At 64.1% G+C, this 56,962-nt stretch carries 48 protein-coding genes and 1 tRNA gene (1 of these 49 running past the window's edge); 24 read left to right on the top strand and 25 right to left on the bottom strand.

The annotated features are described in order from the left end of the window. Positions 1-158, bottom strand: partial view of a glycosyltransferase family 2 protein gene (locus tag AC0L2L_RS23140; protein WP_473581445.1) — the start only. Its footprint begins 841 nt before the window's first position; 158 of the gene's 999 nt are visible here — the first part of the coding sequence; it begins with the start codon at positions 156-158; its stop codon lies beyond the left edge, outside the window. Positions 159-326: 168 nt separating this feature from the next. Here AC0L2L_RS23140 and AC0L2L_RS23135 point away from each other — a divergent pair, with 168 nt between their 5' ends. Genes AC0L2L_RS23135 through AC0L2L_RS23125 form a run of 3 tightly spaced genes read left to right on the top strand, consistent with a single transcriptional unit; the run spans position 327 to position 3,213 of the window. After that, entirely contained in the window at positions 327-1,499 is a 1,173-nt protein-coding gene (locus tag AC0L2L_RS23135) for a glycosyltransferase (protein ID WP_473581444.1), read from the top strand. Continuing rightward, on the top strand, positions 1,496-2,290 hold the full coding sequence (locus AC0L2L_RS23130; RefSeq protein ID WP_473581442.1) for a WecB/TagA/CpsF family glycosyltransferase: 795 nt from the start codon (positions 1,496-1,498) through the stop codon (positions 2,288-2,290). Before AC0L2L_RS23135 ends, AC0L2L_RS23130 begins: the two co-directional genes overlap by 4 nt. Next, positions 2,287-3,213, top strand: a complete 927-nt coding sequence (locus AC0L2L_RS23125) for a DUF6492 family protein (RefSeq protein ID WP_473581441.1) — start codon at positions 2,287-2,289, stop codon at positions 3,211-3,213. Before AC0L2L_RS23130 ends, AC0L2L_RS23125 begins: the two co-directional genes overlap by 4 nt. 1 nt (position 3,214) lies before the next feature. On the opposite strand, the gene AC0L2L_RS23120 is transcribed toward AC0L2L_RS23125, so the two are convergent. Further along, on the bottom strand, positions 3,215-4,510 hold the full coding sequence (locus AC0L2L_RS23120) for a lipopolysaccharide biosynthesis protein (protein ID WP_473581440.1): 1,296 nt from the start codon (positions 4,508-4,510) through the stop codon (positions 3,215-3,217). Between the two features lie 200 nt (positions 4,511-4,710). Between AC0L2L_RS23120 and AC0L2L_RS23115 the strand changes: the two genes are divergently transcribed. The 4 genes from AC0L2L_RS23115 (at position 4,711) to AC0L2L_RS23100 (ending at position 11,018) form a co-directional block, all read left to right on the top strand. Beyond that, positions 4,711-7,155 (top strand): GumC family protein, encoded by a 2,445-nt coding sequence (locus tag AC0L2L_RS23115; protein WP_473581438.1) that lies wholly within the window; start codon positions 4,711-4,713, stop codon positions 7,153-7,155. A gap of 196 nt (positions 7,156-7,351) precedes the next feature. Further along, entirely contained in the window at positions 7,352-8,251 is a 900-nt protein-coding gene (gene folD, locus AC0L2L_RS23110) for a bifunctional methylenetetrahydrofolate dehydrogenase/methenyltetrahydrofolate cyclohydrolase FolD (RefSeq protein ID WP_473581436.1), read from the top strand. 18 nt (positions 8,252-8,269) lie between these two features. Next, entirely contained in the window at positions 8,270-9,268 is a 999-nt protein-coding gene (locus tag AC0L2L_RS23105; RefSeq protein WP_036259221.1) for a GlxA family transcriptional regulator, read from the top strand. A gap of 88 nt (positions 9,269-9,356) precedes the next feature. After that, the gene (locus AC0L2L_RS23100) at positions 9,357-11,018 is read left to right on the top strand and encodes a vWA domain-containing protein (protein ID WP_473581434.1); all 1,662 of its coding nucleotides are present in this window, start codon (positions 9,357-9,359) and stop codon (positions 11,016-11,018) included. Between the two features lie 71 nt (positions 11,019-11,089). Here the strand turns inward: AC0L2L_RS23100 and edd are convergent, their stop codons facing one another. From edd to zwf, 3 genes are read right to left on the bottom strand one after another with little or no spacing between them, the layout of a single operon-like run. After that, on the bottom strand, positions 11,090-12,913 hold the full coding sequence (edd, locus tag AC0L2L_RS23095; protein WP_473581432.1) for a phosphogluconate dehydratase: 1,824 nt from the start codon (positions 12,911-12,913) through the stop codon (positions 11,090-11,092). Between the two features lie 60 nt (positions 12,914-12,973). Next, a complete protein-coding gene (gene pgl, locus AC0L2L_RS23090; RefSeq protein ID WP_473581430.1) occupies positions 12,974-13,690 on the bottom strand; it encodes a 6-phosphogluconolactonase in 717 nt (238 codons plus the stop codon). Continuing rightward, positions 13,672-15,141 carry a glucose-6-phosphate dehydrogenase gene (gene zwf, locus AC0L2L_RS23085; RefSeq protein WP_473581428.1) on the bottom strand — a complete coding sequence of 490 codons (1,470 nt, stop codon included), beginning with the start codon at positions 15,139-15,141 and terminating at the stop codon, positions 13,672-13,674. Before zwf ends, pgl begins: the two co-directional genes overlap by 19 nt. Positions 15,142-15,400: 259 nt before the next feature. Here zwf and AC0L2L_RS23080 point away from each other — a divergent pair, with 259 nt between their 5' ends. Continuing rightward, complete coding sequence (locus AC0L2L_RS23080; RefSeq protein ID WP_473581533.1) at positions 15,401-16,147, top strand: SDR family oxidoreductase; 747 nt, start codon at positions 15,401-15,403, stop codon at positions 16,145-16,147. Between the two features lie 196 nt (positions 16,148-16,343). Further along, positions 16,344-17,591, top strand: a complete 1,248-nt coding sequence (locus tag AC0L2L_RS23075; protein WP_473581426.1) for a Mur ligase family protein — start codon at positions 16,344-16,346, stop codon at positions 17,589-17,591. On the opposite strand, the gene AC0L2L_RS23070 is transcribed toward AC0L2L_RS23075, so the two are convergent. The 6 genes from AC0L2L_RS23070 to AC0L2L_RS23045 form a co-directional block, all read right to left on the bottom strand. After that, complete coding sequence (locus tag AC0L2L_RS23070) at positions 17,575-18,468, bottom strand: SH3 domain-containing protein (protein WP_473581424.1); 894 nt, start codon at positions 18,466-18,468, stop codon at positions 17,575-17,577. The genes AC0L2L_RS23075 and AC0L2L_RS23070 overlap by 17 nt on opposite strands. A 256-nt stretch (positions 18,469-18,724) precedes the next feature. Continuing rightward, complete coding sequence (locus AC0L2L_RS23065; RefSeq protein WP_473581422.1) at positions 18,725-20,011, bottom strand: NAD(P)/FAD-dependent oxidoreductase; 1,287 nt, start codon at positions 20,009-20,011, stop codon at positions 18,725-18,727. Positions 20,012-20,101: 90 nt separating this feature from the next. Then, on the bottom strand, positions 20,102-20,467 hold the full coding sequence (locus AC0L2L_RS23060) for a four helix bundle protein (RefSeq protein WP_473581420.1): 366 nt from the start codon (positions 20,465-20,467) through the stop codon (positions 20,102-20,104). Positions 20,468-20,508: 41 nt separating this feature from the next. Next, complete coding sequence (locus tag AC0L2L_RS23055) at positions 20,509-21,945, bottom strand: glutamine synthetase family protein (protein WP_473581418.1); 1,437 nt, start codon at positions 21,943-21,945, stop codon at positions 20,509-20,511. Between the two features lie 103 nt (positions 21,946-22,048). Next, positions 22,049-22,996 carry an ATP-grasp fold amidoligase family protein gene (locus tag AC0L2L_RS23050; RefSeq protein ID WP_473581417.1) on the bottom strand — a complete coding sequence of 316 codons (948 nt, stop codon included), beginning with the start codon at positions 22,994-22,996 and terminating at the stop codon, positions 22,049-22,051. An 11-nt stretch (positions 22,997-23,007) separates the two neighbouring features. Next, on the bottom strand, positions 23,008-23,817 hold the full coding sequence (locus tag AC0L2L_RS23045) for a hypothetical protein (protein WP_473581415.1): 810 nt from the start codon (positions 23,815-23,817) through the stop codon (positions 23,008-23,010). Between the two features lie 88 nt (positions 23,818-23,905). Here AC0L2L_RS23045 and AC0L2L_RS23040 point away from each other — a divergent pair, with 88 nt between their 5' ends. After that, positions 23,906-24,613 carry an HAD family hydrolase gene (locus AC0L2L_RS23040; protein WP_473581413.1) on the top strand — a complete coding sequence of 236 codons (708 nt, stop codon included), beginning with the start codon at positions 23,906-23,908 and terminating at the stop codon, positions 24,611-24,613. A gap of 128 nt (positions 24,614-24,741) precedes the next feature. Here AC0L2L_RS23040 and AC0L2L_RS23035 read toward each other — a convergent pair whose 3' ends face one another. The 3 genes from AC0L2L_RS23035 to aceA all read right to left on the bottom strand — a co-directional run bounded on the left by AC0L2L_RS23035 (position 24,742) and on the right by aceA (position 27,002). Further along, positions 24,742-25,125 (bottom strand): DNA-binding transcriptional response regulator, encoded by a 384-nt coding sequence (locus tag AC0L2L_RS23035; RefSeq protein ID WP_084508228.1) that lies wholly within the window; start codon positions 25,123-25,125, stop codon positions 24,742-24,744. A gap of 290 nt (positions 25,126-25,415) precedes the next feature. Beyond that, positions 25,416-25,658, bottom strand: a complete 243-nt coding sequence (locus tag AC0L2L_RS23030; RefSeq protein WP_473581411.1) for an SMc00767 family acetate metabolism repressor — start codon at positions 25,656-25,658, stop codon at positions 25,416-25,418. A gap of 54 nt (positions 25,659-25,712) precedes the next feature. Then, a complete protein-coding gene (gene aceA / locus AC0L2L_RS23025) occupies positions 25,713-27,002 on the bottom strand; it encodes an isocitrate lyase (RefSeq protein ID WP_473581409.1) in 1,290 nt (429 codons plus the stop codon). 252 nt (positions 27,003-27,254) lie between these two features. Between aceA and AC0L2L_RS23020 the strand changes: the two genes are divergently transcribed. From AC0L2L_RS23020 to AC0L2L_RS22995, 6 genes are all read left to right on the top strand, one after another. Continuing rightward, entirely contained in the window at positions 27,255-28,697 is a 1,443-nt protein-coding gene (locus tag AC0L2L_RS23020; protein WP_473581407.1) for a helix-turn-helix domain-containing protein, read from the top strand. Positions 28,698-28,887: 190 nt separating this feature from the next. Next, a complete protein-coding gene (locus tag AC0L2L_RS23015) occupies positions 28,888-29,838 on the top strand; it encodes a DMT family transporter (protein ID WP_473581531.1) in 951 nt (316 codons plus the stop codon). Between the two features lie 337 nt (positions 29,839-30,175). Continuing rightward, entirely contained in the window at positions 30,176-31,273 is a 1,098-nt protein-coding gene (locus AC0L2L_RS23010) for a polyamine ABC transporter substrate-binding protein (protein ID WP_027168356.1), read from the top strand. A gap of 78 nt (positions 31,274-31,351) precedes the next feature. Beyond that, positions 31,352-32,491: an ABC transporter ATP-binding protein gene (locus AC0L2L_RS23005; protein ID WP_473581405.1), complete on the top strand. Its 1,140-nt coding sequence runs from the start codon at positions 31,352-31,354 to the stop codon at positions 32,489-32,491. Positions 32,492-32,500: 9 nt separating this feature from the next. Beyond that, on the top strand, positions 32,501-33,466 hold the full coding sequence (locus tag AC0L2L_RS23000) for an ABC transporter permease subunit (protein WP_473581404.1): 966 nt from the start codon (positions 32,501-32,503) through the stop codon (positions 33,464-33,466). Further along, entirely contained in the window at positions 33,463-34,281 is an 819-nt protein-coding gene (locus AC0L2L_RS22995; RefSeq protein ID WP_027168353.1) for an ABC transporter permease, read from the top strand. The genes AC0L2L_RS23000 and AC0L2L_RS22995 overlap by 4 nt, the downstream gene beginning before the upstream one ends. 39 nt (positions 34,282-34,320) lie before the next feature. On the opposite strand, the gene AC0L2L_RS22990 is transcribed toward AC0L2L_RS22995, so the two are convergent. Continuing rightward, positions 34,321-36,198: an AsmA family protein gene (locus tag AC0L2L_RS22990; RefSeq protein WP_473581402.1), complete on the bottom strand. Its 1,878-nt coding sequence runs from the start codon at positions 36,196-36,198 to the stop codon at positions 34,321-34,323. 265 nt (positions 36,199-36,463) lie between these two features. Between AC0L2L_RS22990 and AC0L2L_RS22985 the strand changes: the two genes are divergently transcribed. After that, positions 36,464-38,422, top strand: coding sequence for an acetoacetate--CoA ligase (locus tag AC0L2L_RS22985; RefSeq protein ID WP_473581401.1), 1,959 nt, complete (start codon positions 36,464-36,466; stop codon positions 38,420-38,422). A 253-nt stretch (positions 38,423-38,675) separates the two neighbouring features. Here AC0L2L_RS22985 and AC0L2L_RS22980 read toward each other — a convergent pair whose 3' ends face one another. Further along, positions 38,676-42,665, bottom strand: a complete 3,990-nt coding sequence (locus AC0L2L_RS22980; protein WP_473581399.1) for a PAS domain S-box protein — start codon at positions 42,663-42,665, stop codon at positions 38,676-38,678. 258 nt (positions 42,666-42,923) lie between these two features. Between AC0L2L_RS22980 and AC0L2L_RS22975 the strand changes: the two genes are divergently transcribed. The 3 genes from AC0L2L_RS22975 to AC0L2L_RS22965 all read left to right on the top strand — a co-directional run bounded on the left by AC0L2L_RS22975 (position 42,924) and on the right by AC0L2L_RS22965 (position 44,256). Beyond that, positions 42,924-43,388, top strand: a complete 465-nt coding sequence (locus AC0L2L_RS22975) for a phasin (protein WP_473581397.1) — start codon at positions 42,924-42,926, stop codon at positions 43,386-43,388. 342 nt (positions 43,389-43,730) lie between these two features. Next, positions 43,731-43,807 (top strand) — tRNA-His (locus tag AC0L2L_RS22970). A gap of 197 nt (positions 43,808-44,004) precedes the next feature. Continuing rightward, the gene (locus AC0L2L_RS22965; protein ID WP_473581396.1) at positions 44,005-44,256 is read left to right on the top strand and encodes a hypothetical protein; all 252 of its coding nucleotides are present in this window, start codon (positions 44,005-44,007) and stop codon (positions 44,254-44,256) included. Positions 44,257-44,295: 39 nt separating this feature from the next. On the opposite strand, the gene AC0L2L_RS22960 is transcribed toward AC0L2L_RS22965, so the two are convergent. Together AC0L2L_RS22960 and xseA are read right to left on the bottom strand one after the other, a co-directional pair. Next, complete coding sequence (locus AC0L2L_RS22960; protein WP_473581394.1) at positions 44,296-45,414, bottom strand: DmpA family aminopeptidase; 1,119 nt, start codon at positions 45,412-45,414, stop codon at positions 44,296-44,298. 7 nt (positions 45,415-45,421) lie between these two features. Further along, positions 45,422-46,987 carry an exodeoxyribonuclease VII large subunit gene (gene xseA / locus AC0L2L_RS22955; protein WP_473581392.1) on the bottom strand — a complete coding sequence of 522 codons (1,566 nt, stop codon included), beginning with the start codon at positions 46,985-46,987 and terminating at the stop codon, positions 45,422-45,424. A 120-nt stretch (positions 46,988-47,107) separates the two neighbouring features. Between xseA and AC0L2L_RS22950 the strand changes: the two genes are divergently transcribed. Beyond that, on the top strand, positions 47,108-49,315 hold the full coding sequence (locus AC0L2L_RS22950) for a bifunctional diguanylate cyclase/phosphodiesterase (RefSeq protein WP_473581390.1): 2,208 nt from the start codon (positions 47,108-47,110) through the stop codon (positions 49,313-49,315). Positions 49,316-49,418: 103 nt separating this feature from the next. Here the strand turns inward: AC0L2L_RS22950 and AC0L2L_RS22945 are convergent, their stop codons facing one another. Continuing rightward, on the bottom strand, positions 49,419-50,375 hold the full coding sequence (locus AC0L2L_RS22945) for a LysR substrate-binding domain-containing protein (protein WP_473581388.1): 957 nt from the start codon (positions 50,373-50,375) through the stop codon (positions 49,419-49,421). Positions 50,376-50,609: 234 nt separating this feature from the next. On the opposite strand from AC0L2L_RS22945, the gene AC0L2L_RS22940 reads away from it, so the two are divergent. After that, positions 50,610-50,897, top strand: a complete 288-nt coding sequence (locus tag AC0L2L_RS22940) for a DUF1127 domain-containing protein (RefSeq protein ID WP_473581387.1) — start codon at positions 50,610-50,612, stop codon at positions 50,895-50,897. 144 nt (positions 50,898-51,041) lie between these two features. On the opposite strand, the gene AC0L2L_RS22935 is transcribed toward AC0L2L_RS22940, so the two are convergent. From AC0L2L_RS22935 to AC0L2L_RS22915, 5 genes are all read right to left on the bottom strand, one after another. Next, positions 51,042-51,266 carry a type II toxin-antitoxin system HicB family antitoxin gene (locus tag AC0L2L_RS22935; protein ID WP_473581385.1) on the bottom strand — a complete coding sequence of 75 codons (225 nt, stop codon included), beginning with the start codon at positions 51,264-51,266 and terminating at the stop codon, positions 51,042-51,044. Further along, positions 51,250-51,480, bottom strand: a complete 231-nt coding sequence (locus tag AC0L2L_RS22930) for a type II toxin-antitoxin system HicA family toxin (RefSeq protein WP_473581383.1) — start codon at positions 51,478-51,480, stop codon at positions 51,250-51,252. The genes AC0L2L_RS22935 and AC0L2L_RS22930 overlap by 17 nt, the downstream gene beginning before the upstream one ends. A gap of 29 nt (positions 51,481-51,509) precedes the next feature. Further along, complete coding sequence (locus AC0L2L_RS22925; protein ID WP_473581381.1) at positions 51,510-52,541, bottom strand: DUF937 domain-containing protein; 1,032 nt, start codon at positions 52,539-52,541, stop codon at positions 51,510-51,512. Positions 52,542-52,643: 102 nt separating this feature from the next. Further along, positions 52,644-54,017 carry a glutamate--cysteine ligase gene (locus AC0L2L_RS22920; protein WP_473581379.1) on the bottom strand — a complete coding sequence of 458 codons (1,374 nt, stop codon included), beginning with the start codon at positions 54,015-54,017 and terminating at the stop codon, positions 52,644-52,646. Between the two features lie 148 nt (positions 54,018-54,165). Beyond that, positions 54,166-54,900, bottom strand: a complete 735-nt coding sequence (locus AC0L2L_RS22915; protein ID WP_473581530.1) for a 16S rRNA (uracil(1498)-N(3))-methyltransferase — start codon at positions 54,898-54,900, stop codon at positions 54,166-54,168. Positions 54,901-55,042: 142 nt separating this feature from the next. Here AC0L2L_RS22915 and AC0L2L_RS22910 point away from each other — a divergent pair, with 142 nt between their 5' ends. Then, the gene (locus AC0L2L_RS22910) at positions 55,043-55,438 is read left to right on the top strand and encodes a GFA family protein (protein WP_473581378.1); all 396 of its coding nucleotides are present in this window, start codon (positions 55,043-55,045) and stop codon (positions 55,436-55,438) included. Positions 55,439-55,448: 10 nt separating this feature from the next. Here AC0L2L_RS22910 and AC0L2L_RS22905 read toward each other — a convergent pair whose 3' ends face one another. Further along, complete coding sequence (locus tag AC0L2L_RS22905; protein ID WP_473581376.1) at positions 55,449-56,078, bottom strand: hypothetical protein; 630 nt, start codon at positions 56,076-56,078, stop codon at positions 55,449-55,451. An 86-nt stretch (positions 56,079-56,164) separates the two neighbouring features. Here AC0L2L_RS22905 and AC0L2L_RS22900 point away from each other — a divergent pair, with 86 nt between their 5' ends. Next, positions 56,165-56,863, top strand: a complete 699-nt coding sequence (locus tag AC0L2L_RS22900) for a type 1 glutamine amidotransferase (protein ID WP_473581375.1) — start codon at positions 56,165-56,167, stop codon at positions 56,861-56,863. Positions 56,864-56,962: the final 99 nt, after the last annotated feature.

Below are 56,962 nucleotides of genomic sequence, written 5' to 3'. Positions count from 1 at the left end.
CTGTCGGTCCGCTGCGCCTTGAGCGAAGCCAGGGTTTCCAACACCTGCTTCGGCCGCTTGAAGGTCGGCAGCGTCACCACCGCTTCGACGGTCTCGGCGGCAAGCCCCGGCGACCGTCCCGCGATCGATACAGAAGCGTCGGACGGCAAAGGGATCATCCGTTTCCAGCAGCGTGGGTTTGAGCCTCGATAGCACCGCGGTGATAACGTTTCGTTAATCACCTTCTCGCCCGTCTGTCGGAAAAGCCGGGTCTTCGGCCTTTGACAGTGCCATTTAATCAAGGCTTCACCGCGTTTTGCTACCGGCTGCACCTATGGATAGGTGAGATGCATCTGCTGTTCGCCACATCGATCGTGCCCGATGGCGCTCTCGCCTCGGGCTACGAGATTGCCAACGCCGCGATCATCGATGCGCTGCGGCGCGCCGGCGCGCGCGTGACGGTGATCGGCTTCATCTGGCCGGGAAAGGTCCCGTCCGATCCGCAAGCCACTATCGTGCTCGACGCCGTCGAGGTCCGCACCGAAAGCGCTTCGGCCTTGCGGAAGCTTGCCTGGCTCGGCAAGGCGGTTTTCTCCGGCCTTACCTTCTCCTCGGTCAAGCTGCGCGTCGTTTCCGAGACCCAAGTCCGCGCCGCCATCGAGCGCGCCGGTCCCTTCGACGGCTATATCCTGAATTCGGTGCAATTCGCCGGTGCTTTCGAAAAAGTGCTCGCCGACCGTCCATTCGTCTTCGTCGCGCATAATGTCGAGCACCGTTCGGCCGAGGAAAATGCCGCCGCGGCCGGCGGTGCGGTTCAGCGCTGGATGTTCCGCCGCGAGGCGAGGCTCCTCAAAATCATGGAAGAGCGCCTCTGCGGCGCCGCACGCTTTGTCTTCACGCTGGCCGAGGAAGATCGCGCCGCGCTTGGCGTCGCCTCCGACAGACGCTCGGCCGTGCTGCCGCTGGTGACCCGCGCGCAGGCGCCCATAGGCAAGGCGCGGCGCCACATCGATTGCGACGCCGCGCTGATCGGCACCTGGACCTGGCAGCCGAACCGCATCGGGCTCGACTGGTTCCTGACCAAGGTGGTGCCGCATCTGAAACCGGATTTCCGCGTCAGGATCGCGGGCAACATGCCTTCCGGTATCACCTCGGCGCATCCCGGCGTCTCCTTCGTCGGCAGGGTTCGGGACGCCCAGGCCTTCGTGCGCGGCGCCGCCGTCATCCCCTTGATCAGCACCGCCGGCAGCGGTGTCCAGCTGAAGACCATCGAGACTTTCGAGCTCGGCTTGCCGTCCGTCGCCACCAACCGCTCGCTGCGCGGCATCGGCTATCGTCCCGACAATTGCGTGGTGACCGACGATCCGGTTGCTTTCGCAGCCGCTCTCCAGGCGGCCGCTGCCAATGTCCGCGACGTAGATGGCAGCGCCTTCCATCGCCGCCAGCTCAACGCGCTCGACACCGCTATCGGGCTTGGTCTTGAGAAGCTGGGCGCCGTCAGACAGGAGGCCGCCGCATGAATATGCACACCGCACGCGCCGCCTTCGGTTTCGATACGCTCAAGACCATTCTGGGCATTCCGGTGCTCGCCTTACGTTGGGATGAGGCCATTTCCTTGCTGACAAGGCTGATCGACGAGCGTCGCTTCACCAAGGTGAGTTTCCTCAACGCCCACAATGCCAACCTGGCCTGCACCGATCAGGTTTTTGCCGAAGCGCTGGACGATTTCCTGATCCTGCCGGACGGCGTTGGCGTCGACATGGCGGCAAAGTTGCTTTACGGCGAGCCTTTCCCCAGCAATCTCAATGGCACCGATTTCATTCCGGCCTTCCTGCAGGCGTCGTCGCACCCGCTGACCGTAGCGCTGCTCGGCACGACCCGCGCCAATGCCGAAGCCGCATGCGCGAAGCTTTCGACGCTCGCCGTGCAGCACAAATTCGTCGTCGTCCATGACGGTTTCTTCTCGGCCGCCGAGGAGCCGGCGATCCTTGAGCGCATCGCCAGGCTGCGGCCGGACATATTGCTCGTCGCCATGGGCGTGCCGCGCCAGGAATTGTGGATCGAGCGCCACATCGACAGCCGCCATTGCACACTGCCGGTCGCCGTCGGCGCGCTGCTCGATTTCATGAGTGGCTCGGTGCCGCGCGCGCCGCTATGGCTGCGCCGGCTGCGGCTGGAATGGCTGTTCCGCCTATGGATCGAACCCGGCCGCTTGTGGCGCCGCTATATCGTCGGTAATCCGCTGTTCCTGTGGCGCGTCGTCAAGCAGAAGCTGTCGCTCGGGCCGCCGCCAGCGGAGGCGCGCCGGTGAACAGCCGCTTCGTGCCAGGCCCCTCCACTGCAATCGAACCGCTGCCGTGCGCGCCTTCAGCCGCAATCGTCACCGCGAGCTACGCGCCCGATTTCGAACGCTGCCGGCTTTTATGCGAAACCATCGACCGCCACGTCACCGGCATGGCGCATCACTACATCCTGACCGAGCATCGCGACGTCGCGCTGTTTCGCCAGCTGGAAGGCAACCGCCGCAGTGTCGTCGACGAGCGGGACCTGTTGCCGCGCTGGCTGCGCGTGTTCGACGATCCGCTGAGCGGTTTTCGCCGTCGCATCTGGCTGAGCCTGAAAACACAGCCGCTGCGCGGATGGCATGTGCAGCAGCTGCGCCGCATCGCCATTGCCGGCCAAGCCGAGGAAGACGTGCTGGTCTTCTGCGATTCCGATGTCGCCTTCCTGAAACCGTTCGACACCGGCGCCTTCTGGCGCGACGGCAAGGTGCGGCTGTTTAGGCGCGACGGCGTGCTGTCTCGCGATGGTCATGACGAGCATCGCATCTGGTCGCGCAATGCCGGCGCCGCGCTCGGCATCGATCCTGCCAATGCGTCGAGCCACGACTACATCTCGACGCTGATCGCCTGGCGCCGCGAGACGGTCAACGCGATGTGCGAGCGCATCGAGACGGTGCATGGCCGCGACTGGGTCAGCGTCGTCGGCTCGGCGCGCCAGTTCTCCGAATGCATGATCTATGGCCGCTATGTCGACGACGCGCTTGCAGGCGCCGGCCATTTCCACGCCTCGGAGGAATTCTGCCGCGTCCACTGGAACGGTGAAGCGCTGTCGGATGAAGAATTCCGCCGCTTCGTCGACGCCATGGCGCCGCAACAGGTGGCGATCGGCATGCAGTCCTTCATCGGCACCGATATCGGCCGCATCCGCCGCCTCATTGGGCTCGACCGCTAGATCAAATCGCTTTGGCCGACCGGCGCATCGCTGAGTAGGTCAGCAGCATCGAGGCGAGATAAAGCAGCAGGAATACGATGTTAAGCGACAGCACCAGATTGGCCGTATCGGGGATCGACGTCAGCACATAGGTCAAAAGCACGGCCTTCAAGCCGGCAAGCAGGCCGAGATTGATCGCCCGCACCGCCGTCTGGCCGCGCGCGAACAGAAGCTCGGCCTGGTATTCGACGAGGTTGCGCAGGCCCGGCACGCAGACCGCGAGTGCGACCAGCGGCGCTGCCTCGGCGACATTCTTGCCGAGAGCATTCGGGAAGAAGTGCAGCACGATGCCGAGCGACACGAGCGCCAGCGTCGAGACCAGGAACACGCCGCCTTCGATGCCGCTCTTGACCGCCAGCCGCGACAGAAGCTCGGGCGCCCGCATCATGCGCTGCACCAGCATCATCGAGAAGGTGCGGATCGGGATGGCGGTGAGATCGACCAGCCGCATGATGATGGCGTAGATGCCGGCGAGATGCGGTCCGCCGATCGCCAGCACCAGGAGCTTGTCGAACTCCATCTGCAGATAGAACAGCACTTCGGATCCCGCGACATAGATGGAATCGGCGAGCCGCCGGAAATAAAGCGCGCTGCGCAGCCTCAGCCGCTGGCGCGGATAGAAGAAGGCGAAGGCGACGACGAGCGAGGCGGCATTAGCGCCGATGTAGAATAGCGACCAGACATCGATGGTGTGCTGCGCAGCGAACATGAACAGCACCGCGCCGGCCGCGCGCAACGCCGTCGCCAGGATTGCCAGCACCGCGGCGCGGCCGAATTTGCCAAGCCCGTTATTGACGATCAGCACCACTTCGACCGGCCGCCACAAAAGCGCCTCGGCGAAGACGACCGCGGCGTAGGCCGACAGCGGCACGGTGCCGGAAAAGAAGATCAGGTAGACGACGTAGGATGCGGCGGCCAGCAACGGCAGCGACAAGACGCCGAGAAGCAGGAAGCCGGCGGTGAAGGTGCCGATCAGGTTGGGGCGGATCGTGGCGGTGCGGTAGAGCGCCGAGATGAAGCCGAAGGCGAGGATGCGCGACAGCATGATGCCGGCGGCCGAGGCGGTCGCGAACATGCCGAACTCGGCGATCGAAAGCGTGTTGGCCAAAGCGATGAAATAGGCCAGCGAGAACACCAGCCGGCCGCCGGCGCCACTGATCGCGGAGAAATAGTCGAGCACCAGTTTCCGGCGGGTGGCCACGAAGTGGCCGATCCGCGCGAACGTCCGCCTTTGCGGTATGTCGCTGGCCTGGGTCATATCCGGGGCGATACATAGGCTGGAAAGTTTAACGCGGCGTTCTGGCGCCCTCCTCGGCGACGCTGAAATGCCGCGTGCAAGGCGAGAAACTGTGCCCGCCGAGGCGCAAGATTAACCTTTTGTTTCCTATGCCTGTTTAGCGTGGCTTAACGATTGGCCGATCCGCCGCGCCGAAGCCACCAAAGGTAAGTTCCAGGACAATGGTCGACAGGGATAACCGTGATGACTGGAGGCGCGAGCGTTCACTGCTCGCGCTCGGCCAGGCCATGCGCGGCGAGGACAACACGGTTTCGATCGGCGACCGGGCCGACTCTTCATGGCGCCAGGACGCCGCCGCGCGCCACCGCGCCGCGCGTTCCGAGCGCGAAGGGAAGTTGAATCCGCAGCCCGCCGAGGCTGGCGAATTCGGCCGCAATCGGGCCCGACTGAATTCGGATCCCGTCGAAACCGAAGATGACTTGGCTGGAAGGGATCGGCCATCTTCGTCAGGGCAGGGCTATGAGGCCGCGGCGGCGAGCCATCGGCCGCAAGCCACCCCCGAACCTCACTATACAAGCCGGCCATCCGCCGGCGACGGCTCCCAGGAGTGGAAACCGCTGATCGATCCGATGCAGGTCATTCACGGCGTCACCCGTTCCAAGGCGCTGATCCTGTCGACGACGATCCTTGGCGCGGCCCTTGGCGTCGCTATCGCGCTGTCGACGCCGAAGAAATATGAGGCCACCACCGAGGTCATCGTTGACCCGCGCGACCTCAAGCTTAGCGATCGCGACCTGACGCAGAACGTGATCGCCTCGGATGCGACGCTCGCCATCGTCGAGAACCAGGCCCGCATCCTGACCTCGGGCAGGGTCCTCAACAAGGTCGTCACGGACCTCAACCTCACCAACGACCCTGAATTCAACGGCCAGGGATCAGGCGGCATCGGCCTGATGTCGATGCTCCGCTCGATCCTGTCGCGGCAGGATGCGCAGGGTCCTGCCGACGAGGCGCGCCGGCGCGCGCTGGCGGTCGGCAACCTGGCCGAGAGCCTGGACGTCGAGCGCGGCGGCAAGACCTTCGTCGTCTCGATTACCGCCACGACCCAGAGCCCCGACAAGTCGGCACTGATCGCCAACACCATGAGGACGGCGTTTCAGCAGATATCCAGCGAAATCCAATCGAACACGGCGGGCCGCGCCACCGACGAGCTCACGGCAAGGCTCGACGAGTTGCGCAAGGGCGTCGAGATGGCCGAGCGCAAGGTGGAGGATTTCAGGGCCACGCATGACCTTGTGGATGCCCAGGGTCATCTGATCAGCGACGACCAGATGCTGAAGCTCAACGAGCAGCTTTCCGTCGCCCGTGCCCGCACGCTGGAGCTCAACGCACGCGCCGCCTCGGCACGCTCGCTGAATATCAATTCGGTCCTTAGCGGCACCCTGCCCGAGGAAATCAACTCCAACATGATGAGCGAGCTGCGCTCGCAATATGCGGCCCTCAGGCAAGAGGCGGACCGCGCCGCGATCAAATTCGGCCCGCGCCATCCCGAGATCGAGGCGCTCAACGCCCAGCTTGCCGGCGCGCGCGAACGCATCAGCGCCGAACTGCAACGCATCGCTTCCTCGCTGCAGGTCGACCTGAAGCGCTCCGTCCAGCTTGAGCAGGACCTGTCCTCGCGCCTGGCGCAGGCCAAGGTGCAGAGCGGCGACGTCAACAGCAATCTGGTTTCGCTGCGCGAGCTCGAGCGCGAGGCCGCCGCCAAGCGTTCCGTCTACGAACAGTTCCTGCTGCGCGCCAAGGAAACCGGCGAGCAGAGGGACATCAACACCGCCAACATCAGCGTCATTTCGGACGCCCATGCGCCGCTGCAAGCCAAGGGCCCGTCCCGTGCGGTGACAGCGGTGGCCGGCCTGTTCGCCGGCCTGTTCGCCGGCATCGGCCTCGGCGTGCTGCGCGGCATCCTTGCCAGCCTGCGCGAAACGGCCGACATCCACTCGCGCCGCAGGGTCGATGAGCGTGCACCCGCGATGGAGAACAATTCCAAGCGGGCCGCGCCGCCGCCGGCACCGCCGCCACTCGTTACGCCGCCGGTCGCTCCACCGCCGGCTCCGTCTTTCACGCCGCCTCCAGCTCGGTCATTCACGCCGCCGCCTGCCGCGTCTTTCACACCGCCGCCTGCCTCGCCTCCACCCCCTCCACCGGTGTCGGCGGCTGCGCCGGCTCCGGCCCGGTCCGGCGCACCACCGACACCGGACAACGACGCCGGAAGGCTAGGACTTTTCGGCTCGCTGGCCTCGGCCGTTCGCTATTTCGTGCGGCGCGCGCCGGCTGAAACGGTCGATATGGACTCTGTCCCGCCTGAAAGCGCCTGGCGCGCGCCCAGCCGGGAAGAACGCTATCCCCGGGCTGAGACATCGACGCGGGAGAACTTCCAGCCGCGATACGACCAGGGCTATTCCTATCGGCCCGACCATACGCGGACCGATCCCTACGAGGATCATTCTCCCGAATCCTATCATCCGCAGTCGCCGACCGCCGGTGAGGCTCACCAGCAGTCCGCCGATCAGCAGGGCCAAATCGACGAGATCCGCGCCAGCCTGCGCGAATTCCGCGAGGCGGTGCGTGAGCTGACCGAAAGCCGCGCTAGCCGCCGCTATTTTTAAACCGTCCAGCGTTCGATAAAAGCGGCCGGTTTCGGGTTTACGGCATCCGACGACGCTTTGGCGGGATTGCCTTGTCGAATTTTCGTGACAATGCCGCGCTGCATTTCAGCCGCCGGCGTCTCGCTTTGGCGAATCGACATGCCGGATAGAGGAATGGGGCCGTGCGTCGATGCGGCCTCGAAACGGAGAGTTCGTGATGACCGAAGTGATCGACGGAAAGCGTGTCGCCGAGGATGTGGTTTTAAAGGTCAAGGCGTTGACGTCGGAGCTCTCGGCCAGGGGCGCCACCAAGCCCGGCCTGGCGGTGGTCATCGTCGGCGAGGATCCCGCAAGCCAGGTCTATGTCGCGTCGAAATCGCGCACCGCCAAGGAATGCGGCTTCCATTCGCTCCAGCACACCCTGCCGGCCGACACCACCGAGGAACAACTGCTGAAGATCATCGGCGACCTCAACGCCGATGCGTCGATCCACGGCATCCTCGTGCAACTGCCGCTTCCAGGCCACATCGACGCCGGCACGGTCATCCAGACGATCGCGCCGGAAAAGGATGTCGACGGCTTCCACTTCATCAATGTCGGCAAGCTCGGCACCGGCGAGCTCGAGACTGCGTTCGTGCCCTGCACGCCGGCCGGCTCCATGCTTTTGATCGAGCGCGTGCGCGGCAAGGACCTGTCCGGCCTCAACGCCGTCGTCGTCGGCCGCTCCAACATCGTCGGCAAGCCGATGGCCAATCTGCTGCTCGCCGCCAACTGCACGGTCACCATCGCCCACAGCCGCACCAAGGACCTGCCGGCCTTGGCTCGCACCGCCGATATCCTGGTCGCCGCCGTCGGCCGTCCGGAGATGGTCAAGGGCGACTGGGTGAAGCCCGGCGCCACCGTCATCGACGTCGGCATCAACCGCATTCCAGCGCCCGAGAAAGGCGAAGGCAAGTCGCGGCTGGTCGGCGACGTCGCCTATGCCGAGGCAGCCAAGGCCGCCGGCTCTATCACGCCGGTCCCCGGCGGCGTCGGGCCGATGACCATTGCCATGCTGATGGCGAACACTGTAGCTTCCGCCTACCTCGCGGCCGGGTTGAAGCGGCCGTCCTTCTGATTTGAGAAAGCCTTGGCATTGCCGAACCTGACTGTTCCCGTTGAACGGCCGATCACGAACGATCCCGTTCAGGGCGGCCGTCAGTTCGGCTTCCTGCTGGTCGACAAGTTCTCGATGTTCTCGCTGGCCGCGGCGATCGACTGCTTCCGCTCGGCGAACCGCCTGCTCGGCCGCGATTTCTATGGCTGGACGACGATATCGGCGGATGGCGACGCGGTCATGGCCTCGAACGGCCTGCCGCTCAAGATCGACTATTCCGTCGCCGACATGCCGCCGGTCGACATCCTGTTCGTCTCGGTCGGGCTGACCACCGAATTCCCGGGCAAGAGCAAGGTTCTGGCCGCGCTGCGCAGCTGGGGCCGGCGCGGCAACGCGCTTGGCGCGCTGTCGGTCGGCTCCTATTTGCTGGCCGAAGCCGGACAGCTCGACGGCTATCGCTGCACCATCCATTGGGAAAACCGCGCCGGCTTCATGGAGCGCTTCCCTGACATCACCTGCACCGGCAATGTCTTCGAGATCGACCGCAAGCGCTACACCTGCGCCGGCGGCACCACCTCGATCGACCTGATGCTGGAGATCGTGCGCGGCGATTTCGGCTCCAACCTTGCCAATGGCGTCGCCAACCAGTTCCAGCACGAGCGCATCCGCTCGGCCGGCGACCGCCAGCGCGTCGGGCCCGAGCGCGACCTCACCGGCAAGTCGGAGAAGCTGAGGCGCATCGTCGAACTGATGGCCGACCATCTCGACGAGCCGCTGTCGGCGGTGCAGCTCGCCAAGTCGGCGGGCCTTTCGGTGCGCCAGGTCGAGCGCTTGTTCCTGCGCCACCTCAGCGTGACGCCTGGCCGCTACTACATGCGGCTGAGGCTGGAACGGGCGCGCGAATTGCTGCGCCAGACCAACATGCCGATCCTCGACGTGGCGATCGCCACCGGCTTCACCTCGCATTCTTATTTCGCGCAGAGCTACCGGCTGCAGTTCGGCCGCCCGCCATCGGAAGAGCGGCGCACCACCTACTGAGTGGTTTGCCTGGCCGGCGGACTTGTTTCCAAGGCTTGCCTCAAATAGCTTTCCGAACGCGGACGAGGGTTGCTCTCAGGAGATTTTCATGGCGGGACTGATACGGAGCGTTGCTGCGGCGGCCTTCCTTTTGTCGATGACCGGTTTCGGCTTTGCCGCCAACAAGGTCATCATCATCCTCGATGCGTCCGGCTCGATGTGGGCCCAGATCGATAGCAAGCCGAAGCTGGAGATCGCGCGTGAATCGCTGCGCACGGTGCTGCAGTCCGTGCCGGCCGACGACGAGATCGGCTTCATGGCCTATGGCCATCGCACCAAGGGCAGTTGCAACGACATCGAGTTGATCGTGCCGCCGCAGGCCGGCTCCGCCAGCGCCATTTCGGCAGCGGCCGACAGCATGAAATTCCTCGGCAAGACGCCGCTGACGGCCGCCGTCAAGCAGGCCGCCGAAGCGCTGAAATACACCGAGGAAAAGGCAACGGTGGTGCTGATCACCGATGGCTTGGAGACCTGCGGCGGCGATCCTTGCGCGCTCGGCAAGGAACTGAAGGAAACCGGCGTCGATTTCACCGCCGATGTCGTCGGCTTCGGCTTGACCGCCGACGAAGGCAAGCAGATCGCCTGTCTCGCCGAAAACACTGGCGGCAAATACATCCAGGCGTCCGACGAGAAGGCGCTTCAAGAAGCTCTGGTCGAAACCGTCGCGGCACCGGCCTCTGCGCCGGCTCCCGAACCGGCACCGGCTCCCGCGCCTGCTCCCGAACCCGCCAAGGCTGAATTCAATTTCATGCCGAGCGTGGTCATGGCCGAGGGCGGCGATCAGATCACCGACGGCAATGCCTGGGAGATATACAAGGCCGCGGCCGACGGCTCGCGCGGCGATCAGGTCACCACCGAGTATGGCGAGCTGAAGACCAACCTCGAACCGGGCGACTATGTCGTCGTCGCGCGCGACGACGAGGCAAGCAGCGAGCAGAAGATCAAGGTCGAGGCCGGCCAGGTCTACAAGCCGCTGTTCACGCTTAACGGCGGCACGCTGGTGATCCATCCGCATGCGAGCCAGGGCTCCGAGATCAGCGGCGAGGCCCGCGTCGACTTTGCCTATCCCGGCGGCAGCACCACCCACTATGGCGACGCCAAGGTCATCGTGCCGGCGGGCGAGCAGAAGGTCACCGTGCAGATAGGCGCCGGCACCGCGTCCGAGACCGTCCAGCTTGCCGCCGGGCAGACCGTCGAGAAAGACGTCGTCGTCGGCGTCGGCCACGCCGTGCTCAACGCCTACTACACTGCCGGCGGCGACATGGCCGACAATTCCGGCATCGGCTTCGAGATCCTCAAGGCGAAGAAGAAGATCGACGGCTCACGCGAAAGTGTCGAGCATTCCTACGGTCCGGACAGCAAGTTCTGGCTGCCGCCGGATGATTATGTCGCGCTCACGACGCTCGATCTCGCCGTCGTCGAGCATCCCTTCAGCATCAAGGCGGGCGACAGCCAGGACGTGAAGGTGGCGCTCGACGCCGGCGTGCTGGCGATGTCGGCGCCCGGCGCTTACTCGATCGAAGTTTTCTCGTCGAAGAAGGACATCGAGGGCAAGCGCAAGTCGCTCGGACTGACCTACGGCGACAGCTGGCAGCAGACGGTTCCGGCCGGCGACTATGTCGTGGTGCGCCACATGTCGGCTGAAGGCCAAGAAAAGGAAGTGCCGGTGACGATCAAGGCCGGCGGGCGGACGGAGATCACCGTTCAGTAGGCATCGCAGTCTGCGAACGAAAAAGGGCGGCAGCCGGCCGCCCTTTTTCTTGAGGCGCGTTGGCGAAGAAGTCAGGCGATTCCGAACGCGGCGGCGCCATGGTCGGCGCGGCCGACCAGTTGCCGGAAGCCGGCGAACAACTCGCGGCCGAAGCCGAATTCGTTGCCGATGAGATCGGCGTCCGCCGTGCGGCGCAGCGCTAATTCCGTGCCCTCCACCAGCACTTCGAGCGTGCCGGCATCGGCGTCGAGCCGGATGATGTCGCCGTCATGGATCCTGGCGAGCGGTCCGTCCTCGACCGCTTCCGGCGTCACATGGATCGCCGCCGGCACCTTGCCGGAGGCGCCGGACATGCGCCCGTCCGTCACCAGCGCGACGCGCTGCCCGCGATCCTGCAGGATGCCGAGCACCGTGGTCAGCTTGTGCAGTTCCGGCATGCCGTTGGCCTTCGGTCCCTGGAACCGGATGACGGCGATGAAATCGCCGGTCAGCGTGCCGGCCTTGAAGGCATCGTTCAGCGCCTGCTGGCTGTCGAACACCCTTGCCGGCGCCTCGATGACGCGGCGCTCCGGCTTTACCGCCGAGGTCTTGATCACGGCGTGGCCGAGATTGCCGCTGAGCACTTTGAGCCCGCCCGTCGCCTGGAACGCTTTCCTGGCTGGCGCCAAAACCTTCTCGTCGCCGCTCTGCAGAGGTGCTGCTTCGCGCACCACGCTGCCGTCCTCGCCAAGTCTCGCCTCGACCGCGTAGGGCCGCAGGCCTTCGCCCCACACCGTCTGGACGTCCTCGTGCAACAGCCCTTCGTCGAGCAGCTCGCGGACCAGGAAGCCGAGCCCGCCGGCGGCATGGAAATGGTTCACGTCGGCAAGCCCGTTCGGGTAGACGCGCGCGAGCAGCGGCACGGCCTCCGACAGGTCCGAAATATCCTGCCAGGTAAGCGCGATGCCGGCGGCTGCCGCCATCGCGATCAGGTGGATGGTGTGGTTGGTCGAGCCGCCGGTGGCATGCAGGCCGACGACGCCGTTGACGATCGAGCGCTCGTCGATCATGCGCCCGACCGGCGTATAGGCATTGCCGAGCGCGGTGATCGCCAGCGCCCGCTTCGCCGCTTCCCTGGTCAGCGCGTCGCGCAACGGCGTGCCCGGATTGACGAAGGAGGCGCCCGGCGTGTGCAGGCCCATGATCTCCATCAGCATCTGGTTGGAATTGGCGGTGCCGTAGAAGGTGCAGGTGCCCGGGCCGTGATAGGATTTGGATTCGGCCTCCAGCAGTTCGGCCCGCCCCACCTTGCCCTCGGCATAGAGCTGGCGAATCTTGGCCTTCTCGTCGTTCGGGATGCCCGTGGTCATCGGTCCCGCCGGAATGAAGACAGCAGGTAAATGCCCGAAGGTAAGCGCGGCGATCACCAGCCCCGGCACGATCTTGTCGCAGACGCCCAGAAACACGGTCGCGTCGAACATGTTGTGCGACAGGCCGATCGCCGCCGCCATGGCGATCACGTCGCGCGAGAACAGCGACAGTTCCATGCCGGGCTGGCCTTGCGTGACGCCGTCGCACATCGCCGGCACGCCGCCGGCGACCTGCGCGATGCCGCCGGCCTCACGCGCCGCTTCCTTGATCAGCGCCGGAAATGTCTCGAAGGGCTGATGCGCCGACAGCATGTCGTTGTAGGAGGTGATGATGCCGAGGTTCGGCACGCGGTCGCCGCCGAGCGCGATCTTTTCGGATGGGCTGCACACGGCAAAGCCATGGGCGAGGTTGCCGCAACTCAGCACCGCGCGGTTGGCGGTGCGGCTGGAAGCCTCCGCAATGCGGCCGAGATAGGCTTCACGGCCGGCTTTCGAACGTTGGCGGATGCGTTCCGTGATGGCTTCGATATCGCGTCTGGCTGTCATGGTCCGTCCTTTCAAACCCGGCAACGTCCTCCCAACGCCGTCGGGGCCATCATGTTGCAATCAGGGTGCCCAGAACACCTCTATCGGTCTTGGCGCCGCTTCGATAACTCTGCGGATGGGCTTTTTCGCACCTGGGCCCATCGCCCCGTCAAAGGCAGCGCGCTTGTCCTCGCCTTCGATATGCAGCGCCACGAAGCCGGCGGCGACGATGCGCGCCATCGACAATGTGAGCCGCGGCTCGCCGCCGCTCGCTGCGTGCACCGGCAGCACGATCCGATGCGAGGCCGGGTCGAGCAATTCTTCGAGGTTGCCGGCATCGGGAAAGAACGAGGCCGTATGGCCGTCGCCGCCCATGCCGAGGATAACCACGTCGAGCGGCCAAGGCAGCGAGCGCAGGGCTTCGCTGTCCATTGCCGCAGCGTCCTCGATTGTTGCCGCCTCATGATAAAGCGGCACGAAGCGCGCCGCTGCGGCCTCGTTCTGGAGCAGGTTCGCCGCCACCAGCCCGGCATTCGAGCGCGGCGAGGACGGCGGCACGAAGCGCTCGTCGACCAGCGTCACGGTGACCTTGTCCCAGGCGATCGGAGTGGTCGACAGCACGGCGAACAACTTCGCCGGCGTGGTGCCGCCGGACACCGCGAGCAACGCGGTGCCGCGTTCCGCGATGGCGCCGGTCAGCCGGTCGGCAATCTCTCCGGCAAGCGCCGTTGCCAGGTCCTGGCGATCGGCAAAGCCGTTCCAGTTGTAGCGGGCCTCGCTCAATTGCTCTCGTGCCATGTCCGTCCGTCACGTTCGATCAGCGCGATGGAGGCCGACGGTCCCCAGGTTCCGGCCGTATAGCCCTGCGCTTCCTGCCTGGCGCTCTCCCAGGCGTTCTGGATCGGGTCGATCCATTTCCATGCCGCCTCGACTTCGTCACGGCGCATGAACAGCGTCTGGTTGCCGCGCACCACATCCATGATCAGCCGCTCATAGGCGTCCGGCGCACGCCCGTCGAAGGACTGCGCGAAGCTCATGTCGAGCGAGATCTGGCGCAGCCGCATGCCGCCCGGTCCCGGATCCTTGATCATGATGTACTGCTTGACGCCTTCGTCGGGCTGCAGCCTGATCACCAGCTGGTTGGCGAAGATCGGTCCGGCGCTCTCGCCGAAGATCGAATAGGGGATCGGCTTGAACTCGATGACGATTTCCGAGACGCGTGTGGCGAGCCGCTTGCCGGTCCTGAGGTAGAACGGAACGCCTGCCCAGCGCCAGTTGCCGATCTCGGCCCTGATGGCGACGAAGGTCTCGGTGTCGCTGCCCTTGCCGAGCTCGTCGACATAGCCCTTGACCGGGCCACCCGCCGAGGCGCCGGCCCGATACTGGCCGCGCACCGTATGCTTGGGCGCCTCGTTGCCGTTGATGCGCTTCAGCGCCCGCAGCACCTTCAGCTTCTCGTCGCGAACGGCGTCGGCGTCCATCGAGGACGGCGTTTCCATGGCGACCAGGCAAAGCAGCTGCAGCATGTGGTTCTGCACCATGTCGCGCAGCGCGCCGGCCTTGTCGTAATAGGTGACGCGGTCTTCGAGGCCGACGGTCTCGGCGACTGTGATCTGCACATGGTCGATCTGCGCCGAATTCCACAGCGGCTCGTAGAGCGCGTTGGCAAAGCGCAGCGCCATCAGGTTCTGCACCGTTTCCTTGCCGAGATAGTGGTCGATGCGGAAGATCTGGCCTTCGTCGAAATCGTCGCCGACCGCGTCGTTGAGCGCACGCGCCGAGGCAAGGTCGCGGCCGATCGGCTTTTCCAGCACGATGCGCGAATTCGGCGTGATCAGCTTATGCTGCTTGAGCTGGTGCGAAATGTCGCCGAACAGCGCCGGCGCCACCGCGAGGTAGAACGCGCGGATGCTGTCGCTGTCGCCGATCGCCCCTTTGAGCTTGTCGAAGCCGGCGCCGGTCGTTCCGTCGGCCGAGATGTAGGAGAGCCGCGCCAGAAAAGTTTCCAGCTCCTTCTGGTCGATATCGGCCGGCTTCACATGGTCGGATATTGCCTGCCTGGCAAAGGCCTGGAACTCGGCGTCGCTCATCTTCGCGCGCGATGTTCCGATGATGCGCGTCGGCTCGGAAAACTGATGATCGCGCTGGCGATGATAGAGCGACGGCAGGAGCTTGCGTTCCGACAAGTCGCCGGTGCCGCCAAAGATGATGAAGTCGAAGGGATCGACGGGGATGATCTGGCTGGTCATGGTCAGTCCGATTTTGATGCCGGTGCGGGCAGCGTGGTTGGTATATTCTAATCGATTTAAATTTTCCAGTGCCATGGTGTCACATGTGAGGACCAATCACTTGCTATTGCGTCGGTCCACCTGTTTCCCCGACACTCGCGCCGCCGGCAGGCTTGTCGGCAAGCCATGGCTTCCGGAGGTGTTCGCGACCGCAGCATAGAACGCGAATGTGACGAAAGCTAAGGGAGATAACTGTCGAAATCCAATGAGCGGGAAAACCATGCGTCTGGAAAACAAGGTCGCCATCATCACAGGTGCCGCGTCGGGCTTCGGCGAGGGCATGGCGAAACGCTTTGCCGAAGAGGGCGCGCGCGTGGTCGTCGCCGATCTCAACGCCAAGGGCGCCGAGCGGGTGGCCGAAGAGATCGGCGACAACGCCATCTGGACCCAGACCGACGTCTCCCTGCGCTCCGAGATCGACGAGATGATCCATGCCGCCAGGAGCGCCTTCGGACGCATCGATATCATGGTCAACAATGCCGGCTTCACCCACCGCAACGGCGATATGCTCGGCGTCGATGAGGAAACCTTCGACCTGATCGCCGCCGTCAACATGAAGGCGATCTATCATGCGGCCCTCGCAGTCGTGCCGATCATGGACCGGCAGGGAGGCGGCGTCATCCTGACCACGGCCTCGACGGCCGGACTGCGGCCGCGACCGGGCCTGACCTGGTACAACGCCTCCAAGGGTTGGGCGATCACCGCCACCAAGTCGATGGCCGTCGAGCTTGCGCCCAAGAACATCCGCGTCAACTGCCTCTGCCCGGTCGCCGGCGAGACCGGCATGCTGGAGAAATTCATGGGCGCCGACACGCCGGAGATCCGCGAGAAATTCCGCGCCTCGATCCCGCTCGGCCGGCTCTCGACGCCGCTCGATATCGCCAACGCGGCACTCTGGCTGGCCTCGGATGAAGCCGCCTTCATCACCGGCGTGGCGCTGGAGGTCGACGGCGGGCGCTGCATCTAAGGCTGCGGTTTACCGCACCGCTTCTCCGGGAACTGCTCCGAGGCCCCGTTTCCAAGCACGCCAATGCCCGTTTGACTTGGGAATTTGGCGCGGGGCATATTAGACCGGGGTTAGATAATGGCGGGCTATGAAGCTGGGGTTGCGGAAAATTCGCAGGGACCTGGGGTGGCGACTGCGACGCTATCAGGCGCGTTGGGTGCGCGCGCGAAGCAAGGCAATATTTATCGGCATTACGGGCAGTTCCGGCAAGTCGACTTCGGCCAGCCTGCTCGGACACATTATGGGCGCCCACGGCAAGGTGCATTTGCAAGTGCAGGCCAACACCATCGTGGCGCTGATCCGCACGCTCTACAAGCGTCTGAGGCGAGCCGGCCAGGTCGACTATGTCGTTTTCGAAGCCGGAGCCTCGGACTTCGGCACGATCGACGCCATGGCGCAGATGCTGAAGCCGGACGTGGCGGTCGTGACGATGATCCGGCTGGAGCATGTCGGCAAGTTCAGGACGCTGGAAGCCGTCGCGCAGGAAAAACGGGCGCTGGTCGATGCGCTGAAGCCCGACGGAATTGCGGTGCTTAATTGCGACGACCCGCTGGTGCTCGCCATGGCATCCGGCGCGAAGTGCCGGATAGCGACCTTCGGCCAGGCTGAGAACGCGGATTATCGCGCCACCGATATTTGTGCCGCATATCCCGAACCACTGCGATTTTCGCTTCGTTGGGCCGGCGGCGTGCTGGATCTCCAGACACCGTTTCCCGGCGAGCAATTCTGGCTGCCGGCGGCGGCGGCGGTCGCCACGGCACTGGAACTAGGCGCTCCGCCCGAGAAAGTTGCGGCAAGACTGGCGTCGTTCGATCCCTTGCCCAACCGTTGCAAGGTGCAGCAGGTCGAAGGGGGCCCGCAATTCCTCGTCGATACGGCCAAGGCGCCCTGGCATTCGATCCACATCGCCTTGGATATGATGGCGAAGGCCAAGGCTGGCCGCAAGCGTATCGTGCTCGGCCAGATTTCCGACTACGTCGGGTCGACGAGGAAATACGCCACTGCCTATGGCATCGCACGCGACATTGCCCACGAGGTCATCTACACCGGCGACAACGCCCATCGCTCGCGCGCAAGCCAGGCTGACCGTGACAGCGGCCGTTTCATCGAGCTTCGTACCCCGAAGGAAGTTTCGGATCATATCAAGCGGACGGCCGTTCCCGGAGAACTTATCCTGCTCAAGAGCTCGTCCAATCTTCATCTGGAGAGGATCGCGCTGGCCTGGACGCACGATGTCAGATGCTGGATACCGGCATGCGGCAAGAAAGAGGGTTGCCAGGCTTGCGGCCTCTACGAGGTGCCGTTCGAGGAACACAAGTCCTTCCTGGCAAACCGCAGGCTTGAGCGCAGAAGACGCCGCTTCGGGTGGCTGCTTGGTGGGTTAGGCCTTACGCGCCGGTCTTGACGTAGCTTTTGTAGACCCAGCCATGCTTGCCGTTATAGACGATCTCGCACCACTGCTTGCAGCTCATCACCTGCACCGATGATTTGGCGGGTACTGTGAGGATCGCGGCTGCTCCCTTCTTCGGCCCGGAGCGCATGGTGACAGCCCTCAAAACGCGTCCGTTGGCGGCCGCGCCGGCTTTTTGAGGTTTCGGCTTGGCCTGGGCCGCGCTGTCCTCTGCTGGCCCGGCATCGGGAACCTGCGGCTTGGCTTCGGGAATGGCGGCGGTTTGGGCACCATCCATCTTGTCGCCCGGCTTCTTCCCCGCCGTCGGCGTCTCGCCCGCGGGGGCGGGTGCGGCAACTTGCGACAGCGCGTCCGAAGCGTCGTTCCCGGCAGCGGGCTCGGCGAAGGCCGTATCGGTTGACTGCGCCGCGCTCGGCTCGACGGCCTGCTTGGACGGAACGGGTTGATCCTCGGCCTGGGCCGGCGGGGGCGTGGCGTCGGAAGCCGTCCAGCGGGGGTTGTTCGATGCCAGCGCCGGAATGCTGGCTGCGCGAGCCGCTATTGCCGGCGAAACCGCGTCCGCCTTGCGCGCGGCTTGCGGTGCCGCAGCCACGGTGATCGCCGCTGCCGCCGGAGCGACCTTAGTGGTCTTCACCGGAATTGTCGGGACAGCCTGCTCGACACTGGCCGCGGCCACTTGCCGGTCGCTGCCAGGGATGCTCAGCCACAGCGCCACCGCAGCCACGCCGAGCAGCGCAGCGGTGCCGATCGCTGCAATGACCAGATGCGCGTTCGACTGCACCTTCTGCCAGAAAGAGGGCCGCACGTTATAGCCGAACTGCATTGTAAAGCGCTGCCGTTCCGGCGTGCCGAAACTGAAGGGCTCGTTCACTCAAACCACCTCCAACAAGCGGGCCGACGTTCTTTCGATCTTTGCCGCGAGGGCTGGCATCGATCGGCATCGGTCCCGAAACTATTGCGGGCAGGCCCGCGAAATCCCCGGATTTTCGCCCATGATGGCATCTTTTACTGTTGATTATGGCATGAGTGAGCCATTTCGCGAAATTCTGCGCTTTCGTTAAGGATTCTGCAACGTGACGTAGGGGAACCGGACTCGTCGAATCAACAGCTTCTGCAGATGTCCGGCTTCAGATCCTGTCGCGCAACGCGAACCAGTTGAGCGCCAGGAAGAGCAGCGGCGCTCGAAAACGACGGCCGCCCGGGAAGGCGGGGATCTTCAGGTCTTCGATCAGTTTCAAGCGGTCGCGATTGCCGGCAACGGTCTCGGCATAGAGCTTGCCGAAGAAGTTCGACAGCATGACGCCATGGCCGGAATAGCCGCCGATCGAAATCACCTTCGGCATCACTTCGCGCACGAACGGCTTTCTCGGCACCGTGATGCCGACATAGCCGCCCCAGCCATGCGTGATCTCGACATCCTTCAGGTCCGGATAGAGCTCGGCGATCTGCCTGCGGATGTGGATATGGATGTCCTTCGGATCGTTGACGGCATAGACCTCGCGGCCGCCGAACAACAGCCGGCCGTCCTTCGATTTGCGGAAATAGCGCACCACGAAGCGGGAATCGTCGACCGACTCGCCGCCCGGCAGCACCCTGGAGGCGGTGCTGAGCGGCACGGTCGCGCCGATGAAGGAGCCGATCGGCATGATATGCGCCGCGCTCACCGGCTCGAGATCGCCGCCATAGGCGTTGACCCCGATCAGGCATTTGCCGGCTGTGATCGTGCCCCGGCGCGTCGTGACCTTCACCTTGCCGCCATTGGAAACGATGCCGGTGGAGGGCGTCTGCTCGAAGAGATGCGCGCCAGCCGCCGCTGCCGCCTTCGCCGTGCCGATCACCAGCTTCAACGGATGGATATGCCCGGTGCCGGTGTCGCGCGTGCCGCCGAAATAACCCGTCGAGCCCAGCCGTTCCGCCGTTTCCGCCGCGTCCATGAAGCTGATATGCGGGTAGCCGAAGCGGCTCGCCATGATCTCGGCGTGGCGCTTGTAGTCGTCGACATAGCGCCTCTTGTGCGCCACCGACAACTGACCCGGCATATAGTCGATCTCGATCTGGTTGGCCGCAGCGAAGTCCAGCAGATGCGCCTTCGCTTCTTCCGCGAGATCGAACAGCGCCTTGGCGCGGGAAAGGCCATATTCTGCCTCCAACACCTCCGCCCAGGCGCGCTGACCGGTGCCGAGCTGGCCGCCATTGCGTCCCGACGCGCCATCGCCGAAGCGGTGCGCATCGATCAGCACGACGTCGGCGCCAGCTTTGGCAAGATGCGCGGCTGCCGAGAGACCAGTGAAGCCGCCGCCGATGATGACGACGTCGCAAGCTCGGTCGCCGTCGAGCGCTGGATACTCAGGCCGGGGTCCGGCCGTATCCTCGTACCAGGAACGGCCGGGGGAGATAGGGGATTGGTAGGGCATGACGCTCGGGAGTAGGGGAGTAGGGCAGTAGGGCAGTAGGGCAGTAGGGCAGTAGGGCAGTAGGGCAGTAGGGCAGTAGGGCAGTAGGAGCTATTCAGGCGCCAATTTTCGGATCAAAAGCCGCAAGAGTGTCCCCACGCTCTCACTCCGCGTCATCAATTGTTGGGCTACTTCATTGGAGGTGATTCCGACGCGCTGCGCGATCAGTAAGTGGGTTTCCAACTCTTTAAGTGATCCCTGTGCAATTCTAAGAAACTGTTGGTAGGAAGCTCGGCTTTCTCGTCCATAGCCCTCAGCAATGTTGGCGGGCACGGAAGCGGCTGCCCTGCGTAGTTGAGTTGTCAATCCATAGAGCTCTTCCTTCGGCCACGCTCTTGTCGTTTCATAAATCGAAACTGCCAGGTCTACAGCCTGCTGCCAGACGATCAAATCTCTGTACGATTCGATCTTCGCCATCGTCCCCCCTTACTGCCCTACTGCCCTACTGCCTTACTCCCCTACACATTGAGCAGCAGATATTCCCGCTCCCACGGGCTGATCACTTCCATGAAGGTCTCGAATTCGGCCCGCTTGATCGCCGCATATGTGGCGGCGAAGGATTTGCCGAGGAGAGTGCAGAGTTCCGTGTCGGCCTCGAACAGGTCGACCGCCTCCAGCAAGCTGCGAGGCAGGTCGATCTCGTCGGCATTGGCCGTGGTCAGCACCGGCGGCTCGGCCTTGATCTTCCTGGTCATGCCGATCAGCCCGCAGGCAAGCGACGCCGCCAACGCCAGATAGGGGTTGGCGTCCGAGGATGGGATGCGGTTTTCGACGCGCCGCGCCGCCGGGTCCGAGCGCGGCACGCGGAAGGCGGTGGTGCGGTTGTCGTAACCCCATTTGTTGTTGACCGGAGCCGAGGCCTGCTGCGTCAGCCGGCGATAGGAATTGACGTAAGGCGCAAACATCACCAGCGCGTTCGGCACGTGCTTCTGCATGCCGCCGATGAAGTGAAAGAAGGCGTCGGTCTCGGAGCCATCCTCGGCCGAGAAGATGTTCTTGCCGGTCTTCTTGTCGACGACCGACTGGTGGATATGCATGGCCGAACCGGGCTGTCCCTGGATCGGCTTTGCCATGAAGGTGGCGTAGATCTCGTGCTTCAGCGCCGCCTCGCGGATGGTGCGCTTGAACATGAAGACCTGGTCGGCGAGCTCGATCGGGTTGCCGTGGCGCAAATTGATCTCGAGCTGGCCGGCGCCTTCCTCATGGATCAGCGTGTCGATCTCCAGGCCCTGCCGTTCCGAGAAATGGTAGATGTCGTCGATCAGTTCGTCGAATTCGTTGACCCCGGCGATCGAATAGCCGGCGCCGCCGCCGATCGGCCGTCCCGAGCGCCCCACGGGCGGCGTCAGCGGATAGTCCGGGTCGGGGTTCTTGCGCACCAGGTAGAATTCGATCTCGGGCGCCACCACCGGCTTCAGCCCACGTTCGTCATAGGCCGCGAGCACGCGCTTCAGCACGTTGCGCGGCGTGAACTCGACCGAGCGGCCGTCCTGGTGCACGAGATCGCAGATCACTGCCGCGGTCGGGTCTTCTTCCCAGGGCACCGCCGTCAGCGTCGAGAGATCGGGCAGGAGCTTCAGGTCGCCGTCGTCTTCCGGGTAACGGAAGCCGTTGCCGTCCTCGGGATAGCCGCCGGAGATTGTCGTCATGAACACGGCCGAAGGCAGCGCCAGCGAGGTATTGGAGGTGAATTTCTTCGACGGCATCATCTTGCCGCGGGCAACGCCCGCTTGGTCGGGAGTGATGCACTCGATGTCTTCGATGCCTCGCCATTCGAGCCAGGCGGTGGCTTCCTTCCAGTTCTTCACGCCGCGATCGTTCTTCAGGAACGCAGGCGTGCGGGCGCGTCCCCCCCGGCTTGACGGACGGACTTCCTTTTTCTCAGGCGGCATCATTCACCAGATTGTGTTGCGGATTTTGGAGTATAGCCGGGCGCCATGGGGGAAGGGAAGGGGAGGCGCCGGGCGCGTGCTCAGGGTCACTTGTCGGGGAACGGGCCTACGGCCTTTGCCGGTCGGTCGCGTCGAGCCACCGCAACAGCGCCGCCGCATAGAATTTGCGCCAACCCCTTTGCGGCGCCGACAGGAACCAGGACTGGCGGATATCCCAAGTGTCACCGGCCAAATCGCGCAGACGGGTGTTGATGATGCCTTTGCCGGACAACGGATAGACCGAAAACTCCGAGAAATAGATTTTGCCGTCGATCTCGTAGAAGTCGCACCGCATGTGGTCGAACGGGGCCGTCAGTCGTTCCGCGATCTCGCGCATCTTCAGAAACGACGACGGCAGATCGATCTTCACCCATTGGCTGCCGCTGCCCGGTGGCACCGGCGCATAGCTCCCGTCGCGGTCGAAATGACTTTTCAGCTCGTTGCCCAGTCCGTCACGGCGCGCGGCGTAGACGTAGGCCGTCTTTCCGTTCGAGACATGGAATTTATACTCCAGCGGGACAGGCACATTATCCTGGACAAGCATCTCCTCGACGAAGATGAGCCGTCTTGCGTCCTTGTAGGCCCGCTCGCCGAATTTCCTGCCGTAGCGACGGCGCATCCAACGCGCCGTTCGCCTCCCCAGCTTCGCCATGTCCACCTCGCCGTTGCGGATCATCATGTTCCAGCGGCAACCATGATTGGCTTTCACCACGACATTCCCGGTCAGCAATGCCGGCGGTATCTGTGTTGCGTCACGGCCGCTCCACAATACTTTCGCAGTCTTCAATTCAGGGCATAAGGAGAGCGCATGGTCTTTGGACGCCAGCTTGTCGCAGGCCATGGCATAGAGCGGATTGTGATCGAAGATCTTGCGCCACAAGAACTTGTCGACATAGGAGGTCGGCCTGGCGGGATCGGGAAAGACGCCGCTGTGATCGTAGGTTCTTTTCCAGATCACCGGATGGCGAAGGAGGCACCAGGCCATCGTTGCGGCCAGGATTGCACGATCGGCCACGCTCGCCGCCATCAGCTTTCGTTTGCGCGCGTGGCGGCGCCAGGCCGGAAGCGGACAAACACATCCCTGGTCATGTTGCGCGACACGCGTGTGCGGCCGACGACTTCCAGGCGCGGGTCAAGCGTCTCTTCCGCCCGCTCCGACCACAGCCGGGCCAGCGAATACGGTTCCCACAATACGAGTTGCAGGTCGGGCGGGGCCATGTCCGCGATGCGCGACACGACAGCCGCTTTGGGCGAAACCATGCTGGCGATGTAGACGACCTGGGCGCCGCGATAGTCGTAGTCGCGCCCGTTGCGAAATTCGGCGCGGCAGCGCGTGTAGCCGAGTTTGGCGGCCAGAATATTCGCTGTCTCGACCGCGTCCGGCACGATGTCCAGGCCGACTATCTCGGGAACCGGGGTTTGATCGTGAATGCGGAACATGGTGAACGGACGGCCGCCGCAGCCGACCATCACGGCGCGTGTGCACCGGCTGAAATCGACATGTTCGAAGACTTCGTCGAGGCGTTTGTAGGCGTCCTTTGAGGACATCACGCCGATGCTCGTTCTTTCCGTCGCTATTTGCCCGAACGACGTCGGCCCGTTCACGTCCTTGTCCAACATCTGCCTGATTTCGGCGACGTCTTGCGCATGGACCATTTCAATGAAGGCTTGCGTGAGCATGGGCCGATGGGAAAACAGCTCCGGATGGCTGTCGAGCAGCGCCTCGCCCGCGTCGTGACCCATGGCGACGCCGATATCGCGAATACCGTTTATCAGCTCGGTCGGCGTGCGCTCACGAGCGCTCGCCACAAAGCTTTGCAGCTCGTCTTTCCACATCCAGCATGCACCCCCGCGCTTTGCCGATCTCTAGCTAGCAGTGCCGGGCGAACGCGTCTACACCACGAGTGAGGAGGATGATGTGGCAATGACCGCTCTTACCACCATCGGTTTCGATGCCGACGACACGCTGTGGCAGAACGAGCAGTTCTTCCGCATGACCGAACAGCGCTTCATCGCCATGCTTGCCGAGCACGGCGAGGCAAGCCGGGTTTCGGCAAACTTGCTTAAAGCCGCAAAGCGCAATCTTGGCCTCTATGGCTTCGGCATAAAGAGCTTCACGCTGTCGATGATCGAGACGGCGATCGAGGTGACCGAGGGCCGCGTTCCGGCCTCGACCATTGCCGAAATCCTGGCTGCCGGCCGCGACATGCTCAGCCATCCGATCGAGCCGCTGCCGCATGCGCGTGAGACGGTCGAGAAGCTCGCCGGCGCCTATCGCCTGGTGCTGATCACCAAGGGTGACCTCATGGACCAGGAGCGCAAGCTGGCGCAATCGGGACTTGGCGAGCTTTTCGACGCCGTCGAGATCGTCAGCGACAAGAGCGCCGCCACCTATGCCCGCATCTTCAGCCGCCACGGCGACGGACCGCAAAAGAGCGTGATGGTCGGCAACTCGCTGAAGTCGGATGTCGTCCCGGCCATCGATGCCGGCGGCTGGGGCATCTATGTCCCGCATGAATTGACCTGGGCGGCCGAGCATGCCGAGGCGCCGGTCGCGGCGCCGCGTTTCCGCCAGATCGCCGACCTGAGCGAACTGCCGGCGTTGATCGAACGCATCGCCGCGATCGACTGAAAACGCGATAAGGACGCTTATGCCCTAAAGCGCGTCGCGCTGAAACGAATTCAGCCGAAGCGCTTTCGGTCTTTGTTTTGATGCATGTCGTTCCCCCAAAACCGCTACGCACTTTTGGGCGACATGCATTAGCCTCGCCCGACCAGGCGATCGACCACCGGTTGCAATCTCTCGGGGGTGATCGGCTTGGCAACCACCGCATCGACCACGCTCGACAGGCCAAGGCTCTCCGGCGTGCCATTCATGGTTGAGAGCAGGATCACCGCGGGCAGCGGCTTGCCGGAGGCGCGGCGCAGCGCGTCGATGGCGGACATCAGCCGGTCGCAGTCTTTGTTGTCGGGACCGCCGTCCAGGATGACGGCGCCGGGCAGATGCCCCGTCAGGGTCTTCTCGGCGGTCTCGGGCGGTTCCGAGATCGGTTTCAGTCCCGACTTCTCGACGATTTTCGACACCACGACCCGGTTGATCGACGACTTTCCAACGACGAGAACCTTGGAAAAGTCCGCCGCCATCGCACCAGTGCGGGTCGCCGGTTTCGGATGTTTTTCGGAGGGATCGTCACGGTCGGCGGGACACATCGGCGGGCAGGCACTCTGGTTCAATGCAGGGTTGAAACCTGAGGCACAATTGGGTGAGATCGCGGCCGGAGTCAAGCTGAAACAGTCGAAGTCGAAAATATAGCAAGCAATTCTTGAATCGGCGCAAGTCGTGTCTGCCAGCGATGAAGGCAAATCGAAAAAATGCGATAGTCTCCCGAACGTATAGCGCGCGAGAGACTATCGCCGAAACTGTTGACGTTACGTCAGGTGGGGTTCTGCTGGGTAACGATCACCGGGATCAAAAGGTCACCCCAGTTGCCGTCGCCGCCATGGTGCCTCGCCGAGCGCACCAGCTCCACCGAGACACCGGCCTCGACTGCCTTCATGACCGACTGGTTGAGCCTGTGCAGATCGTTGGCGAGCATGCGGATCGTCGCCTGCTGGTCGACGCTCATCGCGCTCGATTGTTCTTCTGCCCTTTCCTTGACGCGGCTTATCGATGCCATTGGTCTTCTCCTCGATGTAGATGCCCTGCGGGCGTTTCCTCTGGTTGTTATCTGTCACTCGGCCGCCGGCCTGAACTGGGCGTGCTCGGTCGATTCATGCATGGCGGTGGTCGAAGACCGGCCGCCGGTGATCGCCATCGACACGGCGTCGAAATAGCCGGTGCCGACCTCGCGCTGGTGCTTGGTCGCGGTATAGCCGCGGGCCTCGGCCGCGAACTCGGCCTCCTGCAGCTCCGAATAGGCGGTCATCTGGCGGTCCCTGTAGCCGCGCGCCAGCTCGAACATGCCGAAGTTCAACTGGTGGAAGCCGGCGAGCGTGATGAATTGGAACTTGTAGCCCATCGCGCCCAGCTCCTTCTGGAACATCGCGATCGTCGCGTCGTCGAGGTTCTTCTTCCAGTTGAAGGACGGCGAGCAATTATAGGCGAGCAGCTTGCCCGGATGGTGCTTGTGCACGCCCTCGGCGAACTTCCTTGCCTGCGCCAGATCCGGCTTCGAGGTCTCGCACCAGATCAGGTCGGCGTGCGGCGCATAGGCCACGGCACGCGCGATGCAAGGCTCGATGCCGTTCCTCACATTGTAGAAGCCCTCGACCGTGCGGCCGGCGTCATAGTCGACGAAAGGCCGGTCGCGCTCATCGATATCGGAGGTCAAAAGCTTCGCCGCTTCCGCGTCGGTGCGGGCCACGACCAGTGTCGGCGTGCCCATGACGTCGGCCGCGAGGCGGGCAGCGTTGAGGTTGCGGATATGCGCCGCGGTCGGGATCAGCACCTTGCCGCCGAGATGGCCGCACTTCTTTTCGGACGCCAGCTGGTCCTCATAGTGGACGCCGGCGGCGCCAGCCTCGATGAAGGCCTTCATGATCTCGAAGGCGTTGAGCGGACCGCCGAAACCGGCTTCGGCATCGGCGACGATCGGCGCGAACCAGGTCTCGACCGAAAGCCTGTTGCCTTCGGACGTCTCGATCTGGTCGGCGCGCTGCAAGGTACGATTGATGCGCTTGACCAGTTCCGGCGCCGCATTGGCCGGGTAAAGCGACTGGTCCGGATACATGGCCGACGCGGTGTTGGCGTCGGCGGCCACCTGCCAGCCCGAGAGATAAATCGCCTTCAGCCCAGCCCGAACCTGCTGCATGGCCTGGTTGCCGGACATCGCGCCGAGCGCGTTGACGAAGTCCTCCTCGTGGATGAGCTTCCACAGCCGGTTCGCTCCCATCTCGGCCAATGTCTGGCGAATTTGCACGGAGCCGCGCAGCCGCTTCACATCCTCTGGCGAGTAGGGCCGCTCGATGCCATCGAAACGGCCTTCCGGCGCCGACGGGACGAGGTTGTAAAAATCAGTCATTGGTCACTCCGGGTCGCTTGGAAACTGCTTCATCGCTACATCGCAAAGGCACGCTTTGCGCCGGCGATGTATGACATCATTTACATTGCGGCGCGAAAGACACCCAGGAAAACCGTCGATTGGTGCCAAAAATAAAGGAAAAGCTGTGTTGTCATTGACAGGTCTTCTCTGTAAACTTGTCACGATTGTAAAAATGTCGTAGCGGGCGCTAGGCGCAATGTTCATGTAAATTCTTGTCAAGGATGGCAAGGGATGGCCGACCAGAAGATCTTCGCCGGGCCGCGGCTGCGCCGGCTGCGCAACGCCAGGGGCCTGACCCAGACGGCGATGGCCGAAGGGCTGGGCATCTCGCCATCCTATCTCAACCTCATCGAGCGCAACCAGCGGCCGCTGACGGTGCAGCTCATTCTCAAGCTGGCCTCCGTCTACAAGGTCGATCCGCATGAATTGCAGGGAGAGACGAAAGGCTCGATCGCGGCCTTGCGCGAAGCGTTCAGCGATCCGCTTCTTGCCGGCGAGCTGCCTGGCGATCAGGAACTGATCGACCTCGCCGAGACAGCGCCGAACGCTTCGGCGGCGATGGTGAAACTCTTTCGCGCCTACCGCGAGCAGGCTGAGCGCCTGTCCGACCTCAATCAGCTTCTGGCACAGGAGGGCAGGGCAACCGCGCTGTCCGGCACCCGCCTGCCTGCCGATGAAATCCACGAAGTGTTCGAGCGCCGGCCAAACCACTTTGCTTCGCTGGAGGAGGAGGCGGAGGCTTTCACATCGGTCCTCGATCCCGGCGACGATCTGTTCGGCGCGCTGAAGGCCTGGCTGAGGCGCGAGCACGGCATCGTCGTCAAGGTGCTGCCGGTCGCCACCATGCCCAACTGGCGCCGCCGCTATGACCGCCATTCGCAGCGTCTGTTCCTGTCCGAGCGGCTGTCGCCTTTCGACCAGCTGCGCGAGGTCGCCATGGAGGCGAGCCTCATGCGCATGTCGGTGGCCGTCGCCGGCGAGATACAGGCGCTGAAGCTCGGCACCGACGAGGCGCGCCGGCTCGCCCGCTTCGAGCTCGGCCGCTATGCCGCGCACGCGCTGATGATGCCCTATCAGGCCTTCCATGCCGCCGCCCTGCGCGCCCGCTACGACATCGACGTCCTGCGTTCCCGCTTCGGCGTCTCCTTCGAACAGGCGGCCAACCGCCTGACCATGCTGCAGCGGCAGGGCGCATCGGGCGTGCCGTTCTTCATGCTGGAAGTCGACAATGCCGGCAACCGCTTCCGCAAGGCCGGCAGCCAGGGCTATCCGCAGAGCCGCTTCGGCGGCGGCTGCCCCAAGCTTCCCGTCCATGCGGCCTTCTCGCAGCCGGGCCAGATCCTGGTCGAGGCGGTGGAGATGCCCGATGGCGCCGAGTTCCTTTGCATTGCCCGCACGCTGGAAGGCCCGCAAGGTGCCTTCTCCGAGCGGCCGCGGCGCACCGCGCTCCTGCTCGGCTGCGATATCGGATTCCGCGACGAGATCGTCTATGGCGCGGCGCTGCCGGCCGGAGCCGCCGGCAAGCCCGGGCAAGGCATCGCCACGCCGGTAGGCCCCGCCTGCCGGCTTTGCGAGCGCGCCGGCTGCCTGGCGCGCGCCGAACCGCCGGTGACGCGCCCGCTCGGGCTCGACGAGATGGTGACGGGCCTCAGCGCCTTCGATTTTCAGGGCTGACCGCCTCCGCCCAAAAATGCGCAGCGGTTGGGACCAGACATGGGCAAAGTAAAAGCCGTAGCGAGGTTTGTCCCACATTTCAGCGAGTGCTGGATCACGCATGGATTTCTACTTTGCGCTACGCGGATGGGACACAGTCTTGTCGTCCCTGGTGCATCGTAACGCGAACAACTCGCTGACAGTCATCGCCATGACCGATACCGCCTCGCCCCGCGCAGCCTTGCCAACCGTCTCGCCGCGCGAGGAGCGGATCGGCATGCTCCTGGTCTTTCTTTCGGCGCTAATGTGGAGTTTCGGCGGCACCATCGCCCGTTTCATCCATGTCGGCGACAGCTGGACCATGGTGTTCTGGCGCTCGCTTTGGGCCGGGGCCTTCCTCGTCACCTTCATGCTCTGGCGCGACGGCTGGCGCGGCACCTTGAGACTGTTCCGCGATATGGGCCTGCCCGGCCTTGGCGTCGCCTTCTGCTTCGCCACCGCCTCGACCAGCTTTATCGTTGCGCTCGCCTATACCACGGTCGCCAACATCCTGTTGATGCAAGCCGGCGTGCCGCTCCTGGCCGCCCTGCTCGCCTGGCTGCTCTTTCGCGAACGCGTGAGCCAAGGCACTTGGATCGCCATCGCCGCTGTCATCACCGGCGTTGCCATCATGGTCTCCGAGTCCGTGGGCGGGGCCGTGTCGCCGATCGGCGATGGCCTTGCGCTGCTGATCGCGGTGATGTTTTCGTTCGCGACCGTGATCACCCGGCGCTTCGCCCATGTGCGCATGGTGCCGGCCACGTGCCTTGGCGCGCTGCTTGCCGGTGCTTTCGCCGCCTCGCAGGCCACGGAATTTGCCGTGTCCGCGCGCGACATGGGCTTTCTCTTCGCCTTCGGCGTCGTCAATCTCGGCATTGGCCTTGCCTTCTTCGCCATGGGCGCACGGCTGGTGCCTGCGGCGATCGCGGCACTGCTCGGCACCTTCGAACCGATCCTCGGGCCGATCTGGGTCTGGCTCGTCCATTCCGAGGTACCGTCGGTGCGCACCATCATCGGCGGCGCGGTCGTGGTCACGGCGCTGCTCGTCCATATCGGCCTGGAGTTCAAGCGTCAGGCGCGGCCGGCGCGGCCAGGCGTTACCGGCCTGCCGTCACCCAATTGACGATCCGCAGCCTTCCCCATTGACAACCCTGTTGCCGGCCGGGCAGGTTGCAATTACGGCAACAACAAGACAGGCGTATCTTGCCAAGTGTCACCGCCGGCCTCATCGGGGCCGGACCACATCGTCATCGTTCTGCTTACGCCGCGGCAAGCGCCGCTGACGCCACCCGGACAGCTCCCTGGAAGGGATGCAGGGATCGCAACCCACACTCAAGGGTCGCGCGCACCGCCGGGCGTGCACGCTTGTCGCTCTCCGGAAAGCTCAATAGTCTGAAACGAACGCCGCCCCGCCATATCGCGACGAGCCGGCGAGGGAACACTCACCAAAGGAGAACATCATGATCCGCAAAGCTCTCTGGCTTTCGGCGACGTCGGCATTCTTGACGCTTTTCACCATAAACGGCCATGCCGAGGATCGCGTCGTCAACGTCTACAACTGGTCGGACTATATCGACAGCTCGATCATCGACGACTTCACCAAGAAGACCGGCATCAAGGTCGTCTACGACACCTTCGATTCCAACGAGATCCTGGAGACCAAGCTGCTTGCCGGCGGCAGCGGCTATGATGTCGTCGTGCCGACCGCCAACTTCCTGGCGCGCCAGATCCAGGCAGGCGTGTTCCAGAAGCTCGACAAGTCGAAGCTGCCGAACCTCTCCAATATGTGGGACGTCATTTCCGAGCGCACCGCCAAATACGATCCAGGCAATGAATATTCGGTCAACTACATGTGGGGCACGGTCGGCCTCGGCTACAACGTCAAGAAGGTGCAGGCCGCGCTCGGCACCGACAAGGTCGACAGCTGGGACGTGTTCTTCAATCCGGACAAGCTGGCCAAGCTGAAGGATTGCGGCGTCTATGTGCTGGATTCTCCCGCCGACATCATTCCGGCGACGCTGAAATATCTCGGCCTCGATCCCAACAGCACCTCGCCGGATGACATTTCCAAGGCCCAGGAAGCGTTGCTGAAGGTCCGGCCGTATATCCGCAAGTTCCATTCGTCCGAATACATCAACGCGTTGGCCAACGGCGATATCTGCCTGGCGATCGGCTGGTCGGGCGACGTCTTCCAGGCGCGCAACCGCGCCGAGGAAGCCAAGCAGGGCGTCGAGATCGGCTATTCGGTGCCGAAGGAAGGCGCCCAGATGTGGTTCGATCAGATGGCGATCCCCGCCGACGCGCCGCATACCGCCGACGCGCTCGAGTTCATCAACTACATGATGACGCCCGAAGTCATCGCCAAGTCGTCGAACTACGTGCTCTACGCCAACGGCAACAAGGCTTCGCAGCAGTTCATCGACAAGGCCATCCTGGAAGATCCTTCGGTCTATCCCGACGAGGAGACGACGAAGAAGCTGTATACCGTTGCGCCATACGATCCCAAGACACAGCGCCTCATCACGCGCACCTGGACCAAGATCGTCACCGGCCAGTAAGCATTGAGACCCGACCCCGGCAGCCAACTGCCGGGGTCGCTTTCTTTTGGGAGCTAAAAAAATAACGGAGTGGGGATCATGAAATCGCTTGGCAGCATCCGCAGGGATTTCGCGCCATGGAACGACCCGAACGCCAAGCCATATATCCAGTTCGACAAGGTCACCAAGAAGTTCGGTGAGTTCACCGCCGTCAACAACCTGTCGCTGACCATCTTCGAGCGCGAATTCTTCGCTCTGCTCGGCGCTTCGGGCTGCGGGAAGTCGACCCTGCTCAGGATGCTCGCCGGCTTCGAGGAGCCGTCCGCGGGCCGCATCCTGCTCGACGGGCAGGACCTGCGCGGCATTCCGCCCTACAAGCGGCCGGTCAACATGATGTTCCAGTCCTACGCGCTGTTCCCGCATATGACGGTAGAGAAAAACATCGCCTTCGGCCTCAAGCAGGAAGGCATGCCGGGAGCCGATATCGCAAGGCGCGTCGCCGAGATGCTGAAGCTGGTCAAGCTCGAGCAGTTCGCCAAGCGCAAGCCGCATCAGCTCTCGGGAGGCCAGCGCCAGCGCGTGGCGCTCGCTCGCTCGGTCGCCAAGCGGCCCAAGGTTCTGCTGCTCGACGAGCCGCTCGGCGCGCTCGACAAGAAGCTGCGCGAGGAGACGCAGTTCGAGTTGATGGACCTGCAGCAGCAACTCGGCCTCACCTTCGTCGTCGTCACCCACGACCAGGAAGAAGCCATGACCATGGCCGACCGCATCGCCATCATGGACAAGGGCGAGGTGATGCAGGTGGCGACGCCTGCCGAAGTCTACGAGGCCCCGACCTCGCGTTTCGTGGCGCATTTCGTCGGCAATGTGAACCTGTTCGAAGGCAAGGTCGCGGAGCGTTCGGCAAGCACGACGCGCATCACCGGCACGACCGGCGCTCAGATCGTCGTCGACAATGGCGGCGATGCCGCCAATGGCGCCGAGATCGTCTTTGCGATCCGGCCGGAAAAGATCAGGGTCTCTTCGAAAAAGCCGGCCGATGCCGTCAATGCGCTTGAGGGCGAGGTCTATGACGTCGCCTATCTCGGCGACATGACCGTCTATCATATCAAGCTCGACGACGGGCAGATGGTGCGGGCAAGCGCCTTGAACGCCTCGCGCGTCACCGAGGACCCGCTGACCTGGAACGACCGCGCCTGGGTTTCTTTCCGGCCCGACGCCGGCGTCGTGCTGACAAGGTAGGAGGCGGACATGGCCAACATCGCAGCGACCGCCGCTCCATCGACCGCTACCGCCGCCACGCTGCCGACGCGGCTGGCGAAGGGCTTCGTCGACCGCCTCGTCATCGTCGTCCCCTATCTCTGGCTGCTGTTCTTCTTCCTCGTCCCCTTCATCATCGTCTTCAAGATTTCGCTGTCGCAGACGGCGATCGCGATGCCGCCCTATACGCCGGTGCTCGATTTCACCGATGGCATCTCGGGATTTTTCACTGGGTTTCGCGAGCTCAACTTCGACAATTACACCTGGCTCACCCAGGACGCGCTCTATTTCAACGCCTATGTGACCAGCCTGATCATCGCTGGGATCTCGACGATACTCACGCTGATCGTCGGCTATCCGATCGCCTATGGCATGGCGCGCGCACCGGCGACGATCCGCCCGACCTTGCTGATGCTGGTGATCCTGCCGTTCTGGACCTCGTTCCTGATCCGCGTCTATGCCTGGATCGGCATCCTGAAGCCCGAGGGGCTGCTCAATCAGGTTCTGCTCGCCACCGGCCTGATCAGCCAGCCGCTGGTCATCCTCAACACCTACACGGCGATCTTCATCGGCATCGTCTATTCCTACCTGCCCTTCATGGTGCTGCCGCTCTATTCCTCGCTTGAGAAGATGGACTACTCGCTGGTCGAGGCCGCGCAGGATCTCGGCTGTCCGCCGGCTGGCGCCTTCTGGAAGATCACCTTCCCGTTGTCGCTGCCTGGCGTCGTCGCCGGCTGCCTGCTGGTGTTCATTCCGGCCGTGGGCGAGTTCGTCATCCCCGATCTCCTTGGCGGCTCGCAGACGCTGATGATCGGCAAGACGCTCTGGAACGAATTCTTCTCCAACCGCGACTGGCCGGTCTCGTCGGCGGTGGCAGTGATCCTGCTTTTGGTGCTGACCATTCCGATCATGTTCTTCCAGCAGGCTCAGGCGCGCGCACAGGAGCAGGGCAAATGAACGCGACCTGGAGCCGTTTCAACATCACCTCGATCGTGCTGGGCTTTGCGTTTCTCTACCTGCCGATTGTGCTTCTGATCGTCTTTTCCTTCAACGAATCGAAGCTCGTCACCGTCTGGGGCGGCTTCTCGACCAAATGGTACGTGTCGCTGTTCCACAACCAGGGCCTGATGGACGCCACCTGGGTGACGGCACGCGTCGGCGTCATCTCGGCCACGGTGGCAACCGTGCTCGGTACGCTCGGCGCCATCACGCTCACGCGCTACACGCGCTTCAGGGGGCGTTTGCTTTTCTCGGGCATGGTCTTCGCGCCGCTGGTCATGCCGGAAGTCATCACAGGCCTCTCGCTGCTGCTGCTCTTCGTCGCCATCGGGCTCGACCGCGGCTTCTTCACGGTGACGCTCGCCCACATCACCTTCACCATGTGCTTCGTCGCCGTCGTCGTGCAGTCGCGCCTTGTTACGTTCGACCGCTCGCTAGAGGAGGCGGCGATGGATCTCGGCGCGCCGCCGGTGAAGACCTTCTTCCAGATCACCTTACCGGTCATCCTGCCGGCGATCATCTCCGGTTGGATGCTGGCCTTCACGCTCTCGCTGGACGATCTGGTCATCGCCAGCTTCACCTCGGGTCCCGGCGCCACCACGCTGCCGATGAAGATCTACAGCCAGGTGCGCCTCGGCGTGACGCCGGAAATCAACGCCGCCTGCACCATCCTGATCGCGGTCGTAGCGGTCGGCGTCATCATCGCCTCGATCGCCAACAAACGCCGCGAGATCCAGCGCCAGCTCGACGAGCGGGCCGCGCAGCGCGGTTGAGCCAGAGGGCGGGGGCGCTTTGCTTTTACGCCTCCGCCTTTACTGGCCTGAAACGCCGGGAGCGATCGGCGATACGAACGGCGCGCTCCAGTTGCCGCCGACGAAGAACAGCGACTGGCCAGGCGGCGCGGCAGCCGGACTCGCCGCCTGGCCGTTGGCCTGGGGCTGCTGCGCCGGCTGCCCGTTGGGTACGACCCCACCCGACAATGCCAGCCCGCGTCCGGCATAGGAGGCGATGCCGGACAGCCAGATCGTGTATTTCTGCGAATTGATCTCGGCCTTGTCCAGGCGCGCCACGCCCTTCGAGATGCTTGCCTTGATCTCGGCGCCGTCGATCGGCAGCGAACCATTGGCGACGTCGTCGAGTGCGAAGAAGCCGCCTTGCTGGTTGCGCTTGAGAAAGGCCGGCAGGTCGAGTCCGTTGAGTGTGCCCGGCCCGAAAGTCGCTGAGAACGATCCGTCGGCATTCTCGAAGATCGAGTTCCAGGCCTTGCCCGGCCCCTTGAGGATGACCGATACCGTCCCGGTGCCGACCGGCACCAGCCGCGTCATTCCCGCCGCCGTGGCAAAGGCTCCCGTATCCACATCCGACGCCAAGAGCCGCATCTCGACCTGCGTGCCTTCCGGCTTGCGGTCGAAGCGGAGGCTGCTCTGGATGGTGCCGCCGAAAGCGGATGCATCGGATATATCGAACACGGCAAGACCGTTCTTGACCTGGGCGGTCGCCGCGATGTCGGCGAGCTGGACCGGTCCCGCCATGGCGTGCGCTGCCGACAGCCTGAGGTCGAGGTTTATGCGGTCGGCGAAACTGGTGTCGATGTCACCGGGGCCGGCCTCGCTGGTTGGCGCGACGGGCGTGAAGGCCGACAGGAAAGATCTGAGGTCGAGCGTATCGAAGGCGAGCGTGCCGGCGATCACCGGGCGCCCTTCGGCGAAGGAGAAGTCCAGCGCTCCCATGCCCGGATTGTTGTTGAGCGTGACGGTGGTGTTCTCGAACTTCGCGCGCCCCGCCGAGGCGTTCACCTTGCTGGCGACCGAGACGGCACCGATCGCAGCACCTGGCGCAAGGCCGGTCTGCGACCATTCCAGCACGCGCCGCAGCGACGGCGCGGCGAACTTTGCCTGGCCGTCCAGATAGGCATTGTCCGACATCGAAGCCGTTCCGTCGAAGGAGAATGTCGCGGGCGCGGCCTTGAAGGAGAGGGTGACGGGTGCTGCTCCCCCGGCAAACAGCACCAGCGGGTTCGCCGAGGAGAAATCGAGCTGCATGCTTTCACCGCGCCAGATCCCGGTCGCGGTCAGCGATGCCTCGCTGTTCATCGCTTCCCAGTTCACCTGGCCGCTCAGGCTGCTCAGGATTTCGGTGTCCTTGCCGTCAGCCGTAGTCACGACGCGGCCATCGCGGAACTCGACGGTGCCGAACGGATCGGAGGGCAGTCGGCCGAGATCGGGCTTCTGCGGGTTGGCGGTGACCACGCCGCGCGCGGTATCGATCGAGCGCGTGATGCGGCCCCCCGTCGGAAGCGGCGGCAGATAGAAGCCGTTCGCCATGCGCTGCACCCTGATCGTCGGCCGCACCAGCCTTGCGGTCGAGAATTGGACGTCGCCCTGCAAGGCGGCCATGGCCGAGAGATCGACTTCGACACGATCGGCTTCGACCACCGGCGGCGCATCGGTCTCGGTCCATTGCGACAGCGTCACGTCGCTGAGGATGGCCCGGAACTTCGGCCAGACCTCGATGCGCGGCGAGCCGTCGATCGTCACCCTGAAGCCGCTCCAGGCACTCAATTCCCAGGCGATGCGGTCGCGCACGATGCGCGTCGAGGCAATCAGCGGGAGTGCCGCGACCGCGAGTGCGATGACGAGCACGGCAACGCCGATCGCCCACACCCCGCGCCGGATCAAAGATGATGGCATTTCGCCCCGTATGCTTTCATTGCCGACAAATCGCCCGACGGGTGTAACCGAGCGCCGACGCTTTTCAAGTCTTTATGGCCTTGCGATGGCATTTGCGCAGTGCCCATCATGAACCGGACGAACAAAATCTTGCTCTGCTGCGCTGCAATATGCATAAGCGGTTTGCACGATACCGGTCCGCGGTTGCGCGCCGTTTTTGGGACGATGGCATTTGCGATGCTGCGCTTTACTGGCTCAAGCGCGACGCGCTTTGGGAGGAGCGATCATGGCCGCCGATACGCCTTTGTGGACCCCGACGCAGGAGCGGATCGACGCGGCCCCTATAACTGCGTTCGCGAAAGCCGCGGAAGCAAAGGCCGGGCTGGCATTCGCCGGCTATGCCGAGCTTCACCGCTGGTCGATCGAGGATCGCGAAGCCTTCTGGAGCCTGGTCTGGGATTTTTGCAATCTTGCTGGCGACAAGGGTGAGCGCGCCTTGGTCGACGGCGACAAGATGCCCGGCGCATCGTTCTTCCCCGACGCGTCGCTGAATTTCGCCGAGAACCTTTTGAAGAAGACCGGCAGCGGCGAGGCCATCGTCTTTCGCGGCGAGGACAAGGTCGAGCGCCGGCTGTCCTGGAACGAGCTCCATGCGTTGACGTCGCGGCTGCAGCAGCTCTTCCTGTCGCTCGGTGTCAAGGCCGGCGACCGCATCGCCGCCATGATGCCCAACATGCCCGAAGCCATCGCCGCGATGCTGGCCGCCGCTTCTATCGGCGCGGTCTGGTCGTCATGCTCTCCCGATTTCGGCGAGCAGGGCGTGCTCGACCGTTTCGGCCAGATCGAGCCGGTCGTCTTCATCGCGCCGGACGGCTATTGGTATAACGGCAAGGCGATCGAGGTCGCCGACAAGGTCCGCGCGGTGGCAGTGAAGCTCGCCACCCTGCGCAAGGTGCTGGTCGTCGACTATCTCGGCACCTCGGCGGATGTCGCCGCCACCATCGACAAGGCAGCCGCGCTCGAAGAGGCGCTCTCGCCCTTCGCCGCCAAGACAGTCAGCTTCGAGCGGCTGCCGTTCGCGCATCCGCTCTACATCCTGTTCTCCTCGGGCACGACCGGGGTCCCGAAATGCATCGTGCATTCGGCCGGCGGCACGCTGGTCCAGCACGTCAAGGAGCACCGGCTGCATGCCGGCCTGCTCGACGGCGATCGCCTGTTCTATTTCACCACCTGCGGCTGGATGATGTGGAACTGGCTGGTCTCGGGCCTCGCCTCGGGCGCGGCGCTGCTGCTTTATGACGGCTCGCCTTTCTATCCCGACGGCAATGTTCTGTTCGATTTCGCCGACGCCGAGCAGATGACCTATTTCGGCACCTCGGCCAAGTTCATCGATTCTGTCCGCAAGGCCGGGCTGAAGCCGATCGCGAGCCACGATCTGTCGAGCGTGCGCACCATCTCCTCCACCGGCTCGCCTTTGTCGCCGGAGGATTTTCGCTTCGTCTATGAAGGCATCAAGAAGGACGTGCACCTGGCCTCCATCTCCGGCGGCACCGACATCGTCTCCTGCTTCGTGCTCGGCGTGCCGACAGAGCCGGTCTGGAGCGGCGAGATCCAAGGGCCAGGCCTTGGCCTGGCGGTCGATGTCTGGGACGACGACGGCAAGCCGATCCGGCAGGAGAAGGGCGAGCTTGTCTGCACGAAAGCCTTCCCGTCGATGCCGATCGGCTTCTGGAACGACCCCGAAGGCAAGAAGTATCACGCGGCCTATTTCGAGCGTTTCGACAATGTCTGGTGCCATGGCGACTTCGCCGAATGGACGGCGCATAGCGGCATGATCATCCATGGCCGCTCGGATGCAACGCTCAATCCGGGCGGCGTGAGGATCGGCACGGCCGAGATCTACAACCAGGTCGAGCAGATGCCGGAAATCCTCGAGGCGCTCTGCATCGGCCAGGATTTCGACAACGACGTGCGCGTCGTGCTGTTCGTGCGGCTGGCCGCCTGCGTGACGCTTGACGAGGATCTGGAAAAGCGCATCCGCGCCAAGATCCGCACCGGCGCCAGCCCGCGCCATGTGCCGGCCAGGATCGTCGCCGTTACCGACATCCCACGCACCAAGTCCGGCAAGATCACCGAGCTCGCGGTGCGCGACGTGGTCCACGGCCGCGCCGTCAAGAACAAGGAGGCGCTTGCCAATCCCGAGGCGCTGGAGCTGTTTCGCGACCTGGCGCAGCTCGCGACCTGACACCTCGGCATGGTTAACGAAATCTATCCGGCGAATTTACCTAGATTTCATGGGTGGTACACATTCGTAAATTTTTTCGCGGCCCGGTAAGGACTTGTTAAGGGACGACCCCGATAGTCGCGAGTAACTTGAGGGAGAAATCCCGTTCCTCGTCCCCTGAGGTTCAGCTCAAGCCCCCGTTGTGACAGCATCCCATTTCTCAAGGCGTCCTCTTGGACGCCTTTTTTCTTGGCCGCCGCAGTTCCGTGCAATGTTATTCGGCGAGCACGCGGGTGGAGGGAAAGCCGACCTCGACCAGGGTTCCTTCGCCCGGCGTGGAAGTGATGGTGAAACGGGCGCGGTTCGCCTCCACCATCGCCTTGGTGAGCGGCAGGCCGAGGCCGGTGCCGTCGCCGCGTCCGCGCTTGAGCGCGTTGATCTGCTTGAACGGTTTCAGCGCCTGCTCGATCTCGGCAGGGGTCATGCCGATCCCGGTATCGCGCACGCGCATGACGACATCGCCGGAGGTCTCGTAAGCGGTCGAGACGATCACCTGGCCGCCGGCCTGGGTGTAGCGGATCGCGTTGGACAGGATGTTGAGAGCTATCTGGCGCACGCTTCTCAAATCCGCCACCACTTCCGGCAGCCGCGAGGCGAAGCTGGAGCGGATGATGACGCGCTCGCGATTGGCCTGCGGCTGCATCATCGCCACCGTCTCGGCCAGCGTATCGTTGAGCGACACCGCTTCGTAATCCATCTCCTGCTGGCCGGCCTCGATCTTGGAGATGTCGAGCAGGTCGTTGACGAGATCGAGCACGTGATTGCCGGAACGGTTGATGTCGCGCAGATAGTCGCGATAGCGGTCGTTGGCGACCGGGCCGAACTTCTCATCCACCATCAGTTCGGAAAAACCGATGATGGCGTTGAGCGGGGTGCGGATCTCATGGCTGATGCGGGCGAGAAAGTCCGTCTTCTGCGAGGAGGCGCGCTCGGCCACGGCGCGGGCCTGGGTGAGGTCTTCCTCGGCCCGTTTCCACTGGGTGATGTCGCGCACGACGGCACAGAAGCCGCTGTCGTTGGGGAGGCTGCCGATGGTCATGAACAGCGGAATGAAGCGCCCCTGCGCCTCACGGCCGATGACCTCGCGGCCGTCATTGAGCACGCTCGCCACACCCGGCTCCGAAAGGCCCGCGAGATAGTCACGCGCCGCGCGCTGGCTTTCGATGGCGAACAGCGAGGCAAAGGGCTTGCCGGCGACCTCGTCGCTGTCGAAACCAAACAGGGCTTCCGCCGGGCGGCTGATCGAGCGGATGTTGCCGTCGCGGCCGATCAGCACGACCCCGTCGGTAGCGGTGTCGATGATGGTGCGCATCTCGGCAATGCGCGACTTCAATTCCGGCACGTCCGGCTGGAGCGCTGGCTCGTCATTCGCGGCGGTGAAATGCGCCGCATCATCCTCGCCCGAGCGCCGCACCACCAGCATCAGCGCCTTGCCGCCGCGCCACGGCACGGACCGCAGCAGCGCGTCGATCGGAAATTCCTGAGCCTGGCGGGTCTTGAGCTTTAGCGAGCGGTCGCTTTCGTCCGCGGCGGTGTCCTCCGCGTAAGGATCGGCAAACAGCGCGCCCAGGCCACCCGCATCCGCGAGGTCGTCCAACGCATCGTAGCCGGTGAGTTCGAGGAAGGCGTCATTGGCATAATGCAGCATGTCGCCCGAATGGATGAGCAGCGGCACCGGCAGCCTGGCGAGGATGGATGTATCGGGCGCCTTGGCTTCTTCTCCGGTCGAAAAAGCGGACGGCAAAAAGCCTGCGAGCTTGAGCGGCGGCACTTCGAGGCGCGGTCGCGCCGGCGCTGCCGCTTCTTTCGGCCGTTCTTCTGAGGCGGCGGCATCGGAGCCGGCCCAATCCTCATTGTCTTGCGCATCACGGAAATCGTCGGCGGTCATGCTGTCGCCGTCGGCCGTCGCATCGGGAGCCGACTGTCCGGCGGCCGGCTGCCGCGGCTCCGCGTCAGCATGCTCGGCTGTCTGTCGGGCGCCCTCTTCTTGCTCGTCCTCGGAAACAGGTTCGACGCCGGCTTCCTCCGTGGATTTCTCGCCATCGGCATAGTCGAGCAGCGAGCCGGAAACGGCCGTCGTCTCGTCCTTGCCGGTGTCGCTCGTCTCGGCGGCTTCATCGATGCCGTCGAGCCGCGCCAGGTCTTCCTGGTCTTCAGCCTCGGTCTGCGCCTCCGCGGCCTGCGCATCGGCCTTCGCGTCAGCAGTTTCCGAGACTTCCGGCGTGGACGACAGGGTCGCATCCTGTGCGGAACTGTCTTGCTCGGCCGCGTCAAGCGGAAGCGGCTGGTTTGCCTCGGCCTTGGTTTCGCTGGCCGGCTCGTTCGCCGTTGCCTTGCCGGCACCAGCCGCGTCGGGCTGCTTGCCGGCTTCGGGGGCGCCTGGCTCGGCAGGGATGGAACTGTCCCTGCGCAGCCGCTCGCCGATCTCGCGGAAGGCGCTGCGCTCGAGGATCGACAAACCCCTCTGATTTGCTGGCGTGTCGCTTCCCGGCTGCTTGTCGTTGGCCGGCTGGCGATGCTCGGCCAGCCTTATCACCTTGTCGGCGAAGCGCCGCTCCGGCTTCGGCTCTATGGCCAATGCCGGCACTTCACCCTGGAAGGGGTCTTCGGGCTTTGTCTGTTCGGGTGACGTCTGCTCCGCTGCCGGCTGCTCGACGGACGGCTCCGCCCCGCCGGGGGCGACCGCGGTTGGTGCGGCATTCGGCACCAGAGCCATGCCAAGCGCTTCGGGATCGATTACGGCATCGGCGCTGCGCGCAACGCCGAAACCACGAAAGCCCTCGAAGGCGCGGCTGCGGCCATAGACGGGCAGCGCCGCGAGGTCGACCGGGATCTTCAGGCCGGTTCCAGCCACCGGCCACAGCACCGAGCGGCCGGACCAGGTGTCGCGCCGTTCGAGCAGACCGGCGATCTCGCCCGAGGCATCGAGGCCGAAAGTGTTGGCGACGTCCTTGAAGCGGCGGCCGATCACATCGGCGGCAGGCTGGCCGACGATATCGGCAAATTCGGGCGATAGCGCGCTGAACTTGCCTTCGGCGTCGGTGCGCCAGACGAAGCGCAGTGGCGGCGCGGATCGGTCGATGTCGCGGGGCGCAGCCGGCCGCGCCGGCGCGACGGGTTTGCCGGCATCCTGCCGCAGGCCCTCGGCTGCGACCGCTGCCTTCGGCTCATCCTTTGCCGGCGCTACCGGTTGAGCTTGCCTGGCATCGTCGTCGCCGGCGTTGAAGTACCAATGGTCGTGCTGGCCGGCGCCGGCTTCCGCGGCTTGTTGGCTGGACCCGGTGGCGCTCGCTTGATGCTTGCCTCGGGTAGGCTCCTGGTCGGTCCCGGCCCGGTTTTCCGCATCAGGCTGTGCACCGCCTTCAGGAGCCTCCGGGACCGGTTCAACCTGTTCGCCAGCCGCCAAGGCCGGCGCGGGACTGTTGTCCTGGAAAGGCTGGGACCCGGGCTCGACGGCCGGGCTTTCACCCGACGGTCTGGCCGCAACGGTCTCCGGCGCCGCAACCTGCTCACCGTCGGGCTGGTAGCCTTGGTCGTCGTCGAGTTGGTCCTCATCGATTACCACCAGCAGATGGCGCGTGTCGGTGAGCCGCGCAAAACCCGCCGGGTAGGAGGTTTTGGTACCCGGCACAAGTCGCTTGACGATGCGGTCGCCGCTGCTTGCCACATCCGCAACCAGGGCAGCCAGTGTCCGCCGCTCGATGCCGAGCGTCGCAAAGCCGTCCGAGGCCGCCTCGACATCGCCTTGCGCGTCGACGAAGGCGATGAAATGCCCTGCCTCGGTGAAACCGCCGATGGCGCGGCTGGCGATTTCGCCGGCGCTGCGCGAGCTTGTCTGCGCCGCCGGCAACGCCAGCATGATTGCCCTCTCGCCGTCCGGCATCGTCACGGCGCTGGCCAGGAAACCGACGGCGCGGCTCACCATGCCGGTGGCCAGTCTCACCGTGATGGCGCGGTCGCTGCCGATGTCGGGAAAGCCGCTGGTCGCCATGATCTGCCGCCGGGCAACCAGCGGCAGCCGCGCCGAGGCGCCGATAATGGCCTCGATATCCGGGTAGCCGAACACCGATGCCCCGGGGCCGTTCGCCCAGATCACCTGTTCGAGGTCGGCCGACAATATGGCCAAAGCGTCGCCGGCGGCAAAGCGCTGGCGCACCGCGTCGAGGACGGCGACGTCGAGGAAGGAGTAGTTTTCAGGCGGCATGCGCTGGCCAACCCTCCGGAGCGGGCATTTCAGTTAACACTTTGTTAATAAAAGCCCGCGGCCCGAAGGTCCACAAGCCCTGGCTTGCAATGGTCGAAATCTCTGGGCTCTTGGTTAATGGCCATATGGCTGACGCGGGGGAAGATTTTATGGTGCAGTGCAACAAAAATATTGCAACGCACAAAAAATCCTTTATATTGCCATCATACATGAACGAGACGGCTTTCTGTCAAAGCCGCTATCCCGAAAGGTTGGAAAATGTCCAAGACCACTGCCAAGACCGCCGAGACCATCGAAAACGTCGAATTCCCGAGCTTCGACGCTTCCAAGGCCACCGACCAGATCCGCGCCTTCGCCGAGAAGGGCGTCGAGCAGTCGAAGGAAGCCTATGCCAAGCTGAAGACCGGCGCCGAGGAGACCCAGAAGGTTCTGGAGTCGACCTACGAGACCGCCAAGACCGTTTCCAGCGACGTTTCGCTCAAGGCGATCGCCGCGCTGCGCGCCAATGCCGAGGCTAGCTTCTCGCACCTCGAGGCCCTGGTCGGCGCCAAGACCCTTTCGGAAGTCGTCGAGCTGCAGACCTCCTTCATGCGCAAGCGCGTCGAAATGGTCGTCGAGCAGGCCAAGGAGTTCCAGACCGTTGCCACCAAGGCGGTCGAGGATGTCTCCAAGCCGGTCAAGAGCGCCTTCGAGAAGGCGATGAAGGATGCCAAGGCCGCCTAATTTTCGCGCACAATTGTGCGCTGCATCAAAATGTCGCATTTCGTCAGACAAATGATCGTGCGATAGGTTGAGCAACCAGATACCCGGGAATGGAACCTCCTCCCTCCGTTTCCGGGGTGACCAGCCAGCACCTCCTCCCGCTGGCTCGTAACAGGAAAAGGCCGGCACCTCCTCCCGCCGGCCTTTTCTTTTGCCTTGACGAAAGGCGGATGAGGAAACCAATCCTTTACCTTATCAAGGCCCTTGAATTAGAGTCCGATAGCCCGTATTTGACGCATCGCCGAACGACAGAGCGGATCACGGAGAATGAAGCTTTCACCTCGATCTAGCTCAGGCAGGCATGCCGTTGTAGCTCAGATGGTTAGAGCGCCGGATTGTGGATCCGGAGGTCGCTGGTTCGATCCCAGCCAACGGTACCATCATTCTCAATGATCTGAACGTGCACCTTGAACCCTTCCATTCCTTCGGCTGTGCGGACCATGGGCAAGATATCTTGTCCCACCGGCAAGATGTCTTGCCGGTCGAGGCCGACTCGGCTCGAATGGGGCATGCATCCTTTGTGGGGATGCGGACGTTCATGGCTACCAATCGGCTTTGCCGCTAGGGAAGAAGCAGTATGAGTGAACATGCGATCGAGTTCTTGCGCGGATGGATTGGCGAGAAAGTCCAATGCCAGCATTCGCCGATCAAGATCGAGCAGGCTGAGACCCTCGCCAAGGAGTGCTGCGCCAAGGCCGCCGAGGCCGGCATTCTCCTGGAGGACATCCAGGAAGAGGTCGGCGATATCCAGGAGCTGATCGCATCGCGTCTCGAGGAAGCCGCCGAAGAGAGCACCAGCGAATCGGCGCCGGGCAAGCCGGCGGAGTAAAAACGCCAACCCGGCACAAGCCGGCAGGGTTTGGTATCCTTAGCCGAACGTCTCCTTCAGCCATGCCTTCGGCAGCGCCGGCACGAAATTGCCGTCGCGGCCCGTCATATCCTCATTGGCGATCAATGCATTGAGGATCGCCTCCTCGACACCTTGCACGACCGCGTCGAAGAACAGATCGATGTCGACGTCCGGGATGAACTCCGCGCGTCCGATATTGCCCGAAGCCGCAAGCGCCGCCTCCGGATTGGCAGTCGAGAATGCCAGAAAGATATCGCCCGAACTGTGGTAGCCATAGCCGCCGGTCATGGCGATGCCGAGCGGCACGCGCCGTGCGAGCCGCTTCATCTGATGCGGCAGGAACGGTGCATCGGTGGCGACGATGGCGATGATCGAGCCTTTTTCGGCACGGGGCGTGGCCTCACGGATGGCTGGCTCGACCAGATCGGGACCGACGCGGCGGCCGCGAATGGTGAAATTGTGCCTCTTGCCGAAATTCGCCTGCACGAAGACGCCGAGCGTGTAGCGTTTGTCCCGCCATTCGACGAGGCGCGAGGCGGTGCCGGATCCCGCCTTGAAGCCGAAGGTGATCATGCCCGTGCCGCCGCCGACGCTGCCTTCCTCGATGGCGCCGCTCGTCGCCCCGTCAAGCGCGGCGGCGACATGGTCGAAGCCGACATGATGGCCGTTGATGTCGTTGAGGAAGCCGTCATAGGTCTCGGCTGCCACCGGCAACCCCCAGGCGCTGTCGAGCGCGGCGGGCAACACCTGGTTCATCCAGCGCAGCGTGCCGTCGCGGGTCACGCCGCAGGAATGCGTGTTGGTGATGGTGACCGGGAAATTGAAGGCGCCGGTTTCCTCGATGATATGCGTGCCGGTCAACTCGCCATTGCCGTTCTGGCTGAAAACGCCGGCGAACACCGGCGTCGCGAGATCCGCGATCGGCCTCGGCAGGATCGCGGTGACGCCGGTGCGCACCGGACCGGTGCCGACCCGCAGCGGACCGTCGCCGGAAATCAGCGTCGCATAACCGACCGAAACCCCCGGAACATCGGTGATGGCGTTGAAGCGGCCGGGCGTGCCGTCGAGGCCGATGCCGAAGGCGCGCAGGCGCGGCTTGCCCGAGGGCGTATGAAGATGCGGATCGTGGCTGCTCATCGAATCCTCAGAACAACGAACCCTGGTTGCCAGGCTCCTTGGCCTTCGACGCCGGCTTGGTGGCCAGTTTCGGCCGCGCGCCGCCGCTGGTGGCGATGGCCTCGGCATTGCCGTCGGCGAATTCCAGCTGCAGCGCGGCGCCCGGCGCCAGCTCCGCGACGCGCTTGATGACGGCGCCGTCGGCGTCCTTGACCAGCGCGAAGCCCCGCGCCAGCACTGCTTTGTGCGACAGCGTGGAAAGCAGCCGGTCTGCCTGGGTGAGAGCCGCGCGCAGCCGGTCCAGCTGCCGCGCCATCGCCTGGTCCTGCCTGCGCGACAGTCCTATCAGCGTGTCGGTCTGCTGCTTCTGGCGCCGGACGATCGGCGCCGGCGACAGCCTTGCCGCCGTGCGTTTGAAACGCGCCCGCCGTTCGCGCACGATGGCGAAGAACGCGGCTCGCGCCCGGGCAATATCGCGGCCAGTCAGCGTGCGCGCTTCATTGAGGCGCCGCGACAGTGTCGCCGGCGTCAGCCTTTGCCGCTCCAGCGTTGCCCGCTTGCGCTCGATATTCACCGTCAGCCCGCGGGCGAGGCGGCTGGTCGCGTCGTCGAAACGGCGGCGCGGCAGCGCCAGCAACTGATCGGGCGAGGGCAGCGCGCGCGCCGCGGCGCGCACCGCCTGGCGCTTGCGCTCCAGATGCCGCGAGGCGCAGGCGTTGAGCCGCGCGCCAAGGCTCGCCAAGGTGGCCTCCAGGTCCGCCCTGACCGGCACGGCGATCTCGGCTGCACCCGTCGGCGTCGGCGCGCGCATGTCGGCGACGAAATCGATCAGCGTCGTGTCGGTCTCGTGGCCGACAGCGGAGATCACGGGGATGCCCGAGGCCGCCACTGCTCGCGCCAGCCCTTCGTCGTTGAAACCCCAGAGGTCTTCGAGGCTGCCGCCGCCGCGCGCCACGATCAAAACGTCGGGCTGGGGGATGGGACCTTCCCAGGTCAGTGCGTTGAAGCCGTTGACCGCCGCGGTCACCTCCCGGGCTGTCGTCTCGCCCTGGACCCTGACCGGCCAGACCAGCACATGGAGCGGAAACCGGTCCTTGATGCGATGGATGATGTCGCGGATCACCGAGCCGGTCGGCGAGGTGACGACGCCGATGACGCGAGGCATGAACGGCAGCCGCCGCTTGCGGCCGGCATCGAACAGGCCTTCGGCCTGTAGCCGGCGCTTGCGCTCTTCCAGCAGCGCCATCAGCGCGCCGGCGCCGGCCGGCTCGAGATTGTCGATGACGATCTGGTAGTTTGATTTGCCGGGATAGGTCGTCAGCTTGCCGCTGGCGATCACCTCCATGCCTTCCTCGGGGCGGAATTTCAGCCGCGCCATGGTGGTCTTCCAGACCACGGCGTCGATCCGCGCGCGGTCGTCCTTCAGCGCGAAATAGGCGTGGCCGGAGGAATGCGGTCCGCGATAGCCGGAAATCTCGCCGCGCACCCGCACATTGCCGAAGGCGTCCTCGACAGTGCGCTTCAGCGCGCCGGAAATCTCGCTCACCGTGTATTCGGTAGCGTTGCTGCGTGATTCGCCTGCTATTTCGTTCATCAGGCGATTGGGGAACGCTTATCGGCTCGCGTCAAGCATGGAGAAACCTTGCCAATATCATAACGCGATCTTAAGCCCGTTTTGCTTTGACTGGCGCCAGGAGAGCCGGCCAGGGACGTTATGAGCGCACGCCACAACAGCAGCCCGCTGACGCGTCAGGTCACGCTGACCGTGCTGACGCTTGCCGCCTTCGCGCTGGCCATCGTTGTCGGCTTCGGCTTCTACGCCGCCGACCAAGCCGACAATGCCTCGCTCGAACGGCAGAAGATTTTCATTGCCGATGGCCTGAAGGACCAGATTGCCACCGTCCAGCGCGAGCAGGAAAGCGTGACCGTCTGGGATGATTCCGTAACCAATGTGAGGGCGGGCAATCAGACCTGGATCGAAGAAAACCTCAGCACCTGGATGTACACCTACTACGGACACGACCGGGTCTATATTCTCGACGCCGCCAACCATGCCATCCACGCCATGCGGGAAGGCAAGGTCGTCGAGGCGTCAACCTTCGGCGAGGATGAGCCCGAACTGCAGCCGGCCATCGAGAAGCTGCGCCACATGCTGGCCGGGCCGCCGAAGGCCGACGCCTCCAGCCAGCCGGTCAAGATGGTCGCCGAGGATCTGGTGTCGCTCGACGGCAAGCCGGCAATCCTCAGCGTCGCGCCACTGGTGCCGAGCTCGGACAGGGTCACCCAGGCGCCGGGCACCGAATATCTGCATGTGTCGGTCGAATTCATCAACGACGCGGTCATCGGCAAGATCGCCGGCAAGTATCTGCTCGAGGGCGCGCGCCTGGTGCCGCTGTCGCAGCCGGCTGGCCCGGCCGTCATACCACTGGTCGATTCGCGCGGCGTCATTCTCGGCTATATCGGCTGGGACCAGCAGCGGCCCGGCCTTACCTTGGTGCGCAAGGTCGCTCCGGTTTTGGCGATCGCGCTGCTCATGGCGGGCGGCGTCCTGGTGTTCCTGTTGCGCAGGTTGCGTCGCGCCTCGGCCGCGCTGCAGACCAGCCAGGACCAGGCGCAATATCTCGCCTTCCATGACATGCTCACCGGCCTGCCCAACCGGGCGCTGTTCGAGGATCGCTTGCGGCGCACTTTGCTGTTCGCCAGCCAGGACGCAACGCGCGTGGCGCTGCTTTACCTCGATCTCGACCGCTTCAAGCATGTCAACGACACGCTCGGCCATCCGGCCGGCGACGAGCTGGTCCGTCAGACGGCGGCGCGGCTCAGGCACACGATCCGTGAAGTCGATACCGTGGCACGCCTCGGAGGCGACGAGTTCGCCGTCATCCTGCTCGATGTCCGCGACGTCGGCAGCGCGGAGGATATCGCCGACCGATTGCAACAGAAATTGCGCGAGCCCTTCAAGCTCATCGACGACCAGGTTTTTGTCAGCGCCAGCATCGGCATTGCGCTGTCGTCCGGATCGGACACCGATGCGGACGACCTGCTGCGCAAGGCCGACATCGCGCTTTACGAGGCCAAGAAGAACGGCCGCGGCCGCTACCAGGTGTTCGCCGGAGACATGGACGATCTGCTGTTGCGCAAGCGCAAGGTCGAGGCGGAACTGCGCAAGGCACTGGACGGCGATGGCGGCATTAAGCTCGCCTATCAGCCGGTTTTCGCCGCCGACGGCCGCAGGATTCTCGGTGCCGAAGCGCTGATTCGCTGGGGGCACGAGGTGCATGGCGCGCTGCCGGCGGCGCAGTTCATCGCCATCGCCGAAGAGCGCGGCCTCATTGGCGAACTCGGCAGATGGGCCCTGAGCGAGGCCTGCCGCTTCGCCGTCATGACTGAATTGCCCTGGATAGCGGTAAACATCTCGCCGATGCAATTGCGCGATATCGGCTTTGCCGGGCAGGTCGCCGCGATCCTGAGCGAAACCGGGCTTGATCCGTCCCGCCTGCAGCTCGAGACGACCGAAGGCGTGCTGCTCGAGCACAACGACACGATCGGCACGGTGATCGCCACGCTACGCCAGTCCGGCGTCCGCATCGTGCTCGACGATTTCGGCACCGGCTATTCCTCGCTCAGCTACCTGCGCCGCCAGTCGATCGACAAGTTGAAGATCGACCGCTCTTTCGTGTGCCTACTCGATGAGGACGAAAGCGCCTGTGCAATAGTCAAGACGCTGATCGAGCTCGCGCTGGCGCTGAAGGTGGAGGTGACCGCCGAAGGTGTCGAGACCGATGGACAGAAGGCCCTGCTGGTCGGCATGGGCTGCCACCAGCTGCAAGGCTATCTGCTGTCGCCACCGCTGGAGCCCGGCCAGTTGCTTGCGTTGCCGGGTGTTTCGTACGCCGAGGAACGTTCCGCCGTTCGCGCATAGAGCGGTTTGCCATTTCACGGAAACGGCGAACCGCTCTATCTCTTTGTTTTGACGCAATTCCTGACGGAAAACCGCTACACACTTTTCCTGGAATTGCTTCGGGCTACCAGCCAGGCATGATCTGGTTTGCCTTGCCCCGCTTCATCTTGGCGAAGGCGAGCGCGGCGAAGTCGAAGCTTCCCGCCTCTTCGCTGACCGGCACGGAAATGTTGTCGAGGCTTTCGGCGATGTGGCGGGCTAAAGCATCGACGATCTCCGGCTGCGAGGTCTGGCCACGCATGATGCCGATGCGGCAATCCGGCAACTGGCCGAAGCCGTCGGCTTCGCCAAGCACGCGCATGCCGGGCCTGAGCGCGCATTCCGGCAACACGGAGATGGCGAGGCCCGAAAGCACGGCGGCTGTGATGACGGTGGCCGAAAAGCTCGAAAACAGGATGCGGTAGTCGCGTTTTTGCCGGTCGAGCACATCGACCGCGGCGCGCCGCCAGATGCAGTTCGGCCGGCCGAAAGCCATCGGCAGGATTTCCTGCTCATGCGTGGCGTGGTTTGCCGAGGTGACCCACAAAAGCGGCTCGCGCCGCACCACTTCCGACTGGCCGCGCGTGTCGTTATGCGTCACCAGCGCCAAATCGAGATTGCCGCGCTTGATATGCTCGACCAGGCCGGGTGTCGGCTCGCAGACCACTGTCAGCTCGACGCGCGGGTTGGAGCGCGAGAAGCGCGCCATGATTTCGGGCAGGAAGCGGTCGGCGTAGTCGTCCGGCGTGCCGATGCGGATCGTGCCTTCGAGGCGCTGGTCGTCGAAGGCGGCTAGGGTCTCGCGATTGAGGTAGATCAGCCGTCTCGCATAGGAAAGCAGCCTGTCGCCCTCCTCGGTCAGCTTGTTGGTGCGGCCGTCCTTTTCGAACAGTTGCTTGCCGATCCGCTCCTCCAGCCGCCGCATCTGCATCGACACCGCCGACTGCGTCCGGTGCACCTCCTCGGCCGCGCGGGTGAAGCTGCCGGTGTCGGCGATTGAGATGAAGGTCTGCAACTGATCGAGGTCGAGCGGCGCTTTCATCGGTCCAACCTATCATTGATGTTGATGCTACAGATTAAAAACATTCGTTGGATTAATCAATCGCGTGATGGCAAATTGCCATTGTCCACATGAAACCACTGCGTGTCGCCCAAAAGTGGTCCCCCGTTAGGGGGACGAGACATGCGTCGCTTCAAGTGTATCGAGACCGGAACGGCGCTTCTCCCAAGGCGCCGTTTGCCTGGTTTCGTCCGCCCGACTCCGAAGGAGACTGACATGGCTACGATTGAATTCGCCTCCGAGACCCCGCGCATCACCACGCGTCCGGCCGTTGCGACGCTTGTGGTCAATGCTCTCGCCAACGCCTATCGCGCCTGGAAAAACCGCCGCGCCTTCTACCGCCTTGGCGAAATGTCGGATGCCGAGCTTGCCGATATCGGCCTCACCCGTGCCGACCTCCACGTCGCCAACGTGCCGTTCGGCCGCGATCCGACGGTTAAGCTGCGTGCCATCGCCAGCGAGCGCGCCGACACGATCGAGGATCTCGCCCGCAAGGTCGGTTGAACACAGCTTTTCGGTCGCCGTGAACCTTTGCCAGGTTCGGCGCGACCAAGCTTCATGCAGGCTCCCACACTCCCTGCCGGTTCCCCGCCGGCCCGCCTGCACATTGCCCGGTTCTCCTCCAGGACCGGGCATTTTTTTAGGCAATCACGCGAAGGCCAACTTTCGTGACGGTCTTGGTACCGATCGACCAAGTTCGTGAGCTGCTTCTATCCAGGATGCAATCGCATCCTGCACATTCGCGATGGCTTCCTCAGGTGTTTCACCATCGCTCATACAACCCGGAAGGTCCGGAACAACGGCCGAAAACCCGCCTCCGTCTTCAGCCGCAAGCGGCGAAATGACGACCGGATATTCAAGTCTGTCCGTCATGTCTTTTTGCCTCGTCGATGAACGACACGAGTTTTCGAATATATACGGGTTTGATTGGGCGTTTGAAAGGCACCGTCAGAATGTCGGTGATCGCGGAGTGGGAGACCTTGTAGTGCGAGCCGCCCGATCTGGGCGGCGCGCATTGGACACCGGCTTCGTCACAAACCGCCTTGACGTCTTGTATCGACCAGTCGCCGCGAGGATTGCGGCGCATTTGCTCCAGCCTTTTGCTCAAGATCGGCGCTACCGCCGGTCCATGTCGCGCTTGAACTGGTCGAAGATCGTCCCGACGTTCTTTTCATATTCGTCGCGCTGCTGCGCGCCGGTCTCGAACATCTTGCCGAAGATGTCGTCGAACGGGTTTCGCGGCCGGCCGCTCGGGTTGGTCTGCGGCTGTTGCGGCGCGCTCTGCTGCGGTTGGCGCTGTTGCGGCTGCGGCGCCAGCTGACCGCCGGGCAGGCCGAAACCGCCACCGCCCTGGCGCAGCATCTCTTCGAAGATCTTGCCGAGCGGGTTGTCGCCATAGGGGCTTTGCGTCTGTTGTGGCTGCGTTTGCTGCGGCTGGCCCTGCGGCTGCGCGGCGCCGCCGCCGAACATGTCCTGCAGCACCTTGCCGAGCGGGTTGTCGCCGTAAGGATTGGGCGTTTGCTGCGGTTGGCTTGGCTGCTGCGGCGCGCCGCCGCCGAACATGTCCTGCAGCACTTTGCCGAGCGGGTTCTCGCCATAGGGATTGGGCGCCGGTTGCGGCGCCTGGCGCGTCTGCGGCGCCGGCGCGCCGCCGCCCTGTCGCATCATCTGCTCGATGATCTCGCCGAGCGGATTGCCGCCGCCGAAACCGCCGGCGGCCTGCATCTGATTGTTGGTCTGCTTGAACAGCCCGCCCATCATCATAGAGGCCATGGCCGGCAGCATCTGCTGCAGCACCTGCTGGCTCAGTCCCGTCGCCTGCGCGGCCTGACCGGCCACGGCGCGCGACAGGTCTTTCGAGCCGAACAGATGGCCGAGAATGCCGTTGCCCTCATCGATGCCTTGCGGCGAAAAGGCTCTGGTTGCGTCCTCGAAATACTTGGCGTGCTGGCCGCTCGCCATCGCCGTCATGAAGGCGCCCATCCCGTACGGATCGGCGGTGTTGCGCTGCAGTCCTTGCGAGAAGGCGGGTAGAAGCGCCTGGACCGCGGCCTGCGTCTGCTGCATCGAAAGCCCATATTGCTGGGCCAGTGCCTGCATGCCGGCGCCGTTCTGCGCTTGGGCGAATATGTCGAACAAGGAAGGCATTGGCATCTCCTCCGAGAACATCCTCGTGGAAGAAACCTAGTTCGTTTCCATTCCTGATTGAAGCGGCTTTCGCCGCGCCACCGTCACGCGGATGCCGGACGGTTAATAGGCATACTCCATGAACACCGGCTCAATCGAGCCGCCCCAGCGCGTGTGGTAGGCCGACAGCATCTCCTCGGCGCTGGTCGTGCCGCGCGCCACGACCTCGTCGAGCGTGTTGAGGAACGACGTCTCGTCATAGCCGTCGCGGTTCTTCTTGCAGCGGTTCTTCAGGCCCATGCGCGAGATGGCGAGCACGTCGCGGGCGACGTCGCGCAAGGTGGCGTTGCGAAACGGCGCCGCAATGCCTTGCTCCGGCACGGAGTTGCGCATCGCCAGCGCCTCCTCATAGGTCCAGCTCGCCGTCAGCGCCTCGGCCGCGTCCAGCGCCTGCTCGTCATAAAGCAGCCCGACCCAGAAGGCCGGCAGGGCGCAGATGCGCCGCCACGGCCCGCCGTCGGCGCCGCGCATTTCGAGGAAGCGCTTCAGCCGCACGTCGGGGAACAGCGTCGACAGATGATTGGCCCAGTCGCCCATCGTCGGCAATCCGTCCGGTATTTCATTGCGGGCGGCGCCCGCCATGAACTGGCGGAAGGTGATGTGCGTCATGTCGTGATAGCGGCCGTCGCGGATGACAAAATACATCGGCACGTCGAGCGCCCATTCGACATAGTCGGCGAAGCCGAAATCGGGTGAGAAACAGAATTCGAGCATGCCGGAGCGCTGGTTGTCGGTATCGCGCCATATGTCGCCGCGCCAGCTCTGCAGCCCGTTCGGCCGGCTCTCGGTGAAGGGCGAGTTGGCAAACAGCGCCGTCGAGAGCGGCTGCAACTTCAGCGACACCTGCATCTTGCGGCGCATGTCGGTCTCGCTCTCGAAGTCGAGGTTCACCTGGATCGTGCAGGTGCGGTACATCATGTCGAGGCCCTTGGTGCCGACCTTCGGCATGTAGCGCGTCATGATCTCGTAGCGCGACTTCGGCATTTTCGGCGTCTCGGCCAGCGACCATTTCGGGCTGCCGCCAAGGCCGAGGAAGCGGATGCCCATCGGCTCGGCGATCTCGCGCACCTGCGCCAGATGCGCGTTGCCCTCGCGGCAAGTCTGGTGGATCGACTCCAGCGGCGCGCCGGACAGCTCGAACTGACCGCCGGGCTCCAGCGAGATCGCGCCCTGGCCCGTCGGCTCGACAAGGCCGATGATGCGGCCGGCATCCATGATCGGATCCCAGCCCAGCTTTTGCTGCATGCCTTCCAGGATGGCGCGGATGCCGTGCTCGCCGCCATAGGGCACCGGCGCGTTGCCGTCGACATAGAAGGGGAACTTCTCGTGCTCGGTGCCGATGCGCCATTTGTCGCGCGGCTTGTTGCCTTCGGCCAGATAGCCGACGAGTTCGTCGACGCCCTCGACGGGCTGGAAATCGGTTGTGTCGCGCGCCATGGTCAGCCCTCCGCAGCGGTCAGTCGACCGCCGGCGCTAGATGGACGAAATGTCAGTAGGCGATCAAGCGAAAAATCGTGAGCCAGAGGTCAAGTGGATTTGAACGGCGGCGGCTCTTCCTTCTCCACCTGTGGGAGAAGGGAAGATCCTACCAGTCGCCGATCGTCGCCTGGATCGCGGCCAGCGCGGCCACCGCGGCCGTGTCGGCGCGCAGGATGCGCGGCCCGAGCGGGATGGCGGTGACGAAAGGCAAGGCCCTGAGCATCTTGCGCTCATCGTCGGAAAATCCGCCTTCCGGACCGACCAGCAGCGCAAGCTTTTTCTCTTTGACCGACTGCAAGGCCGGCAGCGGATTGTTGGTCGAGGCGTCCTCGTCGCAGAAGATCAGCCGTCGCTCCTTGTCCCAGTTGGCGAGCAGCCGTTCGAGCTTCTCCGCTTCCCGCACATCCGGCACCGCCAGTATGCCGCATTGCTCGGCCGCTTCGACGACATTGGCGCGCAGCCGCTCGATGCCGGGTTTTGCCACCTGCGTGTGTTGGGTGATGACCGGCTGCAGCACGCCCGCGCCCATCTCGACCGCTTTCTGCACAAGGTAATCGAGCCGTCCCTGCTTGAGCGGCGCGAAGCAATAGACGAGGTCGGGCAGCGGCGGCTGCGGCCGCTGCAATTCCAACACCCTCAGCCGCACCGCCTTCCTGGACCTGGCGGCGATCAAAGCCGACCATTCGCCGTCGCGTCCGTTGAAAAGCAGGACTTCGGCGCCTTCGCCGAGCCGCAGCACATGGACAAGATAGTGACTTTGCTGCTGTCCGGCGTCGAATTCGAGTCCGGGTCCGAGATTGCCCGGCACAAACAGCCGCTGCATTTTGTAGTTGGCGCGCATGGCCGAGCAATGGGCGAGGCGAACTTCGGCGTCAAGCCATGCGCTGGCGTGCGGAAAAAACGACAAGCCGGTCGCAATAACGACGGCCCTTCGCCGTCCGCTCGCGCAAGTTGAGGCAATGCGACGTTCCGGGAGATTGCCGATGGACAAGATTACGCGTGGCGGCTGCCTGTGCGGCGCCATCAGATATGAATTGAGCGGCGAACTGCGTCCCGTGGTTGCGTGTCATTGCAACCAATGCCGAAAAGCCAGCGGTCACTATGCCGCCGCCACCCAGGTCGAGCAGGCACGGGCGACTATCACCGGCAACAGTTTGCGCTGGTTCAAATCGTCCGATCACGCCGAGCGGGGGTTCTGCTCGGTATGCGGTGGCAACTTGTTCTGGCGCCGGATCGGGAGCCCGCTGCTATCGATCTGGGCCGGAACCATTGACGGCAAGACCGGCCTGAAGATGGAAAGCCAGTTATATCCGCAGTCCGCCGGCGACTACTACGATCTGCCGGCAGTCTCCGTTGTGACGCAAGCGGAACTGAAATAAAGGCTCCCGTTCAACCTGCCCAAACTGGAAGATACCCCTGGCGAAGCACGGCCACGGTCGTCGGAGGCGTGATTACAAGCGGATCGGCGAGCTCCGGCGCGCCTGGACGGATTGCCGGTCCGTAACCTGCGAAGCTCCATGGCAGCGCGGCACCATTGCGCAACGCGTAAGGTCTGCCGCCTGAAGAGATCATCGTGCCATCCGGCAGGTCTGCGAGCGAAGTGCAGCTTGTCGCGCGACCACCCGACGCCAAACGCTCCTTATGCAGCCTTTTATCGACGATCGGCGCGCGCGGCTCGGCGATTCCAAAGGCACGACCGAAGCGCCCGACGAAGTCGGTTGCCCGTTCACGCCGGCAGAAGAAGCAGGGTCGGTGACCGGCGGCCAATGCCGTCACTTCGTCGAGGAAGAACAGCTCGGTCCAGCCGGCTTTTCCTCCTGGCCGGTTGCGGCCCATCGGTTCGCGCCGCACATTGCGGAACTGGCACACGCAGATGATCCAGGCCGGCAAGGCCCAGCGCTTCTTCAGCAGCGTCCTGGTTTCGGGGTCGTGGATGATGCCGCGATTGCCGGTGAAAAGGCCGCGCTCCGGCACGGCATGGATGGCGCCGAAGGGATCGACCCGGTTCTGCAGTGGCATAGCTTTCTCTTCGGCTGCGCATCTAGGCTGAAATACGGGCCGTATGATATCGCTCACCCCGGTGTTTTCATGTCAGCAGGTTTTCAATGCGGGTTTTGGTTGTCCAGAATTTCGACAATGAGGGCCTCGGCCAGATAGGCGCGGCCCTTGTGGAAGCCGGCGCCGACATTGATTTGCGAAAACCCTATCGCGGCGAGGCCTTGCCCGGAGACAGCACCGAGCATGATGCCATAGTGGTGCTTGGCGGCGCCCAGAACGCGCTCGACGACGAGATATGTCCCTACTTCCCCGCCCTGATCGACCTGACGCGCGATTTCGCCGGCAAGGATCGCTCGGTGCTTGGCATCTGCCTCGGCAGCCAGCTTCTGGCGCGCGCTTTCGGCGGCAAGAACCAGATCGGCGGCGCCACCGAGTTCGGCTGGCATAAGGTGTCGCTGACGCAGGTGGCGAAGTCGGACCCGGTGCTGGCGGCGCTGCCCGAAAAATTTCCGATCTTCGAATGGCATGACGACACGTTCAGCCTGCCGGAGAACGCCGTGCGGCTGGCTGGCAGCGCGGTCGCCGAAAACCAGGCGTTCCGCCTCGGTCGCGCCGTCTACGGGTTCCAGTTTCATTTCGAGGCGGACACGCCGATGGTGCGCGACTGGAGCACGTCCTTCGCGGCAATGATCGCCGAGCGACATCCCGACTGGAACGACCGGCTCGACGACGAGCTGGCCCGTAACGGCCCCGACGCCGACGCCGCCGGCCTGGCGATCGCCCGCGCCTGGGTAGCGACTATCTGAGCATCGAACCCGTCATCGGCCGGGGCGTGGCATAATTGGCACGCCTCAGCGCTTCCCTCTGGGGAAAACGCTCTTCATCCTTGGTTTGTGTCCGTCCGC

This window comes from Mesorhizobium sp. WSM4832 (assembly GCF_055811115.1).
This window is presented reverse-complemented; position numbering and strand designations above follow the sequence as displayed.

What these genes read in the sequence shown, in the direction of transcription:
- folD (WP_473581436.1), top strand. Translation starts at nt 7,352, where the DNA reads ATGACCGAAGTGATCGACGGAAAGCGTGTCGCCGAGGATGTGGTTTTA.
- zwf (WP_473581428.1), bottom strand. Translation starts at nt 15,141, where the DNA reads ATGACCAGCCAGATCATCCCCGTCGATCCCTTCGACTTCATCATCTTT.
- edd (WP_473581432.1), bottom strand. Translation starts at nt 12,913, where the DNA reads ATGACAGCCAGACGCGATATCGAAGCCATCACGGAACGCATCCGCCAA.
- AC0L2L_RS22940 (WP_473581387.1), top strand. Translation starts at nt 50,610, where the DNA reads ATGGCTACGATTGAATTCGCCTCCGAGACCCCGCGCATCACCACGCGT.
- pgl (WP_473581430.1), bottom strand. Translation starts at nt 13,690, where the DNA reads ATGGCACGAGAGCAATTGAGCGAGGCCCGCTACAACTGGAACGGCTTT.
- AC0L2L_RS22935 (WP_473581385.1), bottom strand. Translation starts at nt 51,266, where the DNA reads ATGACGGACAGACTTGAATATCCGGTCGTCATTTCGCCGCTTGCGGCT.
- AC0L2L_RS23010 (WP_027168356.1), top strand. Translation starts at nt 30,176, where the DNA reads ATGATCCGCAAAGCTCTCTGGCTTTCGGCGACGTCGGCATTCTTGACG.
- AC0L2L_RS22990 (WP_473581402.1), bottom strand. Translation starts at nt 36,198, where the DNA reads ATGCCATCATCTTTGATCCGGCGCGGGGTGTGGGCGATCGGCGTTGCC.
- AC0L2L_RS23060 (WP_473581420.1), bottom strand. Translation starts at nt 20,467, where the DNA reads ATGGCGAAGATCGAATCGTACAGAGATTTGATCGTCTGGCAGCAGGCT.
- AC0L2L_RS22965 (WP_473581396.1), top strand. Translation starts at nt 44,005, where the DNA reads ATGAGTGAACATGCGATCGAGTTCTTGCGCGGATGGATTGGCGAGAAA.
- AC0L2L_RS23065 (WP_473581422.1), bottom strand. Translation starts at nt 20,011, where the DNA reads ATGCCCTACCAATCCCCTATCTCCCCCGGCCGTTCCTGGTACGAGGAT.
- AC0L2L_RS22910 (WP_473581378.1), top strand. Translation starts at nt 55,043, where the DNA reads ATGGACAAGATTACGCGTGGCGGCTGCCTGTGCGGCGCCATCAGATAT.
- AC0L2L_RS23055 (WP_473581418.1), bottom strand. Translation starts at nt 21,945, where the DNA reads ATGATGCCGCCTGAGAAAAAGGAAGTCCGTCCGTCAAGCCGGGGGGGA.
- AC0L2L_RS22985 (WP_473581401.1), top strand. Translation starts at nt 36,464, where the DNA reads ATGGCCGCCGATACGCCTTTGTGGACCCCGACGCAGGAGCGGATCGAC.
- AC0L2L_RS22950 (WP_473581390.1), top strand. Translation starts at nt 47,108, where the DNA reads ATGAGCGCACGCCACAACAGCAGCCCGCTGACGCGTCAGGTCACGCTG.
- AC0L2L_RS23130 (WP_473581442.1), top strand. Translation starts at nt 1,496, where the DNA reads ATGAATATGCACACCGCACGCGCCGCCTTCGGTTTCGATACGCTCAAG.
- AC0L2L_RS23020 (WP_473581407.1), top strand. Translation starts at nt 27,255, where the DNA reads ATGGCCGACCAGAAGATCTTCGCCGGGCCGCGGCTGCGCCGGCTGCGC.
- AC0L2L_RS23005 (WP_473581405.1), top strand. Translation starts at nt 31,352, where the DNA reads ATGAAATCGCTTGGCAGCATCCGCAGGGATTTCGCGCCATGGAACGAC.
- AC0L2L_RS22930 (WP_473581383.1), bottom strand. Translation starts at nt 51,480, where the DNA reads ATGCGCCGCAATCCTCGCGGCGACTGGTCGATACAAGACGTCAAGGCG.
- AC0L2L_RS22920 (WP_473581379.1), bottom strand. Translation starts at nt 54,017, where the DNA reads ATGGCGCGCGACACAACCGATTTCCAGCCCGTCGAGGGCGTCGACGAA.
- AC0L2L_RS22945 (WP_473581388.1), bottom strand. Translation starts at nt 50,375, where the DNA reads ATGAAAGCGCCGCTCGACCTCGATCAGTTGCAGACCTTCATCTCAATC.
- AC0L2L_RS22980 (WP_473581399.1), bottom strand. Translation starts at nt 42,665, where the DNA reads ATGCCGCCTGAAAACTACTCCTTCCTCGACGTCGCCGTCCTCGACGCG.
- aceA (WP_473581409.1), bottom strand. Translation starts at nt 27,002, where the DNA reads ATGACTGATTTTTACAACCTCGTCCCGTCGGCGCCGGAAGGCCGTTTC.
- AC0L2L_RS23015 (WP_473581531.1), top strand. Translation starts at nt 28,888, where the DNA reads ATGACCGATACCGCCTCGCCCCGCGCAGCCTTGCCAACCGTCTCGCCG.
- xseA (WP_473581392.1), bottom strand. Translation starts at nt 46,987, where the DNA reads ATGAACGAAATAGCAGGCGAATCACGCAGCAACGCTACCGAATACACG.
- AC0L2L_RS23045 (WP_473581415.1), bottom strand. Translation starts at nt 23,817, where the DNA reads ATGTGGAAAGACGAGCTGCAAAGCTTTGTGGCGAGCGCTCGTGAGCGC.
- AC0L2L_RS22960 (WP_473581394.1), bottom strand. Translation starts at nt 45,414, where the DNA reads ATGAGCAGCCACGATCCGCATCTTCATACGCCCTCGGGCAAGCCGCGC.
- AC0L2L_RS23000 (WP_473581404.1), top strand. Translation starts at nt 32,501, where the DNA reads ATGGCCAACATCGCAGCGACCGCCGCTCCATCGACCGCTACCGCCGCC.
- AC0L2L_RS22900 (WP_473581375.1), top strand. Translation starts at nt 56,165, where the DNA reads ATGCGGGTTTTGGTTGTCCAGAATTTCGACAATGAGGGCCTCGGCCAG.
- AC0L2L_RS23035 (WP_084508228.1), bottom strand. Translation starts at nt 25,125, where the DNA reads ATGGCGGCGGACTTTTCCAAGGTTCTCGTCGTTGGAAAGTCGTCGATC.
- AC0L2L_RS23080 (WP_473581533.1), top strand. Translation starts at nt 15,401, where the DNA reads ATGCGTCTGGAAAACAAGGTCGCCATCATCACAGGTGCCGCGTCGGGC.
- AC0L2L_RS23030 (WP_473581411.1), bottom strand. Translation starts at nt 25,658, where the DNA reads ATGGCATCGATAAGCCGCGTCAAGGAAAGGGCAGAAGAACAATCGAGC.
- AC0L2L_RS23120 (WP_473581440.1), bottom strand. Translation starts at nt 4,510, where the DNA reads ATGACCCAGGCCAGCGACATACCGCAAAGGCGGACGTTCGCGCGGATC.
- AC0L2L_RS22995 (WP_027168353.1), top strand. Translation starts at nt 33,463, where the DNA reads ATGAACGCGACCTGGAGCCGTTTCAACATCACCTCGATCGTGCTGGGC.
- AC0L2L_RS22905 (WP_473581376.1), bottom strand. Translation starts at nt 56,078, where the DNA reads ATGCCACTGCAGAACCGGGTCGATCCCTTCGGCGCCATCCATGCCGTG.
- AC0L2L_RS22975 (WP_473581397.1), top strand. Translation starts at nt 42,924, where the DNA reads ATGTCCAAGACCACTGCCAAGACCGCCGAGACCATCGAAAACGTCGAA.
- AC0L2L_RS22925 (WP_473581381.1), bottom strand. Translation starts at nt 52,541, where the DNA reads ATGCCTTCCTTGTTCGACATATTCGCCCAAGCGCAGAACGGCGCCGGC.
- AC0L2L_RS23135 (WP_473581444.1), top strand. Translation starts at nt 327, where the DNA reads ATGCATCTGCTGTTCGCCACATCGATCGTGCCCGATGGCGCTCTCGCC.
- AC0L2L_RS22915 (WP_473581530.1), bottom strand. Translation starts at nt 54,900, where the DNA reads ATGCGCGCCAACTACAAAATGCAGCGGCTGTTTGTGCCGGGCAATCTC.
- AC0L2L_RS23115 (WP_473581438.1), top strand. Translation starts at nt 4,711, where the DNA reads ATGGTCGACAGGGATAACCGTGATGACTGGAGGCGCGAGCGTTCACTG.
- AC0L2L_RS23100 (WP_473581434.1), top strand. Translation starts at nt 9,357, where the DNA reads ATGGCGGGACTGATACGGAGCGTTGCTGCGGCGGCCTTCCTTTTGTCG.
- AC0L2L_RS23040 (WP_473581413.1), top strand. Translation starts at nt 23,906, where the DNA reads ATGACCGCTCTTACCACCATCGGTTTCGATGCCGACGACACGCTGTGG.